Raw genomic sequence first — 57,671 nt, forward strand, 5'->3', positions numbered from 1 at the left:
TACGCCGCGCAAATGTTTGGGGTACAAAACGCCCGCAGAAGTCTTTCGGCAGAAAATCTTCGCAAACAGACATCGTTTTGCGTAAACTCAAACGGCAAAAGTCGCGCTTCAGCCTGACCTCACAGGTGAACGTACCGCGAAATGGTATTTCGGCAGCCGCGTGTATATTCCGGAAGGCGGCCGTCCGAATGATACACATTTTGTGAAGCTACAGCATCCCTATGCGGGATTGACTGGACGCTATCGAAGCTACTCTCCATGGTGCCCTAATTTTCGCATTATAATGCGAGAAAACAGGCTTTGGCTCATATCACCGGGGGAGTTGAAGGACCCGACACCGATATCGAGCTTGTCCCAATCAGCGAACGCATTTTCCGGATCGGTTCTGACTGTCGTCTGCCGGAACGCCTAATCATCGATCAACTTTACGATGGTCGGGCAGTTACATTATATCGCGACAGCTGCCGCTACTCGCGCATGTCGCTTGGTTAGGATAACAGGCCGGACGCGTATTCCGACACGATTAAAAAACGCTGCTTCGCGGCATAACACGGTGTCGTCGAGCAGAGTCAAACTCCGTTCTCTCTTGCCCATAAAGCCTGTCCAGGATGCCTGACGCATCATCCATTACAGCCAGCACGTTGTAAATATATGGCAGACGTAGATGACGTTAACAACAATCATGCAAAAAACGGCGAAAGATCCCAAATCTTTTGCATGGCGTGCAGCGGTCGAATAAGTAGGCGAGACAACGTCAACGATTTCCTCAATAGCTGTATTCAATGCCTCCAGCGCGATTAAAATTAGGAGTAATACAAAAAAAGCAAGATGCTTTTTAATACTCACGCTTGCCAGGAAGAACAATATCGAAACTAAGATGAAGGCCACCAATTCATGCCGCGCTGCCTCTTCTTTGAAGAGACGTCGGGCACCGCCAAGAGAATACGTCGTAGCAGCGATGAGATGAGCAACACCTTTTTTCTTAGAAGGGATATACTGCTTCATTTCGATTATTCACTCCGGCATGATGAGAGGGTATCCAAATCAGGCAGGTAGACGTCGGTTTTGACATGCATCAACCCCAGAACCGAGTGAAACAGGTTGTCGTGACTTTGTGACAATGTCGTTGCCCGTTCAATACACGCATCCTGCTTTCCAGATAGCCTGTTATCCCCCAGCCAAATCAGGTAAGGGACATGTGTTTGTTGCGAGGGAGCCATAAAATATGGTGCTCCGTGAAGATAAATGCCAAACTCGCCAAGCGATTCACCGTGATCCGACATATAAACCAATGACGTCTCAAGTGCATCTTGGTGAGGACGAAGCTTCTGTATCAGAGAGGCGAGAAAATGGTCCGTGTATGCAATTGTGTTATCGTAAGAGTTGACAATTTCTTGTTTTGTACATTTTGAAAAATCTGACGTTCTGCAGTCAGGAGTGAAACGACGAAACTCATCTGGATATCGCAAATAATATGCGGGACCATGGCTACCTAACTGATGTAGAACCAGAACCGTATCCTGTTTAACATTTTCGAGGTACTCATCAATTCTATCTAAGAAGACACCGTCACGGCACTCTCCGTTCTTGCAGTACCCCGGATATTGAGAAGGTGAGAAAGACTGACTTCCGGTTCGGTCGGCAATCCCCTTATGTCCGGTATTATTTTCCCACCAGTCCACCTGAATGCCTGCGTGAACCAGCACATCAAGAAGGTTTTCGGTTTCGAGGCCTTTCTGATGCGAATAATCTGAACGGGTGTATGGAGAGAACATACACGGAAGGGAAACTGCAGTGATCGTCCCACAACTCGAGGTTTTCGAGAAATAGAAAATGTTCTCTCGTTCTAATTCCGGATTGGTGTTTCTGGTGTAGCCGTTTAGCGAAAAAGACTCTGCTCGTGCTGTTTCGCCAGCCACAACGATTAGAATGCGTGGTTTGCGTCGTTTAGTGGTATCTCCGGCGACCTTAGCGTCCATTCCGATCGGTTTGACGACAATATTTTTGTTCTTGCTGGCCCTTAAAGCAAGTTTAACAGCGTTCCCGATCGGCATGACGGGATTAAGCTTGGCGAACCAGTCACGATGCTCACGGCCTAATGATGTGAATGTCCCAGCCTGGCTTAGAAACACCGCAACCGCCATCAACAAGGCTCCGAAAATATAGACAGAGTTTTGCCTAATCTTAGCGCCTATAGGTCGATGCACAATTTTGACCCAGGCAATTAAAAGAGCTGGGATCACGCCAAAAAGTGCAAGATGGACAATAAAACCAAAACTTATCAGATGTCCGGCTTCTGCGGGGGTGGTATCAGCCACACTTTGCAGCATTTCGACGTCGATAATTGTGCCGAAACTGTCGACAAACCAGGACGCTGATGCCGCTGTAATAATCAAGAAAATGAATACTGGCTTAACAACGTACTTAGCTGAGAACGTTGCACATAATGCAAAAATTATACAAAACAAAAATATAAATAGAGATGCTATGTTGAATGCAGAAAGCAGTTCGGAGGAGAGCCTCCAAAAAGCATTATTATTGAAAATAGTAAGATATAAAGCGACGAGAAAACTTAATGTGATACTGTTAAAACTTAACCGCCAGGTTTTTTTTGTTCTTGAGTACATAATGCGCTTTTTCTACGATTAATAAGCTTCGAAATCTCGAAAGACGCTCATGTCGCGGAGATGCTGACGAGCGCTCATCGCCCTTCAACAGGATGTTCATCAAGATGAAGTTGAGAAATCATCCAGAACTTATGGAGCGTCTGTTTATAAACAAATCGATAGGTACGAAGTATGGACCTTGGAAGGCGCTAGAGCGCCTCCAGAAAAGTGCGAAGCGGTTTTCGGAACAAGATGCGAGTAGAAACAGATGGATGGAGCATCTCCAATGACTCAACTAACACAGGAAATGCTTTAGTAAATTCTTTTAAACAATAATACTTTGCACCAGATCCAGATGAAGGAATAATCCTGGAACGTGTCGCGCAGACCGATGTCACCGCCCGGCTTATTGTGAAGAGCGCTAACCGCTTATTGCTGATAACAATAGAGCGGCGGCATTGTGCCGCCGCTCCTGTCGTAAGTCTAAGGACTGGAGGTCAACTTTTCCTTCACGACAATTTCAGATCAGAACGAACGTTGAAAACGCACCATGCCTTGCCAGGCTGACTTTCCCTTGAGGTCGGAAAGCTTGTCATTCCATTTGGTGTAAGACACTTCAGGTGTGACGGTGAATCCAGGCACCATTTCATAAGCAACATTTGCAGTGGCTGCGAATGTCTTCGCATCTTCATAGGCCAGCTGTACGTTAAAGTGAGCCTTGTCAGTAGCCTTGAACTTAGCGCCACCCCAAACTGCCCAGTCTCCGCCCCAGGTGCCGTAGAAGCTGTCTCGCAAGCGAATTCCGCGATAGAACGAACCATCAGAATTCAGCTCTGTCGCAAGATAACGGTCTTTATTTGACTTATAGCCACCCATCACCCACAACGACAACTGATCCGTGACGTTCACGTCGAGACGAACCTTTCCCGCCCATTTCTCATTCTTTGAATCATACGCCGCTACAGTCGACACTGCACCCCAACCTTGTTCATAACGAAGGCCTGCAACAACGTGGGGTGTGTATTTGTCGATCCGTCCAGCAATAGTATGGGTACGGCCGTTTAACGTATATTTGCCTGCATCTATATCACCGTTGCCGCCTTGCTCCAGAGCGACAATAGCCGAGAAGCCATTGCCACCGGTGAAGGTGTAGCTGATCGCGTTTGTGCGATATCCGCCAAACATGATAACATCGTCGTTGATTACACTTCCAGCGTAGCCGGTAAATGTTGTGAACGCTGATTCATCCAGACCAATACGCAGACCGCCGAGCTGAATGTAGCCAAACGCAACGAGCCGGACGAGCTGGAATCTGTGCCATTTTCATACTGAAAGCGAGTTTCAGCATAGGTGCGCAAGGTGCCGAGTTCGGTTTCCGAGACCGTCGAGAAACGCAAGGTGAAGCGGCTCAAAAAATTGTAAGTGTCCCGGCTGTTGTTCGTAAAGCCTGGAACATTGTGGCGCGTCCGTCCATATACATTATCGCCGCCCTTCAGGTCAGCGCGAACATAGCCGTGAATACGCAGGCAAGTTTCTGTGCCAGGGATATAGAAGTAACCAGCACCATATGCATCGCAGACCCGGACATACTGGACCGTTTCTGGCTCTGGTGAAACAATATAATCAGCAGAGTTTGCAGATGTTATGGTTACAAGTGATGCCACCGATGAGAAAAGAATAATTTTAGCGTTCAATTTGATTCTCCTTTGTTTTGAGGCAGAGCCTTGTAGTAAGATTCGCTAAACATTTTCAACCTTCTAATTATCAATAATATTGATACAAAATTGTGTGTTACTATTGCATCACTGATAATTACGCAATACTTCTTATTTACATTCAATAGAATGTACTTATATAATTATGTAATTTATATTTCGAGTTTTTACTAAAAGTATATTACTCTTTTCGAATGCACTTTAAAAATATAATCGTTTCTTCGTCTCTTTCTTTACAAAGCTCAAATGGCAGTATCAGAGCTAACAAGCCTTGATCGAGATTGCGTGGACGAACATTGGAGATTAGTTGGATGCTGGGAATTGTATCTTCCGCAGAATGTGAACGTGCGAGTTCACTCTGTTGGAGGCTCTTCAACTTATTTAGCCGTGTTGGATCGCGTTCGATCAACACCTTAAAGTCTGCCAGTCTGGCGAGAGAGTTCTCAACTCAATGACAGCAAACACGACATTAAATTTGCGCTGGCTTGATTGGGCCGCAAATTAATGTCGTCAGTACCCAATGCAACAGAATACGGATTCTAATTAAGAATTGTGCAGCAATTCTGCATAGGCTCCGTTAAGCGCCAAAAGTTCATCATGGCTGCCCTGTTCCACTATTCGCCCTGCATTCATAACCACAATTATGTCAGCGTGACGTATTGTGGACAATCGATGGGCAATCGTAATGGTTGTTCGTCCCTCCGACATGCGTGCCAAAGCGTCTGACATTGCACGTTCCGTGCGGGTATCAAGTGCACTTGTGGCCTCATCCAACAAAAGCACCGGAGGATTTCGGAGAATAGTTCTGGCTAAAACCAAGCGTTGCTTTTCACCACCCGAAAAGCGATAGCCATCTTCCCCTACGATTGTGTCGTAACCGTCGGGTAAACCGATGATATGGTCATGTATCTGGGCGGTCGTAGCCGCAGCATAAAGTTCCTCATCGGTTGCTTCAGGTTTCGCGAAACGCAGGTTTTCTGCGACTGTAGCGTGCAGAAGATAGGGCTCTTGAGAAACAACCCCCAGCATTTCTGATAGAGACTGGAAGCTGAGGTCACGCAAATCAACGCCGTCAAATCGGATGGCGCCGCTATCGACGTCATAAAGCCGCGCCAAAAGGTAGCCAAGTGTCGTCTTTCCGGAACCGGTTTGTCCCACAATCGCGACATTGCTGCCCGCTTTAATGGTAAGACTGACGTCGTGCAAAGCAGAACGGCCCTCCTCGCCATAATTAAAGCTGACATGGTCCAGTTCCACCTCTCCCTTCATCGCAGACCGAGGAATAGTTTTCGCATTTGCTCGTTCGGTGATTTCCACTGGCTTGTCTAAGTACTCAAATATTCGCGCGAATAATGCCCGTGTCTTGCGCGCATCACGGCCGATTTCGAGTAATTGTTCAAATGGCCAAAGCAATTGCTCTTGAAGAGCGATCATAGCCACAAGTGTCCCTATGGTTGCCGGGTTCTGTGTTTGCATCAACACGCCGCCTGCAAGCAAAGTAAATGCCGGTAAAACAGCAAGAGCGAAGCCGATCAGGGACCACTGCCATTCACCAGCCGTGCGCGATCTCACCTCAAGTTGCGCGAGATCACCTGAGATGCGGTTAAATCGCTGATTTAAGTGCGCGGCACGGCCCATTGTGCGAGCGAGTATGATACCGGAGGCAGAAAGTGTTTCTTGCACGGCAACCGACAAATCGGCAGCGCGGCCCTGTTGCTGAAAGGTGAGAGCCTCGCGTGCCCGGGCAACACGGCCGCTGATAATAAGTGTTCCTGGCACGATAAACAGTACGAGGAGCGCCAATCGCCAGTCGAGAATAATAATGGCGATAGACGTCATAATGACAGAACTGAGCGAGCGCCCGAGCTCATTAGCCGTATCACTGACAAGCGATTGAAGGCCGTCGACGTCATTTGCAATTCTGGACTGCACCTCCCCTACGCGGGTGCCCGTGAAAAACCGAAGTGAAAGATTCTGGAGATGGGCGTATAATCTCACCCTCAAGTCATGAAGTACAGCCTGTCCGATACGTGAACTTAGAACCACCTGCCATGCGCCGATTATGGCTGACACGAGCGCGACAAGGATCATACCTGCCACAAGCAAGCTCAACAGTTTAAGGTCATTTCGGGGCAATGCGTCATCGATAATCGCACGCAAAAGAAAAGGCCCTGCCAATCCGGTTGCCGATGCGATCAACATCAGCACAATAACAGTCGCGATCCTTTTCCGGAAAGGCCTGAAGAGTGCTAACACACGCCGCAATGAGACGTGCTGCGCGGCAAGACTATCATAATCGTCTGGGTTTTGAGGCGTTGGAGACATTGGTTCTCTCAATTCGAAGCCGTGGTTTCTCGGATCGGAATGCGGATTTCGATCCCAAAGCCAGAGTTTTTAAGGGAGAGAATACGGGCGTCCCCTCCATGCGCCTGTGCAATCGCTTTCACAATTGATAGGCCGAGACCGGATCCTCCCCTGCCCCGCCCCCTCGAATCGTCAGCGCGCCAGAAGCGTTCGAAAGCCCGTAATCGGTTTTCCTCGGAGAGGCCTGGCCCCGTGTCGCCACAGCGGAAAAAAACGTGTTCGCCTGCGACGCCGGTCTCGACGGACACGGTGCTTTGCGGTGCGTAACGGCAACAATTCTCAAGCAAGGCTATGAAAGCCTGCCGCACACGCCAACGGTCAGCAACTGTAACTGCATGGCCAAGCGCGGACACCGTTTTGATCCCAGATTTTTCGAACTGATCTTCCAGCGATGCAAGAACGCTCCCAGCCTCTGTCGCTAAGTCAAATTGGGTGCACTGCAGGTCAAGTTTGCCAGCATTGCCGAGTGCAAGTGTGCGCAATTCCTCGACAATTGCCGACAGGTCGTCGACATGCCCGATAAGGCGTGCATAGGATTCACTACTGGGTGAAAAGGCTCCATCCAGCAGACCTTGCAGGCGGCCGCGAAGTATCGTCAGCGGTGTCCGCAACTCATGCGCGATCGCTGAATTGGAATATTGCAACTCAGCCTCAGCACGCTGCAATCGCTCCGCCATTTGGTTGAAGTCATTAACCAAATCCCTTGCCTCGCCGAAGTTTTCGTGTCGTAAACTGGCGCGTGCAGAGAAGTCACCATTTGCAATCTTGCGCGCCGCATTCGCGACCGACTTCAACGGGTCGACAATCCGCTTTGCAAGAACCCACCCAAGCACTGAAGCTGTCGATATACCCACTCCTAAGAGAAGGCCCAGAGTTATGATATCGCCAGTCCGAAGTACGTCATCATTGGTGAAATCGGGGTAAAGCCATTCATAAATGAAAAAAAAGTAAGCCGTCAGCCCGAAGTAAACCACAGCGAAGGCCAACAGCGTAAGCATTATCATCGCACGCACAATCAATGAGTTTAAGTTTTTACCCATTTGTATTGTCCAAGCGGTACCCAACGCCGCGCACTCCAGTAAGCAATCCATCAGCTCCGGCGGCAGCTAACTTGCGGCGTAAATTGCTCACATGGCTATCCACAGTCCGGTCGAGCGCTTCACCTTCGGGCAGACACGCATCAACCAACTCCGAGCGCTCAAAAACCTTCCCCAGACTTGCAGCCATATGGGATAGAATACGGAACTCTGTCTTTGTTAACTCAAGCGTGAGAGGACCTGTGTCCCTTTCAACCGTGACACGATACGCCTGTAAGTCCACGGTTACCGGCCCCACGCGCAACAAACGTTCAGTCGGCGCGCCCATACTTCTCCGCAGGACGGCTTTCACACGCGCTACGACCTCAAGCGGATTAAAAGGCTTAACAACGTAGTCATCTGCTCCGATACGTAAAGCTTGCAGCTTATCCAAGTCTTCGGCCAACGCAGTCACCATAATGACTGGCGTATTGCCGCGCCTGCGGATTGCAGCCAATACCTCATAACCGTCCTTTCCCGGCAACTTAATATCGAGGACCACGAGGTCAGGGCGAAGACGAAGATGATGCCCTAACCCGACAGTTCCGTCACCTGCCGTGACAACGCGAAACCCCTCGCGAGACAGATACGTCTCGATGATTTCAGCAATTTCGGGCTCATCCTCAACAATAAGAATTAAAGCATTGTTCATGGCTATCTACCATCTCTGAAACGTTTTCGACGGGTGTTCATTTAAGGCACCGATTGAGTTCGGCGGACGGGTGTTATTTTCTTACTCTGATTAGTCGGCTGATTGTTACATATAACAAGGGTACAAAGAAAACAGCCAGGACGGTTGCGGATAACATTCCTCCAAAAACCCCTGTTCCTATTGCATTCTGAATTTCAGAACCGGCCCCGCGCGCGATCATGAGTGGCACGACCCCCAAGATAAAGGCCAGTGAAGTCATCAGAATTGGCCGGAATCTCAATCGTGATGCCTTAAGCACTGCTCTGTAGAGGCTTTGCCCCTCGTTGCGCAGATGGCGAGCATATTCAATCAACAAAATGGCGTTCTTTGCAGAAAGTCCGATTATCGTAATGACGCCAACCTTGAAAAACACATCATTTTCCATGCCCCGCGCCAGCACAGCCAGCACAGCCCCGAGCACGCCAAGCGGCACAACCAACATAACGGCCAGCGGGATCGTCCAGCTTTCGTAAAGTGCGGCCAAGACCAGAAATACCACGAGCATCGATGCGGCTAAAAGAATTGGCGTCTGGGTTGCGGATTGTCTTTCCTGTAACGATTGCCCCGTCCACGCAACCGCAAATCCTGACGGTAACTGTTTTGCCAATCGCTCCATCTCGGACATTGCCACTCCACTCGAAACGCCCGGCGCAGCGGAACCTGAAAGACGAGCAGCAGGGTAGCCGTTATAGCGCGCCAATTGAAGCGGCGTCGTTTGCCAGACAGGCTGGACAAACTCCGACAGGGGAACCATTGCGCCATCAATATTGCGCACTTCAAGGCGAAGCACATCATCAATATGCATACGATGCTGTGCATCGGCTTGCACGACTACCTGTTGAAGGCGGCCGTCTTTCGGAAAATCGTTGACATAAGTTGACCCGATTGCTGTCGAAATCATGTCGCTCACGGTTGAAAAAGAAACACCAAGAGCCAGCGCCTTCTGGCGATCAATATTCAACGCAATACTCTGCCCATCTGGAAGCCCATCCGTCATCACGCCCGTGAGCAATTTGCTCTTGGAGGCGAGCCTTATCAACTCGCTCTCGGCCGCTTTCAGTGCTGTTGGCCCGGCATTACCCCGATCCTCCAAGCGAAGGGAGAAACCAGATGTTGTTCCCAGCGATTCAATGGCCGGTGGTTTCATTATCATCGCAGTTCCCTCCGGAATATCCGCCATCGCCGCTTGCGCCGCCGCGATCTCGTCGTTTACCGTTGTCTTACGATCACTCCAATCCTTAAGACTGGTAAACGCCTGAGCAGCATTCGGACCAGAGCCGGAAAATCCGAAACCTTGAATAACGATGCTCTCCGTAATATCAGCACGCGATGCCGTGTGTTTTTCATATTTTGCAATAATCTCCAGCGTACGCTCTGCTGTGGCACCAGCCGGCAGCTCGAACATTGCCATGAAATTTCCCTGATCTTCTTCAGGCACGAACGACGTCGGCAGTTGAGAGTAACCAACGCCCAATACTCCCAAGAGCAAAATGTAAACCAACAATATCCGAACACCACGCCGTAAAATCCAGCCGATAGCGCCGGTATAGCGTTCACTTAAACGGTCAAACTTGGTATTAAACCACGAAAAGAAACGCACTTCTGCGTGGGGGCCGACAGGTTTGAGGATAGTGGCGCACAAAGCAGGCGTAAGGGTAAGTGCGAGGAAGGCTGAAAACAGGATCGACACTGCCATCGACATTGTGAATTGGCGGTAGATTGCTCCCACAGAACCATCGGACAATCCCATAGGGATAAAGACGGCGACCAAAACCAATGTGATCCCGACGATAGCGCCCGAAATTTCGCGCATTGCTTTGCGAGTGGCTTCCTTCGGCGAGAGCCCCTCCCTTGCCATGATCCGTTCTACGTTTTCAACGACGACAATCGCGTCGTCAACAATGATACCGATTGCCAAAACCATGCCAAACATGGTCAAAACATTGATCGTGTCACCGGCAACCAACATCACCGCGAATGTGCCAAGCAGCGCGATCGGCGCGACAATTGTTGGGATCAATGTGTACCGCAACTTCTGCAGAAACAGCAGTATCACGAGGAACACCAGAACCATCGCCTCTACAAGTGTTTGCACCACCTTCAAAATCGACACTTTCACGAAGGGCGCGGTATTGTAGGAAATTGAGACTGAGAGATCACTCGGCATTGTAGCCTGCAGTTCACCTAACCGCTTTTCGATCGCCGCCGCAGTGCTGACGGCATTGGCACCCGGCGACATTTGTATCGCCGCTGCAGCAGCAGGCTTGCTGTTACTGCTGACGCTGAAGGCAAAAGTCTGTGCGCCAAGTTCCACACGTGCAACATCGGACAACAGCAGCCGCGCGCCATCTGTCTGGGTTTTCAAAGGTATTGCTGCAAACGCCTCGGGTGAGTTCAACTGTCCATGCACAATCAGTGGCGTTGAAACTTTGGTCCCCGGAACGGTCGGTTCGTCCCCGACCCTGCCGGGCGAAACTTGAGCGTTTTCGCGGGCAATCGCGTTCGTCACGTCGGACATGCTAAGGTTGTAATCAGCCAGTTTCGTCGGGTTAACCCAAACACGCATTGCACGTTCGGAGCCAAATTGTTGGGTACGTCCAACGCCTGGAACGCGTTTGAGCTCCTCGGCAACGTTACGCGTCAGATAGTCACCAAGGCTCAACTCGTCTGTCTCACCGCTGCGTGACTTGAGCGCAATGACCATAAGGAAGCCCGACTCCGACGCTTCCACATTTATTCCGTTACGGCGAACGACTTCTGGAAGACGAGGCTCGGCATTTTTCAACCTGTTTTGAACGTCCACTTGAGCGAGTTCGGGGTCCGTTCCAGGTTTGAACGTCACCGTGATATTCGCAGCACCTGTCGAGTCGACTGTCGATTCATAGTATAAAACGTTTTTGACGCTTGAGAGTTCCTTTTCGATAGGAGCAACCACACTATCATTGACCGTTTGAACAGAAGCTCCAGTATATGTTGTGAAGATACCGATACTCGGCGGTGCGATAACAGGATAACGTGAAACCGGCAGTTGTGGGATCGCAACAACACCAGCCAATGCAATGAATATGGCAATCACCCAGGCAAACACCGGGCGATTGATGAAGAATTGTGGCATGGTAATCTGGCCTTTAAATCTTGTCTTTCACAGTCGTCGCATTGGCTGAGTGATCGGTGTTTACGAGCATCCCATCCTGCAAACGGTCCTGACCGCGAATTACGATGGTTTCACCCGGTTGAAGCCCTGACTTGACCACCACACGGCGACCGATGGCCTCTCCAAGCGTTATTTTGCGCCTTTTTGCGTGCCCGTCGGGATCAACGACCATGAGACTGGCGTCGTCTCCTCCTGTCCGAACGAGAGCATATTCAGGAACAAGTATTACATCGGAGAGCAATCCGCTTGGCACTTGGGCACGAACAAACATGCCAGGCAAAAGCTGCAATTCAGGATTCTCAACGAGCACTCGGATCGTTGCATTGCCCGTCACGGTGTCAACCGTAACATCTGAAAGCACCAGCTTCGCCGGATAGGAATATGGCTTGCCATCGGCACGTAGTATCTCAATCTGGCCTATTTTCTCTTCTGCCGCAAATTGCACGGCATCGAGTTTTGTCGCAGGCAGGCGTAAATCCACATAAACACGTTCCAGCTGCTGAACGACTGCGAGTTCGGTCTGCCCCGAAATTGATGCGAGAGAGCCTTCGTCCGCTACGGTTCGCCCGACGTAGCCATCAATCGGCGATCTTATGGTGGCGAAGTCAAGATCAAGCTGACGACGGTGAAGAACAGCACGTGCCTCGGCCAGATTTGCCTGCGCCGTCGTCAGATTATTGCGCGCGTCTTCATAATTTTTGAGACTTGCCGCTTTACTCGCGAGCAAAGCTTCAGCGCGCTGAAAGCCCGAGCGAGCATGCTCCAGCGCACTTTCTGCACGCGTCAATGCGGCCCGTGCAGTTTCCAGATCCGCCAAAAATAAAGCAGGTTCAATCTCGAAAAGGATCTGACCAGCGCTGACACGGGAGCCGGCCTCAACAACTTTCTTTTTAATGATCCCACTGACTTGCGGCCTGATTTCAACTTTCTTAAAAGCCGCAACTCGCCCCGGCAGTTCATCCGTAAGAAGAACGCGTTCCCGACCGACTTTAACAGTTTCAGCGTGCAGTGGGACGGCTGATGAGGCAACCTGGGCTTCCGGATCTGAACTGCTCCAATCTTGCAAAGCAAGCATGGCAGCGATGAAACATCCGCCTGCAACGATAGCGAGAATGGAGAAGCGGCGGTTTGACATAGGGTCGTCCAAATTAAATCGAATGCCACCACTTCCCATCCTTCAGTCTACGTAAGATCGAGAAAAGGTGCAGATTGTATGGAGGTTGTGATTTTCAGCCCACTTTTATCAGTGACTCAGCCTATCATTATTTCTTTTTGGATCTATGGGTTCTTAACTAGGGAAAAACCGTCACCGGTTGTGGTTCTTTAAGGGTAGTTATAAAAAGCTGCGTGGTGAAATTCTGGACGAGCTTCCTGGAAATTGTTGATCAAATATGACATTAAACATGCGAAGGCAAACAACATGCAGCACACTATGAAAAAATTGCGTATCAACATTTCTTTCTCCTGATATTCAAATTTTTGCCAACGCGCCAAAATAATTATTTCATAACGAATAATTTATCCAACAGATGATAAATACTTAACATTTCATAAAAATATCCAAATATTTGAACTATTAAGAAAAAATTATGTAATTACTTAAATAGCATTTACTTATCCAGTATTTTTCAAGCAAGAGTGGTGCTTTGAGCGTGTCAACATTCTGGGCCAGCAAGCTTACGTCTCAAAGCAATCAGATACCCCCAGCCATCTTCCAAAGCACTTTGAGCAGCGCGAAATGAAGCAGCAACCTCATTATCGGATATTGGACCCATTAGGGTCCAGAGCCTTCCGTCAATGTCTTCTGCTTTAATGAAAAAATCATCCCCCACTAGATCCAGGTATAGGGGGGAAAAAACAATTAGCGAAGCTTCAACAGTCATTTCGATTTTCCTGAAACGAAAAATTTAGCCGGCTTTGGAATACCATTCTTTACAAAGAGGGGTCGAACGTTAATCTCATCCCTAAGTCGGCTAGTAACGGGTGAGGAGAATGAGTATAATTAGTCTGTGGAGTTATCGTGCAGGTTTTCTGCAAACTTTACGAAGCAGGCAAAAAGGCGGCAGGATAATAGGTTAAACCTTCATGGTTCGGCGGGAGTGTACAAGCGCTAAAGCAGAAAACGGTGCGGTCTCGCATTCACAACCGACTGTAATTTATACCGCATCATTATACCCCTGCGGACTTGGAGGCTATCCCAGCAGATAATTTACACTTAGCGTTTTATGCTGCTTGGTTGCAGAACGTAATCGGCAGGAATTCGCTGGGCAGTAGCTTTGAACGCACGTCGGTTCGAACTAATTATCATCAAGCCCCTTTGAGATGATGCAAGCCATCCTCTCGTGCGAACGACTCGTGTTGAGAGAGCAGAGATTGTACCGTAAAAGAACCTAACAAGTGTCACTGCTAGCGGCTGTATTTAACGAACGGCTGCCGACATCGCTCTCTATTACCCGCGAGCACCCTGCAGAACAGAACGGTCGAAAAACAACGACCAACGAGACGATGGCCTTTAACAGACCTAGATCAGTTGAACTTGCTTCGCGGGTGTGGGCTCCAGACTGCTTTTCTTCCCACTTATAACGAAATAGCATGACATTGCTTTCAAATAGTCTGCCGCTGATAGCAATCTTCAAGACCATACGAATCTAGCGGATAGATAAAAAAATAGAGCCATCGGAAACCGAGGCCCTATAAATTTAGAAGGTCAAACCTTCAGAGGGGAACAACTGGACGCGGAAATGGGAGGAACGCGCGTCACAGCTGATAGACTTATGCCTAAACAATTATCATGTTGCATCTATTTTTTGCGCATCTCAGCTATGAACTACACGCAAGGCTTACTGCAATGCAGTTAAGCGCAAAAGAGGGAAATTACTCTTATTCAGGACGGAAACTTGCGTTGAGGATGACAGAAGCGACGAGGCCAATGACGAGCCCCCAGAATGCTCCGCCGATGCCGAGCAAACTGATATTCGCAGCGGATGCCAGAAAGGTAATAAGCGATGCTTCTCGCGAACGAGCATCTGCCATTGCACCAGCAAGACTTCCCCCAATGGCGCCAAGCAGAGCAAGCCCCGCAAGCACAGTATAAACACTGCTGCGAGTGTTACACCAAAAACCCCAACCAGAATATAAAAACAACCCGCAGCAATACCGGCAATCCAGCGTTTTGACGGATGTTCGTGCGCTTCCCGTCCGGTAGCAATCGCAGCAGTAATAGCTGCAATGTTGAAAGCATGCGAGCCAAAAGGTGCCATTATGAGTGAACCCAGGCCCGTTACGGTTACGATGGGGTTGGCACTTGTCTGAAATCCATCATTTCGTAGCACCAACATGCCGGGCATATATTGACCCGTTAGTGTGATCAGAAACAACGGCAATGCGATACTGAGCGTGGCGTTCAGGCTAAACTCTGGTATGGTAAAAACCGGCGCGGCCAGTTTCAATTCCAGATCAGACAGATCAACACGACCCTGCATCAGCAAAAGAAAAAGCCCAATCATCAAGATGCCAATGACTGCATATCGTGCGGAAACACGCTTTAAAACGACATAGGCAGCGATCAGCGTACCCACCAAAACGGGATCGACGCTCACACTGCTGAAAGCGCCTATTCCGAACTGTAACAATATGCCTGCAAGCAAGCCCGAAGCTATACCCGGAGGTATCAGCCGGATAACTTTTTCAAAGTATCGCGTGAGGCTGAGAACCACGAAGGCAATAGCTGAGATCATGTATGCACCAATCGCTTCCGCATAGGATGTCGTGGCGAGAGCAGTGGCGAGGAACGCTGCGGCTGGCGTGGATTATGCCGTTATGATTGGTTCAGGATAACATCAGCTCAGCAGCAAACCCGAATGCCTGACGGTGATCGAAATCGACCAGACCCAGATGCTGTCAAATCTGGCTTAAGATTGGCTACGCGGCAGCCTGAAAAAGAGAATAAGCGTGCCGCCATAATTGACGATAACTGTGATCAATTACGCAACAACAGGGTGGAATATATCATCTATCCGAGCAGCTGTAGCGGTGCGTGCGGAAGGCTTCTCCGTGAGGTCAATAGAACGGCTTGACTTTTACACGCACAGTTGCCTGATATGCCCCTCGATTACAGCAAGAGATACCGTCCATTTGTTCAAGCACTCGCAACTCGAATCTGTAAAAGCATGGCTCAATCACCCAGCGCATACGGCGATGCCACTCCATGCGCGCATTCAACGTGCGATCCGACAACTCATCGTGGACGGAACACTCAGCCGCGGAAAACCATTGCCGGCGTCGCGCGTGCTCTCGAAGTCACTCGGTGTCTCACGCGATACAGTTGAAGCAGCTTATGCGCAGCTTCATGCAGAAGGCTTCATCGACCGTCGCGTCGGCAGCGGTAGCTTTGTGGCACAGATTCCAGAACTTTCACTTGGTCATCGGCGCGCACGATATAATACAGAGCTGAAAGATCAGTCGCCTGAACTCAGCAAGCGTGGCAATGCGATGATTCACAGCGGTGGCGTGCGCGAGAGCTTGGCCCCGCGTGCTTTTGCTCCTGGCATACCCGAAACACGAAATTTTCCGCTCGCGCTTTGGGAGCGTTTGCAAAGACAAGTTCTCAAAGAGATCGGACAGCAAATGCTTTTGCATGGAGATCCGCAAGGTGTTCAAGCCTTGCGGCAAGCGATAGCTGATTACATCAATCTCGAGCGTGGCGCGCGTGCCACTGCGGATTGCGTGCTAATCCTCACATCCTCGCAACAGGCCCTGACGCTCTGTGCGAATGTTTTGTTTGATCCGGGTGAGCGCATCTATATCGAAGATCCTGCCTATTATGGAGCCCGCAAGGCATTTGATGCTGCTGGGTTGAATTGCGTGCCCGTTGCGGTGGATCAGCAAGGAGTAAACGTCGAGCCAATCCTTAATGACCCCCATCCGGCACGCGCTGTGTTCCTCACGCCCTCACACCAATTCCCGACGGGATCGACCTTGGCCCTGGACCGTCGGCTTACATTGATTGAATGGGCAAAACGTCATCGGGGATGGATAATAGAGGATGATTACGACAGTGAGTTTCATTATGCAGGTCGGCCTACCGCCTGTATGCAAGGCCTCGATCAGCATCAAAGAACCATATATATCGGCACTTTTACAAAGTCGCTCTTTCCGGGGCTACGAATAGGCTATGTAGTTTTGCCGGAACAGCTGGTCAAACCGATGACCACGGCCCGCACGCTTCTCGATGGCCATACCGCGTCCCTTTCACAATATACGCTTGCCCGCTTTATAGAAGGCGGACATTTCGGAGCCTATATTCGCACCATGCGCGGTATCTATGCCCAGCGCCTTGAAATATTGAGCAGTTTGGTTCGCAAACATCTTGCGGGATTTGTCGAGCCGCGCGTTCCGGTGGGGGGCTTGCAAATGCCGTGCCTATTGACATGCGACATCTCCGAGCAAATGGTTTTGGAAGCCGCTCGTCGTTCTAAAATTGAGCTGTTAGGGCTATCAGCACTCCATGCCACAGGTGAAGGCGAAGCTGGGTTTCTGCTCGGTTTCGCAGCTTATACGCCGATCGAACTCGAGATCGCGGTCAGGAAACTTGAAAAGATATTCCACACACTTAAGGTCGTTCCGTCATTAAAATGTAGTTAAACCCAAAAAGTTTTAGCTACGTGTAAAAGCCTGCAGCGTATTAACGCCGCAGGCTGCAAAATCATCAAAATGAACGCTCGTAAGTGACCCAGTTGGCTGCTTTTGCAATGTCGTCATAAAGACGACGCGCAGTTACATTGTCCTGCGCAGTCACCCAACTCAGCATCGTCCAGCCGCGCATGCTTGCAGTATCGCTGAGCGCCCCAATAAGCATACGCCCAACACCGCGACTGCGGTGAGATGGATCGACAAAAAGGTCATCAAGAAACCCAGCATATTGGCCTTGCAAAGGCCTTGGTTGAGGCCAGTAGTGGGCAAAACCGATAATGCTTTCGCCTGCTTGAGCCACCAGCCCTTCCACTGGATGCGATGCGTCTTGCAACCAGGCCCATGTGCGATCAAGTATATCGTCATTCATGGGTACCTTGTAGAAAGCGGCATAGGCTCGATAGAGTTTTTTCCAGTGTGTTTTATCCGCTGGTCCCACAGCACGGACTTTAATTTCCTCCGAAAATCGCACATCACTATCGTTGAATGTTGGTTTGGTCATTGGCAAGTCTCCCTTATTCGCGCAGAAATTTATCCACGGGTTGACGAAGCCTTTAGCCAATATTGGATGGATAGTTTCCCTCCAATAAAGCCGATCATACCAGACCAATTTTACAATTATCGCAATTTTTTATAAGCAACACCTCACGGAATCGCAAAATTCTGACTGCCTTAAACGAGTTTTAGGAGAAGAATTGGTCTGAGCCACTAACTGCAATTGGATGGTTCCAAACAAACCCCAGAATGATAACAACTCGCGCATTATTTGGCCGAAAATATCCAAAACTTACGAATAAACCGCGAAAAGAGTATATCTTGAAGAAACTGTTTTGTGTGGCATTGGTTGGCATTTTCTGTTCGTCTGCACCTGTTGCAGCGCTTGCCCAAAACTTAGGTCTTGCTGAGCGTCGCGCCATTGCGGCCTATTCAACGGATATCTGGCCGAAATACGAGTTAGAAATTCAGGATCTTGCCGGATTTCCGGTTACCATCAATCTCGATAGCAAAAGCTTAGCCTTACCTGGCCTTGCAGATTCATATGCAGACGATGACTATCTGCGTAAGCCAATAATTGACCCGATACTTCAGGCAATTGGAGCAATCACAGCAACTGAAATTGGGAGAGCCGCGCTCAAAGACGGACTTAAAACGATCGTCATCCACTATGATGAAACGAGCGCACCATCGAGCAATTACAAAGATGGTGTAAACATGATTGCTGGTGTTTTGACTATAAATTGGAAGCCTTATACCAATGTCGATGATGTTGAGGCTCGTGACTTGGCACTATTAAGTGTAATTGAGCCGGTAATATAAATATAAATCAATCTTAGGTGATCTGAATTGGCGCGTACTACCCTATCTCGTGCAATTTCTACTTTAACAATTCTATTGTTATCTTCCATATCGGCCTTATCTCAAACCAGCGCCGACGAAGCCTATTTGGAACGCCAAAATGATCAGGGCATTGTCGCATATTGCATCGCACACGGGTTTCTTGAGTCCGATTCCGAAGAGTTTTTCCACGTTGGAACAGTCGCAATTTTTGGCGAAGTTGCCCCTTCGCCTGAAGCCGAGCTTCATGTCCAAAAGGGTCGTGAAGGCATTTCCTATCTTCAGGGTGACGAGCAGTCCCTCGAAGACCTTGCTGCGGCAAACGATGTCGATGTGAAAGCAGTTTGTGAGCAGTACAAATCGCAAGTAACGCTTGGCCGCATGATGGCGAAAAACAAGGCCGGCGAATAATCGCCATAGAATGGAAATACGATGAAAAACTGTCACCTAGCACTTTACTCGGCAGCAACTGTATCGCTCATGATCGTGGCATCGGTTGCTTCTGCGGATGAAACGCAACAACAGCTCGAGAAACCAGCTCGGCCTGATCAAATATTGCGTTGAGCAGGGCCACCTCAACGGCGATACGATCAAAGCTTATCAGAATATGGTAAACATTCTGCCCACACCTGCTAGCACCACGGAAGGTGACGAGTACGAAGCGGAGGGTGCAAAGGGAAATAGCTTCGACGGCAACTCTAGCGTTTCGATGGAAGCCATTGCACAGGGAACTGGAATGACGGTTGCAGACCGTTGCGGTTCTTTTGAAGCACTGACGAAGCAATAATACCGTCTCGGCTGCAACAAATGGTGTCAGAGGTCTCGACTATCGCCCGCCGCGACGTTGCTCTGACGCAGTTTTGGCGGACACGGAGAGCGACTAACATGGTGCACCTATCACCCGTAGATATCATTCTTATCATAATTCCCATTGCCCTCGCCATTCTTGTTACTTGCTTAGTGACTTTTCGGATCCTGCGTAGGGAATACTATTGGGGTGTGATCTTGCTTGCGGCCATTGCCGTAGTCACCTTGTTATTGACTGCTTGATCCCCATCGCCAGATTAACGTTAACCGTCGCCCTTATTGTCGTCGGATTTGTTGGTGCGAATAGCTTTGTGGGCTAAGTGATTTTAATCCCCTGGGTCATGTATCTAGGGTATATCCCTGAGCAGGATCATCGATTCATCAAACGGATACCCAAACACATAATAGGCTTCAAAGCGGTTCAATCAGCGTCAGCTCCAATTGCCAGCATTGAAATGTCCGACGGGATACGCAAAAAGCAATTCGCAACTGAAAATGGTTCGCAGATTGCTCCCGCATCCTTCCCATGTTTTGACGCTTCACATAAGCTTGCGGGATTAATCAAGCTGTATGCCCCCACAGGGCCAATCTCCCGACCTCTATGATGACTGTTGAAACACTCGGGTATCGCCCCCGTGATAATAGGTTGTATGGCGAAGAATGGCCGCAATGGCTATCGTCGTAACTCCTTGCCGGGAAGCTCCTCAGAAACTCCCCCAGGTGCCGATCAACATCTTGAGAAAGCGCTCAGCTGCAGGGGACAATGTTCCACCCCTGCGACGCACAACGCCGATGGTTCTGGAAATCTCTGGGTTGCGAATAGGCCTCGTAATCAGCAGTGGGTGCTCTCCTTGTGGCGTTGCCATTTGTGGTAGTACGGATATACCCAAGCCGGCCTCGACCAAACCAAGAGATGTGGACAAGTGGGTTACTTCATAAAACCAGCGAAGTTTGATATTGGATTTCGCCAAAGCCCCATCGAGCAATGTTCGATTGCCGCTTGAGCGATGGACTGTGATCAAATGATAAGGTGCTAAGTCGTCCCAACCGACTTCGGATTTTTCGACCAGAGGATGGTCTTTGCTGGCAGCAAGAACGAAGGGGTCCTCGACAAGCCGATCAAAGATCAGGTCGGGATCGGCTGTTCCCATTATATTGATGCCAAACTCTACCTCACCGCGAGCAACAGCCTGCAATCCGTCCGTCGCCGGCAGATCCAGAATTCTGAATCGGATGTTCGGATACTCGATATTGAACTGCTTTATAACTTTCGGCAGAAAATAGAATGCTGCTGTTGGTAGACAAGCGATTGTCACAAGGCCCCCGCGCTGAACGGCAGGATCACGAACCGCAAAAAGTGAGCTGTCAAACTCCTCCAGCATGCGCCGCACCAAAGGCAATAGTTCCGTACCAAGCGCTGTAAGTGAAACATGTCGAGTGGTGCGCTCCAGCAATGGCGCACCGATTGCCAATTCCAACTTCTGGATGCGTCTGCTCAGTGCTGGCTGGGACATGTTCAGCGTATCCGCTGCCCTATGGAAACTTTCCAGTTCGACGATGGAAAGAAATGCTCTCAGGTCTAAAATCTCGCAATTAATGCTCATTTTGCATCAATACTCCGAACATTCGCATTTTACATATCAATCAGTTTGCCGGAAAGTGCAACAAACAGACTCATTGATACCCACTACACATGAGTGGAGGCGAAAGCGCAAGCATGAACGATCTGATCTCTATCCCCTGTGTATTGATGCGAGGCGGCACATCGAAAGGACCATTCTTTCTGGCATCCGATCTTCCAACGGATTGCAATGAGCGTGATCATATTCTGCTTTCGATCATGGGGTCGGGCCATCCGCTTCAAATCGACGGTATCGGCGGCGGAAACCCTGTGACCAGTAAAGTTGCAATCATTGGTCCATCCAGCATCCCAGGAGCAGATATTGACTATCTTTTCGCACAGGTTCGTATTGATCAGCAGCTGGTCGATACCGCACCGAATTGCGGTAACATGCTTGCAGCCGTCGGCCCCTTCGCAATTGAAGCGGGATTGATGAAAGCACAGGGTGCAACGACGCTTGTTCGCATTCATAACGTCAATACCGGCAAACTCATAGAAGCCGAAGTGCCTACACCTGATGGAAAAGTCTCATATCTGGGCGATGCCAGCATTGATGGTGTACCCGGAAAAGCAGCTCCGATTGCACTCACTTTCATGGACGCTGCAGGGGCAAGAACCGGCAAATTATTTCCAACCGGTGCACCGCATGAAATAATTGAAGACGTAGCCGTAACGTGCATCGACTGCGCAATGCCTATGGTTCTCATTGAAGCGAAGGATATCGGTGTCAGTGGTTACGAGACCGCCGCCGAGCTCAATGCCAACACGGCGCTCCTTACGAGGCTGGAACGGGTACGGATCGAAGCTGGCAGACGTATGGGCATGGGCGATGTCACCAATCACGTAACACCCAAACCAGTACTGATCAGCACGACCAAAAACGGTGGCGATATCAATGTACGCTATTTCATGCCACATGAATGTCATCCGTCACTTGCCACCACTGGCGCGGTTGGCATTGCAACAGCCTGCATAACCGCCGATACGGTCGCCTCAAAACTAATCGGTCTTCGCACACCACCGCTCGTGCTGTCGATCGAACATCCCAGCGGTCATCTCGACGTCAAACTCCAGGAGCGAGAAGGAAAAGTGATTGCCGGAATCCTGCGCACGGCCCGTCGTCTTTTTGATGGGCATGTGTTTGCTAAGCCTGTCAGAAAAGCCGCCTGAGCGGCATAATTCCAGTGGATGCCGGGAGGGCACCACTTATAATCGGAGGAAAAGTAATGCGTAAATTTATGCTCGCCCTGGCAGCAACGGTAGCTTTTGCTGGAACAGCATTTGCTGAACCGGTCCGCATTAGCGTCGGGTCTTACAATCTCAATAATTTACCATTTCCTGTCGCGCAGGGACTGGGCCTTTATGAGAAAGAAGGATTAGACGTCACGGTCGAAAACTTTGCTTCCGGCGGCTCAAAGACGTTGCAGGCACTCGTTGCCGGATCGACAGATATTGCCGTTGGTTTCTACGACCATACCATTCAGATGCAGTCACAGAACAAGGCAGTGGTCGGCTTCGTTGTACTAGCACGCAACTCCGGGCTTGTTCTTGCTGGTGGGAACAATTCAACATTCGATCCAGCAAAACCGGAAACTATTAAGGGTGCCAAAATCGGCATTACGGCACCTGGTTCTTCATCAGACTTTTTCGTCCGCTACTATCTGCAACGCCACAATCTGTCTGCTGATGATGTTGCCCTGATTGGCGTTGGTTCTGGTTCAGCAGCTGTTGCAGCCCTTGAACAAGGCAAGATCGATCTTCTGGTCAATTACGATCCAGCGGCGACATTTATCGAAGCCAAAGGCGTTGGCAAGATCCTCATTGATGGTCGCAGCGACGATGGTGCCAAGGAAATCTATGGCGGCATCTATCCGACATCGGTCCTTTATGCCACACAAAATTACATCGATAAGAATCCTGAAACCGTTCAAAAAGTCACCAACGCCACGGTCAAAGCACTAGAATGGATGAACACTCATTCGGCAGAACAGATTGTCGAAAAGCTACCGAAAGAGTTCATCTCGGGTGATCGCGAGACGTATATTCAAGCTGTTCAGAATGCCAAAGCGATTTTCTCTGCTGATGGTAAGTTCAATGAAGAGGATATTAAAACCCCACTCGTCGTTCTAAACAGCTTCAACAAGAAAGTTGCGGCAACCGATATCGATCTCTCAAAAACATACACGAACAGCTTCGTAGAAAAAGCTCCGCACGCGACTACGAATTAAAGGAGGAGGTAATGTCATTGGCCGTCGTCAAATCTGCGCCGGAAGTCGCAGCAAGTCCCAGCCCGAAAGCAATGGTTTCAATTGATGCCGTGACCATGTCGTTCGGTAATTTCGTTGCCGTCGAAAATGTCAATCTGACCGTTGCAGATGGCGAGTTTCTCGCCATCGTCGGCCCGACGGGCTGTGGGAAAAGCACTATTCTTAATGCCATAGCAGGATTGTTGAAACCCTCGCATGGCAAAGTTTCGATTGACGGCAAGGCTGTCACTGGTGTTCACAACGACATCGGATATCTGTTTCAGCAGGATGCGCTTTTGCCTTGGAAAACAGCGCTGGAAAACGTCGAGCTTGGTCCGATGTTTAAAGGTGTAAATGCTTCTGAACGACGCAAGAGCGCGCTCAACTGGCTGGCCAAGGTAGGCTTGAAAGGTTTTGAACACCGTTATCCACATCAGCTTTCCGGCGGACAGCGTAAGCGCGTTCAAATGGCACAGGCACTGATCACAGGCCCAAAAGTCATCCTCATGGATGAGCCTTTTTCCGCTCTCGACATCCATACGCGTCACCTCATGCAAAACGAGCTTTTGCGGCTCTGGCAGGAAGAGCGCCGTGCGGTTGTTATGATTACGCATGATCTCGAAGAAGCCATAGCACTCGGCGACCGCGTCGTCGTTTTGGCTGCTGGCCCCCGCAGCCGCGTAATCGACAGCTTTCCAGTCGATCTCGACCGCCCGCGCGATGTCGCGGAAATTAAGCTCGATCCGCGTTTTATGGATCTTTACCGCAATATTTGGGCGTCGCTGCGCGGCGAAGTGGAGAAAAGCTATGAACGCCATGACTGAGCGTCTTATCCAAGTTGGCTTGCTAGTCGCTATTGTCGGTGGCTGGCAGCTTGGTACATCACTGGGTTTTATCGACGTGTTTTTCTTCCCGGCACCTCTTAATATTTTCAATCAGGTAGTCGAGTGGATAACCGACACAAGTTTCTATCGCCATGTATCGATCACTTTGACGGAAACCGTTCTCGGCTACCTGATCGGAACAGCTCTCGGCGTTGCTGCAGGTGTCTGGCTGGGCCTCAGCCGTAGCTCTGCACGTATCCTTGATCCCTTCATCAAGTGCCTGAACGCTATTCCACGCGTCGTTCTTGCGCCAATCTTTGTGCTTTGGTTGGGTCTTGGCCTCTGGTCCAAGGTCGCACTCGCCGTCACACTGGTGTTCTTCGTGACGTTCTTCAACGCAATGCAGGGTGTGCGCGAAGTCAATCCTGTCGTGCTTTCGAATGCGCGTATTCTTGGGGCCAAACGCTCTGATCTCCTGCGTCATGTATATTTTCCGGCAGCGGCGAGTTGGATTTTGTCCTCTTTGCGCACGTCAGTCGGCTTTGCAGTGGTTGGCGCAATTATCGGCGAATATCTTGGCTCTTCAGCAGGGCTTGGCTATCTGATCGCCCAGGCTGAAGGTAACTTTGATGCCGTCGGTGTATTTGCCGGTATCCTGATTTTGGCAGTCTTCGTTTTGATCATCGACAGTATTCTTGATGTCGTTGAAACGCGGCTGATCAAATGGCGTCCGAATGCCAGTGAGCGCTCGGCCTGATCCATCCACTCACAACGCTAGAGAGAAGCCCGATGCCATAATGGCGTCGGACTTCACCGTCTTTGAGGTGCTCACTCATATATCCTTCTATATGGCTACCGGAAAAATAGCGTCCTGGCCACAGTTCCGTCCCTGAATTCATCCTTCATGTCATTTCGGCCATTCGTTGCGTCGTTTGGATCGATTCAGCATTTTATGCTTTCCAGTTATTGCGATACTTGCTTTGGCGATGCCATTTGCCAGAGAAATATGCGCCTGAAGGAGACTGGTTTGAAGACGCTGCTGTTGACAAAGAACGAAGTCAGAAACCTCATTTCTCTGTCGTCGGTCATCGCTGCCGTTGAGGATGCATATCGTGCGTTCAGCAGCGGTCAAGTCGAACAGCCAGACTACATCGGTATTCATCTACCTGCCCCCCGTGGAGAAATTGATTTTAAGCTTGGCTACTTAAAATCATCCGAAATGATATCAATGAAAGCGTCATCGGGTGGTTTCATTGACAATCCTTCTCTACACGGTGTCCCCAACGGTATGGGCACTATTCTTCTATTCGACGCACAGAGTTGCGCATTGGTGTGTGTTATGGATGGCAGTCTGATAACAGGTCTAAGAACCGGAGCGGCCGGTGCGATTTCGGTTAGATTATTGGGGCGGAAAGACGCAAAAAAAGTAACTTCGATTGGGATTGGTAATCAGGCACGCATGCAAATTAGATCAATTCGAGAAGTGATGAGAATTGAGGAGATCCATGCGTGGCATTCTAACCCGGAAACACTATCGAGATACAAGGCTGACATCGAAAGTGAATTTAAGATTCCTGTCGTAATGGCAGCGTCTAAGCGAGATGCTGTAGAACAGGCAGATATTCTGATCACCACTACGCGCGGCAAAGGCTCACTTGTAGAAGCCGAATGGATAAAGCTAGGGACACATATTGTTGCAATTGGAACAGATGCTCCGGGGAAGCAGGAACTAGAGCCTGAGATATTTCGAAATGCTAAAATCGTTACGGATTCGACACGTCAGTGCTCGCAAAAAGGTGAAACTTGGCACGCACTTAAACGGGGTACGATCTCAATAAGTAATATTCACGCTGAAATTGGTGAGATTTTGATCGGAACCAAAGCTGGTCGAGAGAATGCCAAAGAGATAACTCTCTTCGATTCAACTGGGATGGCTGCTCAGGATAACACAACAGCGAATGCGATCTATCAGAGTGCCCTCCGCCAGAATGTAGGCACCACATTTTCCTTCTTTGAAGACTAGCCGTTTCCAGCCTGGGGCGCACAGTTTCGAACATCAAAGCAAAGCGAATGCAAACGGTGGTAAATGCTAAACTATCCTACAATTGAAAACATTCGAGAAGCGCAGAAGCGGATTAAGCCATACGTGTGGCATACACCCCTTTTACGCGCTGGCAAAATTGAAGCCAAAGTCGCTTGTAATCTTTATCTGAAGCCAGAAACCCTGCAAGTGACGGGCGCATTCAAGATACGCGGCGCTCTTAACGCGGTTCTAGCGCTTCCATCCGAGAAAATAGCTAGTGGGATTATTTCTTCGTCTTCTGGAAATCATGCGCAGGGATTATCATACGCGGCACGAATGATGGGTGTCAAAGTTGTACTTGTGCTTCCCGTTACTACTCCAAAAATCAAGATTGAGAACACACGTGCTTTGGGAGCAGAAGTCATTCTGTTTGATGGTGACAACGCCACCAGATGGAAGGAGGTCTATCGGATTGCAGAAACAAATAACTACGCTGTGGTACACGGTTTTGAAGATCCGATGGTTATGGCAGGCCAAGGTACAATTGGATGTGAAATTCTCGATGACCTGAAGGAAGTCAACACCGTGATTGTTCCTCTCGGCGGTGGCGGTCTGATTTCGGGTGTGGCGACGGCAATTAAGGAAATTAACCCCTCCGTTCGTGTTATCGGCGCAGAGCCCGCTCTGACGCCCAAATATTATTGGAGCCGAAAGAACGGTGAACCCACCTCACTTCCTCTCAACGAGACCATCGCCGACGGTCTGAGGATCAGTGTGCCCGGGCGCAATCCTTATCCTATTATAGAGAAATATGTCGATGAAATCGTTCTCGTTGAAGATAAACATATTATCGCAGGAATGCGGGCATTGGCGACTGACGCAAAACTCATTGCCGAACCCGCTGCGTCGATTGGAATTGGCGCTCTCCTTGCTGGATCTATAAAGGTTCAAAAGGACGAGAATGTCTGTGCAATCTTGACAGGCGGCAATTGGGGTCTTGGTGACCTTGCCGAAATCTATCGCGAGTAAGAATGAGCAAAGGTGGTCGTGTCGCAAATTTCTTACATCTGTTGAGTTATCAAATGAAAATATGCAGACCTTGATTGTGGCGTTAGCGCATGGCGGTCGATTTCAAAGTGCACTATTCGATGTCCTATCGTGAACTGCGGAGATACTAGGTCATACACTCATAAATAGGCTAGCTATTTGGATGGATTAGTGATTCAAACGCCTCGTAACACGAGGTATTTGATGTCACGTCGTCGCTATGAACTGACAGAACGGGAATGGTCGATTATTGCGCCACTGTTGCCATGCAAACCGCGCGGCGTGCCCCGCGTTGATGATCGCATGGTGCTCAATGGTATTCTGTGGCGGTTTCGCACCGGGTCATCATGGTCCGAAATCCCTGAGCGCTATGGTGTTGCAACGACCTGCTACAACCGGTTCGTTCGTTGGCGGCGTGCTGGTGTCTGGGATCGATTGCTGGAGGCCGTCTCTCAGGCCTATGACGGTGATATCGTTATGATCGACAGCACCTGTGTTCGTGTTCACCAGCACGGAGCAACAGGAAAAAAGGGGATGCCGACGATGGTTGCATGGGACGTTCCCGGGGCGGCCTCACATGCAAAATCCACGCAATTGTTGATGCAGAAGGCCGTCCGATCAATCTTTGCCTGACGGGTGGTCAGGTTGCTGACTGCTCGCAGGCTCAAGGTCTCATGGCGTGCGTTAAAGAAGGCGGCACGCTGCTTGCGGACAAGGCTTACGATACCGACGCAATCCGCAAGACAGCAGCAGACCTCAAAATCTGGGCCAATATCCCTCCCAAATCCAGCCGTAAAGACGTCTCCGCGTTCTCACCATGGGTCTATCTGTTGATTGCCGCTGAGAAGTGACCCGGTGGGGGTGCGGATAAAAACTTGGACTGGTTTTACGTCACAATGCCAAGACAGTTTCGATATTCGATTGGGCTTCGTGCGCCAAGCGATATCTTGATCCGTTTCTCGTTGTACCACCGAATGTAGCCATCAACTTCATTGATAAAATGCTCGAGTGTGGTGTTCCTCCAATCGCTGGGATAAAAGAACTCCGTTTTTAGCCTGCCAAAGAAACCTTCGCATGCGGCGTTATCTGGGGAGCACGCCTTGCGGGACATTGAGCGCACCAGCTTCGCATCACTAATCCTCGATAGCCAACCCGGCCAGCGATAGTGTGCACCCCGATCAGAATGCACTATTGGCCGCTTATCTGCGCCGGTCACAGTTTCTATGGCGGCATCAAGCATCATATTGACCAATTCCGCATCTGGTCTCGTTCCGATAGACCAGCTGATAACCAAACCATCGAAACAGTCGATGATGGGTGAGAGATACACTTTGCCAGCCGGGATATGGAACTCCGTGATATCGGTCAGCCATTTCTCGTTTGGGGCTGAGGCCTGGAAGTCGCGATTAATAAGGTTCTCGGGTGCCGGACTGATTTCTCCAAGACAAGAGCGGTATCGACGCCGCTTTGGCGTGGCAACGATCAGGTTCTCCTGCTTCATCAAGCGCTGCACAACCTTCTCCGAGATTGTAACGCATTGTTTGGCCAATGACGCCTGTAGCCTGCGGTAGCCATAGCATCGACGGTTGGCTTCGAAGATTTCGGTGATGTTCTGACGTATAGTGAGGTACTTGTCGATCACCCTCATACGGGCTCGATGATAAAAATATGAACTGCGCGCCAGTCGCAACTGAGCAAGCAGATCGGAGAGTTGATAAAGATCTTTTAGGGCGTCAACCAACAGCGTTTTCTCCCGATTACTCAGGAGTTGCAGATCGACGCCCAGATCTTTTTTTAGAATTTCATTCGCTTTCTTCAAAAGGTCGTGCTCAAGCTGCAGTTTCTGAATATCGTGCTGCAGTGTTGCGAGCTGACGTTCTAATTCTTCTCGCTCTGGCACTGGCGGCGAGTTGTTCTTACGTTTCATGATTGCAGGAGCCTCCGGACCAAGTAACTGGTTTTTCCAGTTATACAGTGTCGGTCTGCATACGCCGAGCTTTTCAGCCAGGGACTGCGCACTTTCTTGCCGATTATAAAGTCCGACGACGCCAGTCTTCTTCAACGTCTCTGGATACCGTGGAGGAGCAGCCCTACCAACTGTAGATTTTTGAGCTTCAGGGAACGCCTCACGAACCCATGCTGTCAACGTTGCACGACCGGGATAGCCCAAAGCACGCATCGTTGCAGAAACACAACGACCATGCGTGCGGTAGTGCTCAACAGCCACTTCCTTCTGCGCCTGTGTGAACTTAGGCGCTCGGGGTGCAAATCCTAAACGCAGTTCAAGATGGTGCTCATATTCCCGGCACCAGCCCTTCAAAGCATTCTTGCTTGGATAACCCAATTGGCGAATAGTCGCTTTCGGGCGCTTGCCCAGCTTGATGTAAAGCGCAACTGCTCGCATCCGGTCTTCGTAGGAATACATGAACTACCTCCCTGATAGTCCAAGTTTTTGTCCGCACCCCGACCGGGTCACTTCTCAGCGGCAATCAACAAAGATGGTTACAATGTCCGCTACATCAGGATCAATGATCCTGACAATACTGGTTCGTTCAGCGGCGAGATTAAACGCGCGCATCGTGAGCTTCGTCCGGAATCTCTTTGCGTTACGCAGCCCGGCGAGTGGCGTGTTCTCAGGGAAATTAGAAGTTGGTCTAAAACTCTCAATCTCCAAATAGATTTGCGGCCAGATCACCGCTTTATCTGCTCTCACCGCGAGTTTAGGCATTGGGCAGAGGGACGAAAGTCGTTGACGATGGAGTTTTCTATCGCGAGATGCGCCGAAAAACCGGGTTGTTGATGCAGGGCGATAAGCCAGTTGGTGGCCGATGGAATTTTGATTCCGAGAACCGTAAGCCAGCAGAACCAGATCTCCTCAGACCGAAGCACATTCAGTTGCCGCCGGATGCGATTACGATGGAGATTGTGGACTTAGTTGGAAAGCTCTTTTCCGACAACTTCGGTAAACTGGAAAACTTTGGGTTTGCTGTCACCCGGTCCGACGCCATTAAGGTGCTCGACGGGTTCATGTCTGATTTTCTTCCCAACTTTGGCGAGACGCAGGATGCCATGTTGCAGTACGACCCCTGGCTCAACCATTCGCTGCTGTCGTTTTACATCAACATCGGATTCCTCAATGGAATCGAAGTCTGCCGCACGGCTGAGCGGGCGTATCGAGAGGGGAGCGCACCGCTGAACGCTGTCGAGGGCTTCATTCGCCAAATTATCGGCTGGCGGGAATATATGCGTGGCATCTACTGGCTTGCGGGCCCCGACTATGTCGAAAGCAACTTCATCGGCAACACCCTTGCGCTGCCCGCCTTTTACTGGTCCGGCGAGACTGAAATGAATTGCCTTTCGAAGGTTATCACAGAAACCATCAAACACGCCTACGCCCACCACATTCAGCGTCTGATGATCACGGATAACTTCGCCTTACTGGCAGGCATTGATCCAAAGCAGATTCACCATTGGTATCTTGAGGTCTACGCAGATGCCTACGAATGGGTGGAGCTTCCTAATGTCATTTGAATGAGCCAATTCGCCGATGGAGGGTTTCTCGGTACAAAGCCCTATGCGGCAAGCGGCAAATACATCAATCGGATGTCAGACTATTGCGGCAACAGCAGCTTCAATCCTAAGCAGAGGGTTGGAAACGACGCCTGCCCGTTCAATGCCCTTTACTGGGATTTTCTGGACCGCAACCAGGACAGGCTTAAATCCAATCGCCGTTTGGCGCAGCCTTACGCAACGTGGTCGAGAATGAGCGATGAGATCCGTGACGAGACCAGGCGCCAGGCTGCCAACTTCCTCGCAGACCTCAGATAGCAGCTTAACTAGCCGAAACTCTTAATATGATGCGAGCCGCAACTCGGAGGTGCGCGCGATGATCGTCAACCCGATCCCGATCCGTGACTATTCGTTCTTCGTTATGCGATGAGATAAGAGAGCCTAACTGTGCACTTCCACAGCGGGTTTTCGTGCTTGTACGCGAGCGATCGGCATTGATAGAATTAAGATCTCTAATTCCACTAAAGAGGAGTTATTCTACAACCTCCAGCATCTCGTAGATTGCATTTCAGGCTCAGCGTAATGATGTTGGGACCTGGCGAATGAAAATCTTTAACTCGATGTTAAGTGCCTCTAAGAACAAATCTCAATCGGAGATGCGCGAAAAGTATCGCGCTCAAATCAACGGTTTTCTGATAAGTCTAATAAGACCTCCTACATTAGTAACAACGTGGAACCAATCATTATTATAATCATTTTCGAACGATGAGCGGGACGCTCGTGAAAATTGATTTGAATACCGCTTTGGCAATGGTGAAACGACGAGTTAACTTGTCAGAGTTTTCACTTGCCTGGAGCATTACGAATTGTCGCCAAAAAGCTTTACCAATCGCAGTAATACGAAAAAAATTGCTCCTTTATAGGATATCCCATGGTCGAGAAAACCAGTACTGAGCAAACGGCTGAAACGCTAAAAGAAACTCTTCCATCAAAATCTGCTGCGATACACGAATTAATCCGCAGACATGGTGAAAAAGAACTCGGACGCGAAGTGCTTGCACTCCTCTGGTCCGCGATAGCAGCGGGTATATCGATGAGCTTTTCTATGATGGCGAGAGGTATCCTTGAGGCCAATCTGCCAGCTTCAGAAATCTCATTTCTGATTAGCTCCGCAGGTTATACTGTCGGCTTTATTATCGTAATTATTGCCAATCAACAGCTTTTTACCGAAAACACGATTACTCCCGTTCTACCCTTTATGGATCGGCCTAGTGCCCGAAATTTATGGCGGGTTGGCAGGCTTTGGGGCATTGTTTTGACAGGAAATCTGATTGGAGGGGGAATAGCAGCGTCAGCCTTTGCGATACTCCCTATTTTTTCGGACGACACGCTTCGCGCCTTTGTTGCGATGGGGCATCACCTCATGGAAAACTCAGTAGCCGAAATGTTTGGTAAGGCCATAATATCAGGATGGCTCATCGCTACTCTCGTATGGATGTTGCACAGCACCAAGGTATCCCACATCGCGATAATCTTTCTTATAACATATTTGATCGCAATTGGAGATTTTACTCATATAATTGTAGGTTCGATCGAAGTAATCTTCCTTCTCCTGATGGGCGAGGTCTCTATCCCTGACGCCATTATGCAATTTTGTATCCCTACCCTTTTCGGAAATGTCTTTGGAGGTACTTTTATTTTTGCGCTCATATCACATGCGCAAATCAAAGCCGACGAATAGCGGATTAGAAACCGATCGAGAGATTGAAAAATCTCGTGTGCCAGTCAGGAATGAATTCTTCTGGGCTTGAACGGCAGCAATAGAGCCGAAATCTGCCAGTTCCTTTAACGCCCATCTCAGGCTTTAGTCCAGGATAAGCGCAATTTCCGCTGTAGAACCTGTAGGAATGCTACGCCAATGACTACGCGCGGTGCTGACGCGCAACAGCTTCTCCGCAAGTAGGGTGGTGAGCAATAGGGGGGCTTCTATTACTCATAATATATGATACTGAGAGTGATAGAAATGGATGTTATCGCTCATGCCCTGGAATTGGAAACAGCCTGATTGGCCGCATTTTCGCTATGACGCGTCTGCACTCGCGGCACTGGAACAGAGATTTCTGCTCTCCTCCGGCGAAGTCATCGGCGCTGTGCGTCACATCGGTCCCGACGACCGCGACCGGTTGCGCATCGAACTCTTGAGCGACGAAGCGATCAAGACGAGCGCGATCGAAGGCCACCGCGCGAAGCTATCGAGACCGCTCTGAGGCTTTCAGCAAAGATGCATTCCGATAAGACGCACCCGCCAGGATGCTTGATGATCCTGGGTGCCAGCAACTGTGCGCCCGACAATCGTCACGTAGATGATGTGCTCGCAGCCGACCGGACGAAATCGTGGAGGCATCGAAACCTGCATCAGGCGTGCGGTCGATGCGGGAGAGCTTGTCAGCACCACGAATATTCGGGGGCTAGCGAACCTATTTCATACCTTCCTGATGGGAATTGCATTTGAAGCGCGGGACGGTGCTGATGGCGGCGATATCAACGAAGCTGTGACAGCACTGATGCAGATATGGGATCGGCACATGGCGACGTGAGAGTGGCCTGGTCAAAGGGGCGGTACTGGATGACTGCTTCGGGGCCACTGCAAACCAACTGTGTTTAGCTAAGCTCTTGAAGGGGTTCGAACTGGCCACCCACTGTTCCTCACTTCCTGTGGCTGAGGAGTATTATCCCAGAATTCGCAAAGTCGAAAATCCGAGCGTAATTCCATGGACGTAACAAGGAAAAGAGTTTTTGCAGCACTTCCTGCTCGAAGAGGAACAGTCCCATCCAACTTTAAGCCTTTCTGAGCTTTCCGCCACGTCTGCCAGCAGCAGAGTGGTCGCATACTCCATATTGGAACGTGCCAGAACGATTGACGACATGACGGAACGCGACGCAGCCACCGCGCTAAAGATCTCATCCGCCAAAACGCATCGCTCCGTTCTTGAACGAAAGAAATTCCGGCGATACGGGATCGCCAGAACTCCTATAAACACGAGATTATTATCCATGGGAGGGTAGAAACACACCACGGAACCGCATTTTGCCGGAAGAAAGCCGATCATAAGCCTCCGTTGCCTGGTCCAGCGAGAAGGTTTCGACAATTGGCTTGACCTTCCCCTTCGCGGCAAGGTCAAGAATTTCGGCTAGATAGTGCTGTCCCCCATGCGTGGAACCAATCACCCGTTGACGCATCATGTGGAACGGCTTGCCGTCGGACGGGATAGAGAACGGCTTACTGAAGTCTAGTCCGCAAAGGACGATGCGCCCGTCGGGCCTTACTCCCCCGATCGCCTTTTCGGCGGTGTCGAAGTCATTTGTCGTAACCAGAAGAACGTCCGCACCTCCGGCATCCAGCAGCTCCTTGCCATCGGCGACGACGATGTCAGCGCCGAGATCGGTGGCCAGCTTGTGCTTGTCCGGTGAATGCGTGATCGCGATGGTCTCGAATCCCAATGCTTTGGAGAATTGTAGTGCGACGTGGCCCAACCCGCCGATGCCCAGCACCGCGATCCTGTCACCGGGCTTCGGCTCCGCATCGCGCAGACCGCTCCAGGTGGTATAGCCCGCGCACATCATAGGTGCGGCATCCGTATAGTCGAGCCAATCGGGCAACAACACAGTACCTTCGACCGAGATCGCGATGTACTCTGCGTGCCCGCCTTGCGTCGCGAAACCGGTCGTTCTGGGTGAATCGCAGTTCATGGCCGTCTGGCCGGTCAATGGTCGGTTCTGGCGGCAGTACGAGCATCGGCCGCAAGAGGACTGCACCCAGGTGGTGCCGACCCGGTCTCCCACCTTGCGTGTATGAACGCCCGCACCGACCTCAACAATCTCGCCGACCACCTCGTGACCGGGGGTTTGCGGATAGATGTCACCGCCTGCGCCCTGGGTCGCCCAGACGTCCGTATAGCACATGCCGGATGCGTGAACTTTCACAACGACTAGTCCTGGCTCTGCCTTGGGTACGGGAACCTCTTGAACTTCCCAGGGGCGGTTCGCCCCGGTCATCACAACAGCTTTCATCTTCATTAATTTCTCCTCTCTTCGCGGGCCACTGGTGGGGTTGGCGGCCTGACCCTTGCGAGAAACCATCCGGTAACCCGCCCCGTCCCACTTTATGACGCGTTGACTACCGAAACAATCTGAGCAATTCTTGCCGTGATGATGAAAGCAATTCACCAATCTAAGGGCAACGATCTGGCGGCCTTCGCCGCATTCTTAGCGGTCGCGACCCATCGCAGTTTTCGGAGCGCCGCTCAGGAACTCAACATGACGCCTTCGGCGATCAGCCATTCGATCAAGGTTCTCGAAGAGCGGTTGAACGTCCGCCTGTTCAACCGAACGACTCGCAGCGTCTCGTTGACGGAGGCAGGAGAGCGCTTTGCCGCAAAACTGCGCCCTGCGGTGGCTTCAATTGAGGAAGCCGTTAAGGATCTGGAGGGAAATGATCCGGTCCCGAGTGGAACCGTACGGATCAATGCCAGCGAAGGGGCTATCCGGATGGTATTGCGGCCGGTGCTCGCACGCTTCCTGCGAGAGTATCCTCAGGTCCATCTCGACATAGTCAGCGATGGTAGGCTCAGCGATATCGTCGCTGATGGCTTCGATGCCGGGATCCGATTGGCGGAGGCAGTGCCGAAAGACATGGTGGCCATCCCGATAATGGGAGAGGTGCGCTTTGCGGCTGTTGCATCCCCAGAGTACTTCGAGCGTCGAGGACATCCAGTCTTACCGCGGGATTTATACCGCCACGATTGCATCCGCTTCCGGTTTGAAAGTGGAGCAATTTTCCGATGGGAATTTGAACATTTGGGCGCTGTCGAACGGATCAACGTTTCCGGTCCTCTCACATTGAGTGACCAACCGCTAATGGTTGAAGCCGCAATCGACGGGATCGGCATCGCGTTCGTGCCCGATCACCTTGCGGCAGATGCGCTGGAAGACGGTCGCCTAAAGCGGGTTCTGGAAGACTGGTGCCCCGCATTTCCGGGGCTGTGTCTGTATCACTCGGGGCGTCGCCACGTATCGTCAGGTCTGAGAGCACTGATCAATACACTCACTGAACCACTGGCAAATATCGAAGTATGAACGAGGTCAGGGTCGTCGCCCGCACAGTACTGAGCTAAATCGCTGGCGAACGGCCTCACGACGTCCACGCGTGTTGAATAGCCAGCCGCTTTAAGCATAAGGTGCAGCGGACAATCGAACGATCACGGAGCCTTGAAATGGACGCGTACGGACATCTGCGGATATTGGTGAGCCTCATTCTCGGCCTTTCCATCACTCGCGTCCTTTCCGGCCTTTCCAGAAGACTCCAAGAGCCGGTGAGAACCGATCGCATGCATGCGCAGATTGTCTGGTCGATTGCCTTGCTGCTTGGGGCTATTCATTTCTGGTGGTGGGAGTTTGCACTTCGCGAGATCCAGAACTGGCATTTCTGGATATACATTTTTGTTCTGATCTACACATCATTGTTCTTTTTGATGTCAACGCTGCTTTATCCCGACCACATTCAGGAATTGTCAGAACGGGAAAGTTTCTTTTTGCGCAGGCGACATGCTTTCTTTGCGCTGTTTGCCGCTTCCTTCGTGTTCGATCTGATGGACACCTATATCAAAGGTAGAGAACACTTCGAGCAGCTTGGACCGTGGTATCTGGCACGGATTGCCGCAGGACTACTCATCGCGCTTGTGGCTATGAGAACCGATAACAGCCGTACAATCATGTGGTTGGGTGTGTTATGGCTCTTGCTTGACGCGATCTGGATAACAGCAATCTACAGTGACTTACTGTAGCCAAAACTTTTTAGACGCAAATACGCCAACAAGACTCGGAATCCGCACCTTACAGTCCGCAGACGCGATCGCGACCTATCGGTTACTTAATCGGAAGCGCACAACTCAACGCACCTCAGACCGGACCGGATCAAAGCATCAGTTACTCATCACGACGTGAGAAAAGCAAGACGAGATTTCCTTGTTGGCCCCCAATTTACGCGCCCATTTAATCAAAACAGGCCCATCTCCGTCATCAGGCATACCACCCCAAACGTCCTTGAACACTGGTGCCCCGGAGGAACTGTCGAAGAAAAAATAGCCTGGGTCAGCAATAGGCGTCGATGCGTATATGACGGTCCAGGTTCCAGAACGAAGAGCCGTATCAATTTCAATGCTCGTGGGCTTCACCTTCTTATCCAGGCTCTTGGCGATAAGCGTGGCATATTCGGCCTTTTTCTGTTTCGTGAGGCTTTGAACGACACCGGCGCAAGGATCAGCAGCAGCCGCAAGTTGGCTGAAGCCAGAAACTGCAAAGAGAACCACTCCGATGGCATACATTGGCATTCTAAACATATTCAGTACTCCTCGCTGCTGGATATTCTTACCAAATATACTTAGTTCTGCAACCCTATAGGGATTTCGACTCACTAATGCGCTAAGAAGCAAGCCCTCTATTGACGGGCGTGAAGCTGGAACTCGATGGACCCGTCGCGCAAAGATGTCAAGAAATTGTCGTCCCGGGGTCGAATACAGCGTATTTCAATTCGGTATCGAGCTCAGCGAGACAACTCCGGCCATGGAAATTGGGCACGTTAATTACATCGGCTGCCTGTCAACGCCGGCCGCAACCAACGAGCCAGGCGTGTTCGCGCCGTAAGCTTCTTTTCCTAGTTATTATCCCGTTAGTTGAGAGATTGCCGCCCTGCTCTTTCCGGTTGAAGAGCGCATCTAAATTTGGCATCAGACAGCGCAAGGCAGACAACCCTTGCTAGTACCGTGAAAGGATAAGAACGTTTGAGCCCTGCCAGTGGGCGATGCGCTGATAGCCAGTCAGGAACGATGCGGCAAGAACTGAGCCTTCTATCAGTCCAGCGTTTAACGTTTATACCAATTAGTGGCCGGCTCCTTCGAGGCTCACAGTCTCGCTCAATCAAGTTTAGTTTGTGCATTTAGGATCGCCAACTCGCTTGATGTAAGGATGACGGTATATCGATAATGGGATGAACCACGCTCTCGCCCATGAATGGCGCATGCTACGAAAGTGATCTGCAGCCCTCCATCAGATGTAGCTTCTGTATGAGATTCTTTGAGTGCTTAGTTATAAATCGTAGCCGTATCTGCCCATTCGCGCCTTGCGGCTCCAACGTTTACAATCATTACATTCCCTGTCTTATCGTTTGCCGGAGCAATTGATGGTGAGCCGAAGTGCTCCCGGGCGTTTCTATGAGGCTGTCAGGTTTAATAGAAGAACCATAAACGATGGTGTTCTCATCCTGTTTGAGGATGGCAGATAAAAAGGAGCCGCTTGGTTCGATTGGCAGTCGGCACACGTTTTTTATTCGAATACTGGCCACCAACCAACACTCCGCATTTTTGGGTTGGCAATGTGCTCTGTTCGACGAAACTGGGCTCTGCGCTCTTGGAGTGGAGCCTTTAATTGACTATCCGTTTATGTCGCCGAATAGCCCGGTTCAAGCGTCGTGTGCGGAGCGCGATAAGCAAGTCCAAGATTTAAGCGCGATAATGCTTCCAGCAGTGATTGAAAGGCGATAGTAGTTGCCTTCGAATTTTTCTTAGATTCCAATGAGCCAACGAGGATTATCTTGTTGCCTTGTATTCCTGCATTTTCTCAATTTCACGAATGAATTGCTCTGCATATTGAGCTGTGTCAAAATAGTCCTGCTCATTTACTCCAAGATTATGATGACGGGTAAACACTGCCTTCAATCGATCCAGAAACTTGGGCTCAGTCTCAGCCAGATGGCCGATAAGGACCTGAAGTATCTGTTCGTGAGCCAGAACCTTCCGTTCGAGCGCGGTTGTATCATTTCTCATCGGGTTTACCACCTCTCGGTCCATGACGTCCCGTGCGCGAGCGGGAAAATCCACCGCACGCACGTCGCAAGATGTTTGCAAGCCTGGTCCAATCCCGGGAGGGTTCACTCATCTGCCGATGAGCATTTTTAAGGTCGCCTTTACTGGCAGCCTGATCCTCTTCATGGCGCGGACGTACAGGTTGATTGTGTTCAGACGATGTGGATGAACGCTCCTTTTTTATTTCAGCCTCCTGTTAATGCACGCTTGCATTCGCGCTAAAGCGCTTTAGCAAGCGCATTGCTACATGCTGTGGCGAGCGCAGCATTCGGTTGTTCCGCTCCCAACGGCGTGGCCCAGCCGGATTTTTCGATAAGCGTGCGGCGCGAATAGGCCGGTGCGGCTTTGTATTCGGCCATCACCTTTACGGCCTCGGGATCTTTCTTCGATTTTTCCAGGCAGTATGGTGTAAGCGCGAGTGCCACACCGTCAGACATATTGGACGCGATAAGACGTTCTGACGTCCCTCCCGTGACCCAGCCGCCGAAGGTAAAGCCAACAGCCATTGTTGCAATCGCACCAACTATCGCTCCGCCAAAAGCGGAATTTATCCATTGGGCATTTTTCATGATGAAATCCGATCTTCAACGATCGAACGCGCCTTATTGCGCGTTGAAATGGATTATACCACTCTTATCTGAATAGCTTGCACGAATTCTACCTACCTGGGAACTCTTGCTTCCGCGAGTTCGTTCGGCGGCGCTTCGAAGGGATCGCGGATCAGTTCAGGAGGTGCGATCCCCCCGTTCGACCAATAGGGCATCGCCGTTTTCCGGGTCAGTGGAAACTGTTGGCAAAAATGTGAAGATATCCTTGCTTGGGCCGCCCCCGAATGTCTACTTGCGCTTTAGGTCGAAAAGGCGCACTGTTTTTTATGCACAGCAGTTGAAACGGGCGCTGTCGTTGGGAGAGAATAATCTCCTGCCCCAAAATGAAGGAGGACACGCGATGTCTTCCGCTTCACGTCTATCCTACTTTGGCCCAGAAGATTTCCCTTCGCTTCGTGCTTTCCTGCAACGTTCCGGATATTCGCTGGAGGGTTGCGAAAAACCAGAGACTCGCCTGGAAGCTGCCAAACACCTTTGTGAAATTTTCAGCGACGGAAGCCATGATCCTGTGCAGATGCTGGATATGCTTTTGGCAATCCGCGCCCAACGGCTATCACAATCCAATCAAAGAGAACTGGAAGCCTGGGAGAATGAGGGTGGCTATACGGCCCCGCAAGTCACTGCAAAATCCTTGGTCTTGCGATGGCCTCCTCGAAAGCGGCTCCGATTGAGGTTGGCCCATGGCTGATAATCCGCGTTTCCTGACGTCGAGCTGAACATGGCGACTTCGAGTAAGCATCGAGAGGCCTGTTTCACGAGGAGCTTACCGGGCTGGCATCGTCTCAATGACACGTGATCAATCTGGCGAGGATAAAATGTCAGCCCAAAAATCTTTGGATCGTAAATTGAGTGTGTATCTGATCGCGTTTCTCATCATATGCATCGACATCGGATTGGTCGCGTGGGTGCTCGGTTCCTACGTCTATTAAGTACTGGTATGCAACGTCCTAAAACGTCTGCTTTCCAACTATAATGAAGTCAGCATTTCCATGTGTGCCGACGTTCTTTACGTCCACGTTCAGCAAACCGTTACCTTTTTCCGATGATAATTGAACAAGATCTCCTAGATAAGCCTGCCGGAGTATATCCATGCTTGCCCACAAGACGCCCTTTGTAAACGTCTTCTCGCCTTCCGTGAGTATGGAAATACTGTAGCTAACAGAACCGAGGTTCTTTCCTTCGCAATACAAATTGCCTATTGAACTAAATTTAGATGTTGGCATGATTGCACCCCGATACGGGTTGTGTCTCCTCACCAAGCAAAGTGGGAGACACAGCTATAACTAATGCCGTTTGGTTTTGATCAAGTCATTGGCAGGAGTAGTAAAGCGACCTGCAACAACATCTGTTGACGCAGTTTTCTCCTTGACCTTATCTTTCTTTGGCTTTCTTATTTCTCGGTTACTTCTTTTCTGACCACGGGGCATTTTGAAAACTTCCTGTTTTTGAGGAATTAACTAATTCTTTTACCGGACCAATCCAGTGATGGTTCAAATCACCGCTGGAGATACTTCCACATTCTTACGGGCATGTTGCCGAGAAACCTGCGGCATCCCTCACGATGGTGAGCGTCCAGATTGAAATTCCTGAATGAGTAGCCTTGCTGCGAATATGTGAGCGGCACGGTTTTCTGCGGTATCGTAAAGCCGATAGCCGGCGCGTCGCAGTATTTCACGCATCATTCGAAAGTCGGTAGGTCCAAAGTAGGGCTTGATAATTTTGGAAGACATTTCGTCCTCCTTGTATTGGGGCTGGAGTATGCACTCGCAACCGACAGCGCCCGTTTCAAAAGCTGTCGAGACATGCACCATGCGCTTTAAATTTGAGCAAAGCAACTGAGGCTGAATTGCGACGGCAGACCGGCACAATCATTGCATAAAAAGCTACTTCATGTCCTCCACGGTGATGCGATAGGAAGTTTGCCGAGCCTTGGAATAGACCTCGCGAGCAGCATCGTAGATCAGTTTCCGTGAGGCGTCGAAGGCAGCAAGAAGCGATGATTCCGTCGCTGCAATGGCGCCGTTCTTCTCCAGGGCGGGCTTATCGATTAGAAATGGGACGGAGGTCATTCCATCGTAGCCGACAAATCGCACGCCCACCTCAAGATCATCGAAACTTCTACTGGGGTTTGGAAATGAAAGGGCCATTACTTTTCGCTTTTTACTGCGCCGCCTTCGTCATCTCAACGATCGGCGGCCTCTGCCATTCTTCGATGTTTCTTGATAAACTGTGTCAGGGCGATCTGTAGCCGACCTTCGTCACGTGTTCCCTCCTGAAATCGACGTGTCAGATAACGTGCAGCATCAGTGCGCAAATCTTGTGTGTCGCCGGGTTTGCGAGCCTCCCTTAGAAGTCGCGAAATCATAGTGATGTTTCTGGAATTAAACGCGATGGAAGACATTTCGTCCTCCTTTGTTGCGGGTCAGGCATTTGAAGCCCAAATGACAGCACCCATTTCAATTACTGTCGTTATAATCATCATGCGCTTTATGTAAGGAGAAAGCAAATAAGGCTCCAATTCCATTGCTGTAAACTCAGACTGGCTGCTTCGCTAAAAATGCTTCCTTGGTCATATAATCTGCGGTTCTCAACAGCGGTCCGCGGCTATCCATATCAACAACGCTGCCAATGTATGAATTCTGCTGTACCAACTATCAATTGTGAATTCCCCAGGTCTTGCGCAATACGCCTCCGGACGACTTGGGAGCTAGACAGCCGGACAATTTTACGAACTGGCGACAATGTGTCGAAACAGCTTTGCCTATTGACAGGTCTTTTATATCGATTATTCTAGATATATGGAAAATGAAGAAGCAATAACCGCTTTCGCTGCTCTGGCTCAACCGACACGACTGGATACATTCCGTCTGTTGGTGCAACACGAACCTGCGGGTATTCCTGCTGGTGAATTGGCACGCATGCTGGATGTGCCGCAGAATACGATGTCCGCGCATCTGGCGACATTATCTCGCGCTGGACTTGTGAAAGGCGAACGTCAGAGCCGTTCGATCATCTATCGCGCCGACCTCGACCGTTTTCGCGATCTGACCCTTTTCATGATCAAGGACTGCTGTGGCGGCAGTGCTGAGCTCTGCGCACCTCTTATAAAAAGCCTGACACCCTGTTGCGAACCGAAGACGGTCGCCCAGTAACCCATGGCCGATGAATTCTGCCATCCATAAACGGACTGATAAAATGACGGATCGGATCTACAACGTGCTCTTCTTGTGCACGGGCAATTCCGCACGCTCAATTTTGGGCGAAGCAATTCTGAACAAGGACGGCGAAGGTCGTTTTCACGCCTATTCGGCGGGTAGTCAGCTAAAAGGCAACGTAAATCCTCTCGCAATCACGGAGCTGGACGCCCTGGGCTATTCCACCGAGAATCTGAGCTCAAAAAGCTGGGACGTGTTTTCAGGTTCCGACGCCCCTCAGATGGATTTCATTTTTACGGTCTGTGACAACGCTTCCGGAGAAGCCTGCCCCGTCTGGATTGGCCATCCTATGACAGCACACTGGGGCATTGAGGACCCTGCCGCTGTCGAAGGAAATGAAGCAGAAAGGCAGCGCGCCTTTGCGCAGGCGGCTCGTTTTCTGAAGAACCGGATATCGGCTTTCCTGAGCCTTCCTCACGCCACGGTAGACCGCATGGCATTGCATAATCATCTGAACGCAATCGGCACCATGAAACGTAGCACACAGACAAATGTGGAGAATAACTGATGTCCACATTCGAACGTTATCTGACTGTCTGGGTGGCGCTTTGCATAGTCGCCGGTGTCGCATTGGGGCATATATTCCCAGCATTCTTTCATCTGCTTGGCTCTGCCGAGGTCGCAAACGTCAATATCCCAGTCGCTGTGCTCATCTGGCTTATGATTATTCCGATGCTTCTGAAAATCGATTTCGGGGCGCTTAAGCAAGTCACAGAACATTGGCGCGGTATCGGTGTCACGCTATTTATCAATTGGGCCGTCAAACCATTCTCTATGGCGCTTCTCGGTTGGCTATTTATCGGTTGGCTGTTTCGCCCTTATCTGCCTGCAGACCAGATCGATTCCTACATTGCTGGGCTGATTATTCTGGCAGCGGCCCCTTGTACGGCAATGGTGTTCGTCTGGTCGAATTTGACGAAAGGCGAGCCGCATTTCACGCTCTCTCAGGTGGCACTAAACAATTCGATCATGGTCATCGCATTTGCACCGATTGTTGGACTGCTTCTAGGTTTGTCTGCAATCACCGTGCCGTGGGATACGCTCGTAATTTCTGTCGTTCTTTACATTGTGATCCCCGTTATAATTGCGCAAGTCCTGCGCAGTGGCCTTCTTAAGAGCGGCGGACCGCAGTCCCTGACGCGCCTTCTGAATGCTCTCCAACCTGTTTCTCTCCTAGCCCTTCTCGCTACCCTGATTTTGCTTTTCGGGTTTCAAGGAGAGCAGATCATTGCACAGCCCATGATCATTGCGTTACTCGCGGTTCCTATTCTCATCCAGGTCTATTTCAACTCTGGCCTCGCTTATCTGTTGAATCGAATTTCAGGCGAGCAACATTGCGTCGCCGGTCCCTCGGCTTTGATTGGTGCTTCAAACTTCTTCGAACTGGCAGTAGCAGCCGCTATCAGCCTTTTCGGCTTCTCATCTGGTGCGGCGCTCGCAACAGTGGTGGGTGTCCTCGTTGAAGTGCCCGTCATGCTCTCGGTTGTCTGGATCGTGAACCGCTCCAAGGGCTGGTACGAACGCGGTGCCAATCAAAAGCCAGTCACCGAAACAGGAAAACGCTGATGTCAGTTACGATCTACCACAATCCGAACTGCGGCACGTCTCGCAACACATTGGCCTTGATCCGTGCCAGCGGCGAGGAGCCTGTCGTCATTGAATATGTACAAAATCCGCCTTCGCGAGAACGACTGGTCGAACTGCTCACTGCAATGCAGATGACACCACGTCAGCTCCTTCGTGAGAAAGGCACACCATATGTCGAGTTAGCATTGTCCGATCTGAAGTGGACCGAAGATGAACTGGTCGACTTCATGATGGCGCATCCTATCCTGATCAATCGTCCAATCGTGGAAACGCCGCTTGGCACCAGACTGTGCCGTCCGTCAGAACTGGTTCTCGACATTCTGGAAAACCCGGTATCGTCATTCACCAAGGAGGACGGAGAAGTCATCACCTATGAAAGAAAGTCCCGCTGACATGGACCTGCCGAACCTTGATCAGAATTCGTTCGCATTGCCCGACCTGGATGCACTACGCGCCGACTTTCCAAAGCATAGGCCTCGTATCCTTTTGCTTTATGGCTCACTTCGTGATCGTTCCTATAGTCGGTTTCTGACGCTGGAAGCGCAGCGCCTTCTCGATGCGATGGGGGCTGAAACGCGTGTCTTTCATGCCAATGGTCTTCCCTTGCCAGACGACGGTTCAGTAGACCATCCGAAGGTTCAGGAATTGCGTGAGGCAATGCTTTGGTCAGAAGGGCAAGTCTGGACCAGTCCGGAACGTCATGGAGCCATGAGCGCTGTCATGAAATCGCAGATCGACTGGATTCCATTGCCGGGTGGAGCAATTCGTCCGACGCAGGGCCGAACTCTGGCATTGATGCAGGTATCAGGCGGATCGCAGAGCTTCAATGCTGTCAATCAGATGCGCATTCTTGGGCGCTGGATGCGAATGATCACCATTCCAAACCAGTCATCCGTCGCAAAAGCGTGGCAGGAATTCGACGACGCTGGACGGATGAAATCCTCATCGTTCTATGATCGCGTGGTCGATGTGATGGAAGAACTGATGAAATTTACACTTCTGACGCGTGGCATCTCGGATCATCTCACAGACCGGTATAGCGAGCGCAAGGAAGAGGCAGTCAAACTCGAAAGGCGTGTTTCGTTGAAATCAATATGAGCGCTGAACGGCTTCCCATTGCGGCCATTGCCGGTCTCGGACTGACCCAGAATATCGGTTACGGCACTTTATATTATTCCTTCAGCATTCTCGCGCCGTCCATGGCGCGGGACTTCTATGTTTCCAACGAATGGATTTTCGGAGCGCTGTCAGTTGCCCTGTTAGCAGGGGGCTTTCTGGCTCCCTGGTTAGGCAAATGGATTGATCGTTACGGCGCAGGTCGCATGATGACGGTAGGCTCGATACTGGCCGCCGTCTCTCTCATGCTGTGTTCGCTTTCTCCAAATGCTTTGATGTTTGCAGGTGCGCTGACGATCATCGAAATCGCCGCAAACCTCGTCCAATATGGAGCAGCCTTTGCATTATTGGTGCAATTAGCTCCAAATGTTGCCCAGCGTAGCATCACCTATCTGACATTGATTACAGGCTTTGCCTCGACAATTTTCTGGCCCATTACAACAACCCTTCAACATTGGCTTACCTGGCAACAGACCTATTTGCTGTTCGCTTGCCTCCATTTGTTTCTCTGCGTGCCGGTACACCTTTTGCTCGCGCGGTCTATTGCAAAGAGTGGTCGGAAACGATCAACGAATGAAACAGTCACAACCGCCTTTTCAGGTGATCTGCCTGCCCATCAACGGCGCAAAGGTTTCGTACTTATTCTCGTGGCATTCTCGACGCAGGCTCTCGTTGCAGCGGCCATTCTGGTCCATATGGTGCCGATGTTGAGCGCGCTCGGTCTTGCAGGTTCTGCAGCATTTATTGGCGCGATATTCGGACCTTCTCAGGTAGCCAGCCGCCTGATCAACATGCTCGGTGGCAAAAACCTCGCTCCGATCAGTCTGGCAGTAATCTCTGCCTCCTTGATGGGGCTAGCCCTCATTGTTCTGCTATTCGGAGCCCCATCCATTATTGCGACGATGATGTTTGCCTGTCTTTTTGGCTTCGGAAACGGTCTATTCAGTATTGTCTCCGGAACGTTGCGGCTGTCTCTATTCGGCAGTGACGGCTACGGTGCCATGCAAGGCAAGATCATGTCAGCCAGACTAGTTGTGTCTGCGCTGCACCTTTCGCGATGGCTTTCGGTATAGCGAATTTTGGTGCGAGCTGGAGCCTCACTATTTTGGCTGTTTCTGCCGCGCTAGGCGTCTCGACGCTCACAGGACTGAAGTTTCTTCACTAATGTCAGCTTTCAGCCTTGCGCAATTGGGAGCGAGATGACGGCAATTGAGCGCAAAGCAGTGATGTGCGGATCTGATTGCCAGTCAAGAATGTGGTTTGGGGGTGCGGCTACGGATTGCATTTGCGTAATCTAGTCCGAGCTTATTAGCCCGCGAGTGCAGTGTTCCTCGGGTATTGATGATCCCTCATATGCCAGCCTGTATCTTCCATACAAAAACTCTGCAGAAACCGGAGATGCAGCAACACTGCTTCAGCGATAAGCTCAGTCGAGAAGCGATGGCGGCCATAAAACGAGGGGCGACGACTTTCGTGCTGCCCTCTTCCCGGCTCAGTTCAGAATGGACTGAAGGTCACGCGCGCCGTGCAAGATGCGCAGCACTTCGATGCGTTCTGCATTGTGCGTGAAGAAGACGAGATAGCGGTGATGGCGCGCGACGCGCAGGCCCTCTCCGAGGTCAGGTCGTGCCGGGAAGCTGTCCGGCCGCACCGCAATTGCGCTAAAGATGAGCGCTTTGAATTCCGCGATAAAGGATAGCGCCCGATCCGGGTTGTCGATCGCGATGTAATCGCCGATCTCGATAAGGTCTGCCTGTGCGGCGGGACGAATAAAGGGCGTCATTGTCCGGCCTTGGTGTAGCGGGCGCGCAGGGCTGCAAAGACTTCTTCAGCAGGAATAGCGGGGCCGCTCTCCAGCCCTGCGCGAATAGCTTCCCGCAAGGCTTCAAGATCCCGACGTTCGGTGTCGTGCGCACGCACCCAATCGCGTAATGCCTCACGAATGACTTCGCTTGTAGAGGCGTATTCACCGCCAGCAACAGCATCGCGCACTGTGCTTGCCATTTCTGTGGGCAGGGTAATGGTCAAACGTTCCACTGAAGACATGACTAAGCTCCTTTTTTGCATACTTTATCATACTTAGTAATCAGATCAACAGCAGAAGCCCATCAGAGTAGCAGCCTTGGCCTTGGGCCCGCGCCGTGTAACTCTATATCCGTTTTCAGTACAGGCTAGGCGAAAGCCGTAGAAGTTGGAATGATTACATAAATTCAGTTTCGGATGATTCGAGATCACAGAAGAAGACGGCGATATCATCGCAAATGTTATGAGGCGCGGTTAAAAGGGCGTCTCTGGCGCGAGGGTTGAGTATGTTTTCTCTATCCCGGAGGTAATACGATTTAGACAAACGTCATCGTTGAGTTCTGCACAGCGCCGAGCGCTGCACAACGGAATGGTCATCCACACAAATACGTCACCCGACGCGATCATCATCGGTTTACGGCAGACATTATCTAAGACGTGAATGCTCGGTGGATCCGAGGGCGATCTAATGTCAGGCTTCTGATTTAGAGTTAGTGACAGCTTTTGCTCTTCCCAAGACTTGTGAGAACAGAATAAACCTCATAAAGGGTCGCTAATCCAGTCTTCAAATGCATTCCGTATCCTAATTACAAGTATCGCACCGTTTTGTTCAATTTGATAAATAATCAGATGAGCTTTAAACGGATGAATACGGACAGGCGGAGAGATTTCTTCTCGTTCACGTGCCATTTGTGGATTTTTGGCGATCAGATCCAACGTGTTAAATTGCAAAAAATTTTGCTTCGACATGCCATAATGGAAGGCATGATGCACCTGGGGCAGCTTTTCCATGTTGCTAACACAACCCGACTTGCCATTCCCCTGCGTCCTCGGGAATGGTTGGAAGATCGTCGTACACGAATGGAAAATGGGTTGAAAACACTAGCGCGCGCAGCGCGCAACGGGACAATCTCTGGTGGAACCATCAACACGCTACGAGTGAAGGGTTGGATGTTTACGCTTCTGAGCCTGATCTGCAATCTGCGGCGCGTAAAGAACAATCCAATGATTCAATGTTGCATGGTCAACGTCCACCCCACGCTCGGCCAGATATCCTGAAGATCACGATAAGAAACGGAATAACGAACATAGAAGAACACCGCATAAAGGGTGACACTTTTGGGGAAATTAAAACCTTTGAAATCAATTGCCATAGCCAGTCACCTCACTCAATTATTCCCACCGAAACGACAATAGCGCAGCATAAATGAAAAATTCGCGCCACAACCCGGGGAAGTGCGTCGGCTACAGAGTCCTCCCCGAACTCATTTCCCGATCATTCGCAGAACGAGCCTGATCTCCCCTTGTCGCGTCTGTTATTGATTTTCACGGAGTAACCTCATTCAGATTCGAAATTCATTGAATAGGATTGGTTTTCATGACACAGTGCGAGTGAAAAAGAATTTCAGGGGAAAGTATCAAAAATCATGCCTCTTGGGCAAAAGAAGCCATTTTCAGGCCAGGTGAGCTTTTTTCACGACCGTCGCCTACCGGAACGAGCAATCCCGGTCGGATACGCGTCCCTAATCGACGCTTTCGAGCTCGCTGTTCCCGTGCCGATCAACCTCGCCGCCATCGGTGCGCGCCACAAAGTCTATCAAGCTGACGACTGGAAGCTTTATACGCCACGCCACCAACCAGACGCTAGTCTCACAGGCCATCTGACCTTCGCTTTACGTTACGAAGGTCTGGACCTGGCCGTCCTTAAAGCCCTGTTTCAGGCTACTGGGCCAAGGCCACTTATCGACATTGTGCATGCAGCGCCGACCGGTGCGTATGCGCGGCGTCTCTGGTTTCTTTATGAATGGCTGCTCGACACCAGGCTCGATCTCGATGATGCAACCCGGGGCACATACGCCCTGGTCGTCGATCCCGATCTGCAATGGGCAATCGATGGGACGACATCCTCTCGCCATCGGGTGAAGAATAATCTGCCGGGCACACCCGCCTTCTGCCCGATGATCTTCCGCACACCCAAGCTAGAAGCTTTTATCGCCCGAGATCTCGGCGAGGAGGCTCGGCGCCTGATCGCTGAGGTGCCGGCGGATTTGCTTGCCCGTACTGCGGCCTTCCTGCTCCTTAAGGATTCACGGTCGAGTTTCCAGATTGAAGGCGAAGACCCTCCCCGGGACCGCATTCAACGCTGGGGACAGGTTATCGCGGAGGCCGGTCGCCATCCAATCGACCGTGCCGAACTGGAACGATTGCAGCGCCTCGTCATTGGCGATGCGCGTTTCGTACACCTTGGCCTGCGCGCTGATAGCGGCTTTGTCGGAGAGCATGATCGCCTGAGCGGCGCGCCCATTCCGGATCATGTCAGCGCCCGGCATGACGATCTGCCGACTCTGATCGAAGGATTGACCGCATTCGACCGCGGTGCAGCACGGCAACTGGACCCGGTATTAGCCGGGGCCACCCTTGCTTTCGGCTTCGTCTATATCCATCCGTTTGAGGACGGAAATGGACGCCTGCATCGTTACGTCATCCATCATGTTTTGGCGGAACGCGGTTTCAATCCGCCTGGGTTGGTGTTTCCTGTCTCGGCAGTCATTCTCGACCGCATTGATGAGTACCGTCACGTGTTGGAGACCTATTCCCGTCGCCTGTTGCCTTTTGTCCGCTGGCGACCGACCGAGCGAGGCAATGTAGAGGTGCTGAACGAGACGGTCGATTTTTATCGATATTTCGACGCAACGCCCCATGCGGAATTCCTGTTCGAATGCGTGGCGCGTACCGTTGATGTTGACCTGCCAGCAGAGACCGCCTTCCTGAAAACCTATGATAGTTTCAAGAATGAGGTCTCGCGCATGATTGACATGCCGGACAGACTGCTCGATCTCCTGTTCCGCTTTCTAAGCCAGAATGGCGGTAAGCTGTCGAAGCGTGCTCGCGAAAGGGAGTTTGCCGGCCTGACTGAAGAGGAGGCTGCGCGTATCGAGCTCATGTACACTGAATTGCTGCAGTCCTGATTGGGCTTTACCAACGATACGGCTGGGTTCGCCCCATTAAACGGTGCGAATTGGTTGGCCTGTTTCTGATTTTGAGTATGAGTATGAGTATGAGTATGAGTATGAGTATGAGTATGAGTATGAGTCAAATATCGCCCGCGACAGGATATGCACCTAGAATTAGTTTGGACTATCAGAAAGGGCTGCGGTCGTTATTGTGGATGTCATGATCAACCTCGGTTTTCCGTAACATACGGATTTTCCGCAAGTCTTAGAACAGATGGCGTCATTCTATGAACAAACCAACCCAGTGCCTTCAAATATTGTAAGCCGAGCAGAACAACTCGATACGATTGATTCTGTGTTGCCGTTGAACCGCCGCGACATGCTGGCCGCAAATGCCCGTGTCAGCGAGCGGATTGGATTGAGTTCCCACTTTCAGCATCCGCAAAGTAGATTCCGGTCACACGGAAGCGTCCGTTAATCCTTTTGCATTGAACAATCACGTCGATCGAGATCTTGAGCAGATTGCGGATGTCGTCCCGGTCGAGGTCCCTTCCGCCTTCGGATTCCTTAACGAGAAGCGTGAGCTGCTCGAATGCGAGATTCGGGGAGTCCGCATGCACCGTGGTGATCGAGCCGGGGTGACCCGAGTTGATGTTGCGGATATAATAGAAGGCGGTTCCGTCGCGCAGTTCCTGCAGCAGCACTCGATCGGGACGCATGCGCAGGCAGGATTCCAGGAGCTCCTTCGCGCCCAGCCTGGCCACGCCCTGGCCGCCCTTCGAATAGAATAGCCGGACATGGTTCGGCTGAGAGATAGCCAACTCAGGCGTATCCTCGATGCTGATGAGCCTTTCATCCTTTGGAATGTGCTGGACCAGAGCCTTCGACAGTGTAGTCTTGCCTGAGCCTGTGGCGCCCGAAATGATGATATTCTTTCGCGCAAGCACCGCCCCTTCCAGAAACACCCGGTATTTTCCCTGGCGATAGGTCTGGAGCAGCGGGTCTTCCGCCTCCTTCTGTTCCGTGCTGGCGACGACGGCATCGAACAGGCCGCCATTCTCCATATCCTGCATCGACAAGGACACCGATGACGGTTTGCGGATGGTGATGGAGACGGTGTTTCTCGTTGTTGCCGGCGGGATCACGATCTGGATGCGTTCGTCGTCCGGAAGGGTCGCGGAAAGGAGGGGGCGGGTCTCGTCAATACCCTGATTGGAAAAGCTGGCAACGGCCCGCGCCAGACGCATGAGCTTGTCGAATGAAAGGTCCGGCAGCTCGTGGCGCTGCCAGCCTTGCGACCCCTCCGTCAGCACTTCGCCGGGCCGATTGATGACGACCTCATAGAGGCTCTTGTCCCTGAGGAAGGGAGCGAGCGGGAGGAGGAGTTGGCGAACGACGCCGGCATCGGAATTTTCCGCCATCCCCTGCCCTACTTCGTCACGAGATCGGATTTCGGGTGAAAATCACCCATCACGGCCCGGTCGTAGATCGTGTTGCGCGGCTCGGTGACGCGCAGGCCGTAAATACTGGAGAAATCCAGGTCGCGTGCAACGAAGATCGATACGAGCGAACCCTGGTGCTTGGTCAGTGTCGGCGGAATGTTGATAGACTGCTCGACGGCGATCGCGGCCGCCTCCTTGCCGGCGCTTGTCGTGCCCTGTGCCTGAACATCGCTGCGCTGCAATTCCTGACCTGCGTAGGTGGCGACGTCACCGACAACGGACAGAAGCAAAGCGCTGCCGAACCGCTCCCACCAATGGGTGTCGACAAAGCCGTCGAATCCGGCGCGTCCAATGGCGTCTGTCGCCGGAGAGGCCAGCGTGATGATGACGCCGGTCGGTGTCTTGGCACGGTTCCAAAGCACGAAGAGGCGGCTCTGCCCGCGGCGAAGCCCGCCGCGATATTCGCCGACGACCTGGGTACCCTTTTCCATCAGAACCACGCGGCCATTGTCGGACAGCACGTCGCGCGTGATCACGCAACTGGCAAAGCCCGGTTGGTCCGACGACAACGCCGTCTCGAGCGCGCAGGGAATCGAGGTGCCCATCGCGACAATGAAGTTGCGATTGCCGAGATGCCCGGCTTTCGAGCCCTCCAGCACCGTGGGCTTCAGCATCCGGTTGAAGCGCTGATCCTCGTTTTCGCCCTGTCCCCGTCCACCGAACGCGCCATCGACCGGAATGAAATTGGGATCGTTGGTTGGTGCCGCGCCTGTCGGTTGGCGGTTGCTGTTGCCGGTCTGGCCGCCGCCGAAGGCCATGACCGGCGCCCGCCGGGCGGCTTCGAGCAGTTCATCGACGGCAGGGGCTTCTTCTGCTGCGACCGCCGGCGTCGGGAGCTTGATCTCGGGCACGGGCAGCACGACCGGTTCAGGTTCAGCCTTGGCCGGCTCGAATTCGGTGGTCTGCCGGATAACGTTCGAGCCAGGTTGCTCGGCCTCTTCCTTTGGCGCCTGCCGCATCGACCACATGGCAAAGCCCATAAAGGCGACGATCGCGAACACGACAGAGCCGCGCTTCACGAGCGGGTTGGTTTCCTTCTTGTGCGTCGCCGAGGTTTCTCCGCGTTCGCCCGGGATCGTTGCATTTTCAGTGTCTGACATAATGCCCTCCCCTACTGGCCGGCGGTCGGAGCCTTGACCACGCGCTCGACCGAGGGCGAAGTGGTGTTCGTGCCCGGATCCACGCCGACGGGTGAATAGGCTTCGTTGAAGATGCAGAGCGTGTCCGACCCACGGCGCAGGATGAACTTGCGGCTAATCGCATGAACCAGAACGAGATCGCCCTGCACGGTCTTCGGCACCAGGCTCTCCGTCCCGTCAGAGTTCTCGATGTAGATCGCCGGCATTTCCTGATTGTCGCTGAAGGCGAACGTCGTCACCTTGCCGTTGTCGTAGACGGACTGCGGCTCGATCGCCGCGGACCCTTGAGCCGAATAGCGCCAGTTGCGCGGACCATACTGCTCGTGAATGCCGAGGACCTGGTCGGCATAACCGGCCTCGGCGGCGCGCTTGCGCGCCTCTTCCTCAAGGCGGCGGCGCGCGGCTTCGTCGGCCGGGTATCGATACTTCACATAGAAGTAGGTGTTCTGTCCGGCGTCCACGGAGCCGTCCCGCACGACCAGCTCCATCTGGTAGCTGCGCTTGGATCCGTCCCGCCGCGTTGTGACCACGGAAATGTTCGTCGCCGGCTGGTTCTCGCGCGGCTTAAGGAACAGGATATGCCCGGCTGGCGCGACCTCCCAGGCAACCGTGTTGCCCAGCGCGACATGCGCGATTTCTTCATCCGGGGCGAATTCCACCTGCACCGACGATCGGATCGTCCCGACGACGCGCGTAATATTGTAAGGCTGGTAGTTGACGAAGCGGACGCGATTGTCCTGCTGCGCACTGGTCGGAATCTCGAGTGCATGGGCCGGCGGCATCACCAGCAATTCGATGGCGGTAGCAACGAAAAGTCTTGCTTTCTTCAATTGAAGGCCTCCGGATCGGCCCGGTACTCGCTCACCACGAACCCAAGTGGGTTCACCAGCCGGTCGCTGGAGGATGTCGGGGCATTGGCATAGGAATAGGTGATCGTCGCGACCCAATGGGACGTGCGGATATCGTCACCCCGTGTGACGGTTCTCGTGTATCGGACCGAAACCACATTGTTATTGATCAGCGAGATCGACTTGATCGCGATGCGTGACGTTGACGAGCGCCCGTAGACGTTCTGAGGCGATTCCGGATTGCTGCCACGATACCAGGATGAGAAGCGCTGCTGCTCGGCGGAGTTTGACATCAGCGAGGCAATGCGAAAATTCTCCTCGGCATCCGACCAGACATAGCCCTCGCGCGCCCGGACATAGCGGGCAGCGAAGTATTTGGTCACTTCCTCATCATAGGTGCCGGCCGCCGAGGACAAAGCCGATACGACCTCAACGATGCCGGTCGAGTTGTCGACGCGGATCACGAATGGCTCGACGGTCTTCAGCGGCGTCAACGCCACGACCGCTGCGACCGACACGCAGGCGAGAAGACTGGCGACCGTCGCCACGAACCAGGCAAGCCGCCTCGACCGTTCGGCCGATATCATCCGATCCTGATCGAAGCGTCGAGATTTATCGAAATATTCCTTGAGGCTGTCCGTCGTGACCATAGCCTTACTCCGCTTGGCAGGCGCGGAGAGATCCGGCCTCATCAAAACCCGCGAATGCCGGGTGAACGCCCCCGCTGTTCTGCTTCAGTGTGAAAGCTAGGGCGGACGATGTGCCTGCGGCAAGCGAAGAATGCTGCTGGCCGGGCACCTGCTTACCACTCTCCCATTCCCACATCGATCTATTGAGCGGCCGCTTGGCGTAACCGTCACATTTGGGCAGCGGATAGCTCAGCGTCGCGCAGCCGCTCAACGCAAAGAGTGAAAGACATAACAATAGCGTTCGCCCCATCGATGTGGACCTTTCAAAAGTGCAGGATCGTCGGTCAGGAAGAGCCTGAAGGCCGGAATTTTTGGTAAATTGTCCTGATGCCCCCACGGGCATTCTTCATGCCCCGGGCGAGAATGCCTTCATGTGCATCACGCGCCGCGCCGTAGCCATAGGTGAGCGACGCGCCGCCCGCAGCAAGCGCTGAGGCGATTGCCGGGAGCTGATAGAAAACGTAGAGCGCCGCAAGGCAGATGGCACAGAGCGCGATCGGCCGCATCAGCACATCGGAATAGGCCTCAATGGCAAGGAAAATGGAATCGATCGTGTCGATCAACAACGAGCCGATGGCGACCACCAGAACCTGCAGGATAACGAAATTAACGAGCTGGCCGAGCCACGCCTCGGTGAAACGCCGCGTGGCCTGGAACATGGCAAGTGCAATAAAAATGGGCCCAATGGCCAGAACGATCGCCAGTGCGAGCCTGGCATAGAGGGAAACGATGTAGCCAATTGCCGCGACGGCAAAACTCGCCCCTATCACCAGCATGCCGCCGAGGCCGGTCACGATGTCCACTGGCCAGTAGGCGCGCGCCCAAACCTCGCGCGCCGATTTCTGGCCCTTGTCTAGTAAAGCATCAAAGGTGCTTGCGGTCGGTGTGGCACCAACATTGAGAGCTTGGGATATCTCGCGTGGAAGTGACTCGAAAAACAGGTCGGCAACATAGATTTGATACTCGGCGGCATTCCTGACCAGCATCAGGATAACGGCGAGTTTCATTGCACGAAATGCGAAATCCGTGATTGGCTCCTGGACAGAGCCTCGCAGGATAAGGAAGCCGTAAAGCACAACGTAGAGGGTCAATGCCACTGTGATAGGACCAACCACCCAATTGGCGATGTTCGATGTACCGATTGAAATAAAGTTCTGCAACGGGTTCTGGAACTGCCCATCGACAAAGGCGAAGATATTATACATTTCCCCCGTTAGCCCCCCAAAGCCTTTTTCATGCGTTGAAGGCGCGCCTTGCCATCGGCAGCAGCTGCATTGACACAGTTGGGCGTCTGACCAAGTTCACCTGGATTGTTGCGGCACTTCTCGACATGCTCAGCCAACAGCGCATCGTTTGCCAGAAAGTCGTCGACCGAATAGGTCTTTTCCGCCTGGGAGCATCCTGTAAGCATTCCGATGATCAGAAAGTTGACAAAAGGTCTCATTGAAGCGCCGCCCCCATTTCATCCATACGCTTCTTCCAGTCCTCCGCACGCCGTTGCTGCTCGACCTGGACATGGACCTGCTGGACCATTTGCAAGCCTTGCATCCGTAGAAGATCGGTCTGCAGAAAGGCGCTTTCGGCCTGAATTCGTGTCTGCAGGTCAGCAATCTCCTTGGCGTCGCTCGCCGAGGAGATCTTCTGGCGAAGCTGGTCGATCCCTTCGATACGTTTGGTCGCCGTGTCGTAGATCTTCTGGCCTAGGGACATCTGGCCAGCATTGCGTTTCTGGATTCTCTCGAGTTCATGTGCGTAGAAATCATTCGCCGACGACTGATAGGTCGAATTGCTCTCGGTAAACTTCGACGCGGCATCGCCGAATTGGCCGGAATCATTGCCACTAAGAAGGCTTTCGATGGCGACAAAATCCTGCGGCAGCGCCTTGCGGATTTCGGGCTGGTTCAGAAGCGAAGCCACATCCGCCATGTCGGTCAGCTTGTTCAGGGAGCCGAACAATTTCTCGGCCTGATTAATCTGTTGATTGAGCGCTTCATACTGCTGCTTCATTGCATCGAGCTGGCTGGCCCATCGCAGGATCGCCGTCTTGTCGACGACAGGAATCCCCTGTGCTCCAGCGCCAGCCGACAGGGCGAGAATGGCCACCACCGCCATCGTAGATTTGCGAATTCGCATCAGACTGCACTCCTTCGTTGATGAAATAGAGGAATCCAAACTGCCGGATCGTCCCCCGATCGGGCCCTTATCGTGTCGGCGAGTTCGACATTCGCCGTTCGGCCAGAGAGAATGGCTAATTCGTCGTCGAAGCCGCTCAGATTGAGTTCGGCGACGATACTGTTATGGCCCTGCTTGACGATGAAGCGTCGGCTCTCATTGGAAAGCTCACGCGCGATCAGCTCGTATTCCCGTTCGGTTAGCTTGAATCCGCCGACATAATCCACATGACTGCCGCGTGAGTTCGGCATGAAAACCTGCGTTGGGCACTGCTCTATAATCGTATGGGCGATCGGGGAATTGATAGCGTCACGAGGGCTCTGCGTGGCGAACAACATCAGGCCATTCTGCTTTCGGATGGTCTTGAGCTTGTTCTGGGCCAGGTCCCTGAAGCCCTCGTCGGCAAGGGCCTTCCAGAATTCGTCGATGACGATGATGATGCGACGGCCGTCAATAAGCTGCTCGACCCGATGGAAGAGATAAGCCATCAGCGGCGTACGGATTTCCTCGTTATCGAGGAAGTCCGTCATGTCGTAGCCGAGGAACTTCGCCCCAATACCGATCTCGTCGGCGTCATTATCGAAAACCCAGCCGAGCGGACCTCCCTTTTCCCACCGGCGCAACCGCGCGGCGACACCTTCCGGATCGGTGTTGTTGAGGAAGGTGCGCAATGCGCCAATCGACCGGCGCTCGACAGGAAGATCGGAAAGGCCGTCAATAGCACCGGCGATATCTCGCACGTCGGAAACCGAGAGTTCGCGTGTCTTAGAGCCGACAAGCTTGTTCACCCACTGCGCCAGGAACGCCCTGTTCTCCGGTGTCAGTTCCATGCCCTTAAGGGGTGCGCATCCCGTCGGGCGGCCATTCTTCAACGGCAGATAGGTTCCGCCCGCCGCGCGTACGAAGAGATCGGCGCCGCGGTCCTTATCGAAAAAGACGATATGCGAGTCGAACTTCTCGCCTTGGGACAGTATGAAGTTGAGCAGAACGGTCTTGCCCGACCCGGAAGGGCCACCAATGAAGGTATTGCCGAGGTCACCATAATGAAGATTGAAATAAAGCGGCGAGCCGGACGCAGTTTTCAGCATCGCCACGGCCGGCCCCCATTCGTTACCGTCGCGCTTGCCTGCCGGATAGGAGTGGAATGGCGAAAGGGCTGCAAAATTCTTCGACGTTATGGCGCCTGAGCG

General features: G+C 51.6%; 52 protein-coding genes and 7 pseudogenes (1 of these 59 running past the window's edge). 27 read left to right on the top strand and 32 right to left on the bottom strand.

The window, feature by feature from the left end; genetic code table 11:
* The first annotated feature begins 300 nt into the window (after positions 1-300).
* Positions 301-492 (top strand): hypothetical protein, encoded by a 192-nt coding sequence (locus CEV34_RS14725; protein WP_094543848.1) that lies wholly within the window; start codon positions 301-303, stop codon positions 490-492.
* 135 nt (positions 493-627) lie between these two features.
* Here the strand turns inward: CEV34_RS14725 and CEV34_RS14730 are convergent, their stop codons facing one another.
* The 10 genes and pseudogenes from CEV34_RS14730 to CEV34_RS14775 form a co-directional block, all read right to left on the bottom strand.
* On the bottom strand, positions 628-1,005 hold the full coding sequence (locus CEV34_RS14730; protein ID WP_094543849.1) for a diacylglycerol kinase: 378 nt from the start codon (positions 1,003-1,005) through the stop codon (positions 628-630).
* 5 nt (positions 1,006-1,010) lie between these two features.
* On the bottom strand, positions 1,011-2,627 hold the full coding sequence (locus CEV34_RS14735; protein WP_094543850.1) for a phosphoethanolamine transferase: 1,617 nt from the start codon (positions 2,625-2,627) through the stop codon (positions 1,011-1,013).
* Positions 2,628-3,131: 504 nt separating this feature from the next.
* Positions 3,132-4,300 (bottom strand): annotated as a pseudogene (locus tag CEV34_RS14740) (porin).
* 564 nt (positions 4,301-4,864) lie between these two features.
* Complete coding sequence (locus CEV34_RS14745; protein WP_094543851.1) at positions 4,865-6,646, bottom strand: ABC transporter ATP-binding protein; 1,782 nt, start codon at positions 6,644-6,646, stop codon at positions 4,865-4,867.
* A gap of 8 nt (positions 6,647-6,654) precedes the next feature.
* Positions 6,655-7,683 (bottom strand): sensor histidine kinase, encoded by a 1,029-nt coding sequence (locus CEV34_RS14750; protein ID WP_235819068.1) that lies wholly within the window; start codon positions 7,681-7,683, stop codon positions 6,655-6,657.
* 34 nt (positions 7,684-7,717) lie between these two features.
* The gene (locus CEV34_RS14755; protein ID WP_007881852.1) at positions 7,718-8,413 is read right to left on the bottom strand and encodes a response regulator; all 696 of its coding nucleotides are present in this window, start codon (positions 8,411-8,413) and stop codon (positions 7,718-7,720) included.
* A 73-nt stretch (positions 8,414-8,486) separates the two neighbouring features.
* Positions 8,487-11,567 carry a multidrug efflux RND transporter permease subunit gene (locus tag CEV34_RS14760; RefSeq protein WP_094543853.1) on the bottom strand — a complete coding sequence of 1,027 codons (3,081 nt, stop codon included), beginning with the start codon at positions 11,565-11,567 and terminating at the stop codon, positions 8,487-8,489.
* A gap of 13 nt (positions 11,568-11,580) precedes the next feature.
* Positions 11,581-12,741, bottom strand: coding sequence for an efflux RND transporter periplasmic adaptor subunit (locus tag CEV34_RS14765; protein WP_007881847.1), 1,161 nt, complete (start codon positions 12,739-12,741; stop codon positions 11,581-11,583).
* A gap of 520 nt (positions 12,742-13,261) precedes the next feature.
* Positions 13,262-13,489, bottom strand: coding sequence for a hypothetical protein (locus tag CEV34_RS14770; RefSeq protein ID WP_007881845.1), 228 nt, complete (start codon positions 13,487-13,489; stop codon positions 13,262-13,264).
* Positions 13,490-14,486: 997 nt separating this feature from the next.
* Positions 14,487-15,589 (bottom strand): annotated as a pseudogene (locus CEV34_RS14775) (benzoate/H(+) symporter BenE family transporter).
* Positions 15,590-15,740: 151 nt separating this feature from the next.
* On the opposite strand from CEV34_RS14775, the gene pdxR reads away from it, so the two are divergent.
* The gene (pdxR, locus tag CEV34_RS14780) at positions 15,741-17,249 is read left to right on the top strand and encodes a MocR-like pyridoxine biosynthesis transcription factor PdxR (RefSeq protein ID WP_094543854.1); all 1,509 of its coding nucleotides are present in this window, start codon (positions 15,741-15,743) and stop codon (positions 17,247-17,249) included.
* 64 nt (positions 17,250-17,313) lie between these two features.
* On the opposite strand, the gene CEV34_RS14785 is transcribed toward pdxR, so the two are convergent.
* Positions 17,314-17,799, bottom strand: coding sequence for a GNAT family N-acetyltransferase (locus CEV34_RS14785; RefSeq protein ID WP_094543855.1), 486 nt, complete (start codon positions 17,797-17,799; stop codon positions 17,314-17,316).
* A gap of 314 nt (positions 17,800-18,113) precedes the next feature.
* Between CEV34_RS14785 and CEV34_RS14790 the strand changes: the two genes are divergently transcribed.
* The 4 genes and pseudogenes from CEV34_RS14790 to CEV34_RS27335 all read left to right on the top strand — a co-directional run.
* A complete protein-coding gene (locus CEV34_RS14790) occupies positions 18,114-18,614 on the top strand; it encodes a hypothetical protein (protein ID WP_235819069.1) in 501 nt (166 codons plus the stop codon).
* A gap of 27 nt (positions 18,615-18,641) precedes the next feature.
* On the top strand, positions 18,642-19,043 hold the full coding sequence (locus CEV34_RS14795) for a hypothetical protein (protein WP_235819070.1): 402 nt from the start codon (positions 18,642-18,644) through the stop codon (positions 19,041-19,043).
* Positions 19,044-19,140: 97 nt separating this feature from the next.
* Entirely contained in the window at positions 19,141-19,419 is a 279-nt protein-coding gene (locus CEV34_RS14800; protein WP_143853393.1) for a hypothetical protein, read from the top strand.
* A 340-nt stretch (positions 19,420-19,759) separates the two neighbouring features.
* Positions 19,760-19,942 (top strand): annotated as a pseudogene (locus tag CEV34_RS27335) (IS6 family transposase); the annotation flags it as partial.
* Positions 19,943-20,143: 201 nt separating this feature from the next.
* On the opposite strand, the gene CEV34_RS14805 reads toward CEV34_RS27335, so the two are convergent.
* Positions 20,144-21,043: a LysR family transcriptional regulator gene (locus tag CEV34_RS14805; RefSeq protein ID WP_007881835.1), complete on the bottom strand. Its 900-nt coding sequence runs from the start codon at positions 21,041-21,043 to the stop codon at positions 20,144-20,146.
* 113 nt (positions 21,044-21,156) lie between these two features.
* Between CEV34_RS14805 and CEV34_RS14810 the strand changes: the two genes are divergently transcribed.
* The 7 genes and pseudogenes from CEV34_RS14810 to CEV34_RS14840 all read left to right on the top strand — a co-directional run.
* Positions 21,157-22,230 carry a 4-oxalomesaconate tautomerase gene (locus CEV34_RS14810; RefSeq protein WP_007881832.1) on the top strand — a complete coding sequence of 358 codons (1,074 nt, stop codon included), beginning with the start codon at positions 21,157-21,159 and terminating at the stop codon, positions 22,228-22,230.
* A 56-nt stretch (positions 22,231-22,286) separates the two neighbouring features.
* Positions 22,287-23,288 carry an ABC transporter substrate-binding protein gene (locus tag CEV34_RS14815; protein ID WP_007881830.1) on the top strand — a complete coding sequence of 334 codons (1,002 nt, stop codon included), beginning with the start codon at positions 22,287-22,289 and terminating at the stop codon, positions 23,286-23,288.
* A gap of 11 nt (positions 23,289-23,299) precedes the next feature.
* Positions 23,300-24,130 (top strand): ABC transporter ATP-binding protein, encoded by an 831-nt coding sequence (locus tag CEV34_RS14820; RefSeq protein ID WP_007881829.1) that lies wholly within the window; start codon positions 23,300-23,302, stop codon positions 24,128-24,130.
* Complete coding sequence (locus tag CEV34_RS14825; protein WP_007881828.1) at positions 24,114-24,887, top strand: ABC transporter permease; 774 nt, start codon at positions 24,114-24,116, stop codon at positions 24,885-24,887. The genes CEV34_RS14820 and CEV34_RS14825 overlap by 17 nt, the downstream gene beginning before the upstream one ends.
* 270 nt (positions 24,888-25,157) lie before the next feature.
* Entirely contained in the window at positions 25,158-26,153 is a 996-nt protein-coding gene (locus CEV34_RS14830) for an ornithine cyclodeaminase family protein (RefSeq protein WP_094543895.1), read from the top strand.
* Between the two features lie 63 nt (positions 26,154-26,216).
* Complete coding sequence (locus CEV34_RS14835) at positions 26,217-27,182, top strand: threonine/serine dehydratase (RefSeq protein WP_007881826.1); 966 nt, start codon at positions 26,217-26,219, stop codon at positions 27,180-27,182.
* Positions 27,183-27,404: 222 nt separating this feature from the next.
* A pseudogene (locus tag CEV34_RS14840) lies at positions 27,405-28,027 on the top strand (IS5 family transposase); the annotation flags it as partial.
* Positions 28,028-28,086: 59 nt separating this feature from the next.
* Here the strand turns inward: CEV34_RS14840 and CEV34_RS14845 are convergent.
* Entirely contained in the window at positions 28,087-29,625 is a 1,539-nt protein-coding gene (locus tag CEV34_RS14845; RefSeq protein ID WP_094543859.1) for an IS3 family transposase, read from the bottom strand.
* 27 nt (positions 29,626-29,652) lie between these two features.
* Here CEV34_RS14845 and CEV34_RS14850 point away from each other — a divergent pair.
* The 5 genes and pseudogenes from CEV34_RS14850 to CEV34_RS14865 all read left to right on the top strand — a co-directional run bounded on the left by CEV34_RS14850 (position 29,653) and on the right by CEV34_RS14865 (position 33,307).
* Positions 29,653-30,731, top strand: a pseudogene (locus CEV34_RS14850) (cryptochrome/photolyase family protein).
* Complete coding sequence (locus CEV34_RS27340; RefSeq protein ID WP_235819071.1) at positions 30,732-31,028, top strand: hypothetical protein; 297 nt, start codon at positions 30,732-30,734, stop codon at positions 31,026-31,028. It begins immediately after the preceding pseudogene.
* Positions 31,029-31,641: 613 nt separating this feature from the next.
* Positions 31,642-32,451: a formate/nitrite transporter family protein gene (locus tag CEV34_RS14855; RefSeq protein WP_094543860.1), complete on the top strand. Its 810-nt coding sequence runs from the start codon at positions 31,642-31,644 to the stop codon at positions 32,449-32,451.
* Positions 32,452-32,749: 298 nt separating this feature from the next.
* A pseudogene (locus tag CEV34_RS14860) lies at positions 32,750-32,947 on the top strand (DUF4172 domain-containing protein); the annotation flags it as partial.
* A gap of 126 nt (positions 32,948-33,073) precedes the next feature.
* Positions 33,074-33,307 (top strand): hypothetical protein, encoded by a 234-nt coding sequence (locus tag CEV34_RS14865; protein WP_143853395.1) that lies wholly within the window; start codon positions 33,074-33,076, stop codon positions 33,305-33,307.
* A gap of 451 nt (positions 33,308-33,758) precedes the next feature.
* Here the strand turns inward: CEV34_RS14865 and CEV34_RS14870 are convergent, their stop codons facing one another.
* Complete coding sequence (locus CEV34_RS14870; protein WP_235819073.1) at positions 33,759-34,787, bottom strand: alcohol dehydrogenase catalytic domain-containing protein; 1,029 nt, start codon at positions 34,785-34,787, stop codon at positions 33,759-33,761.
* A 132-nt stretch (positions 34,788-34,919) separates the two neighbouring features.
* Between CEV34_RS14870 and CEV34_RS14875 the strand changes: the two genes are divergently transcribed.
* Positions 34,920-35,846, top strand: a complete 927-nt coding sequence (locus tag CEV34_RS14875; RefSeq protein ID WP_007881816.1) for a LysR family transcriptional regulator — start codon at positions 34,920-34,922, stop codon at positions 35,844-35,846.
* A gap of 167 nt (positions 35,847-36,013) precedes the next feature.
* Positions 36,014-36,553 carry a hypothetical protein gene (locus CEV34_RS14880; protein WP_235819074.1) on the top strand — a complete coding sequence of 180 codons (540 nt, stop codon included), beginning with the start codon at positions 36,014-36,016 and terminating at the stop codon, positions 36,551-36,553.
* A 138-nt stretch (positions 36,554-36,691) separates the two neighbouring features.
* Here CEV34_RS14880 and CEV34_RS14885 read toward each other — a convergent pair whose 3' ends face one another.
* The 6 genes from CEV34_RS14885 to CEV34_RS14920 all read right to left on the bottom strand — a co-directional run bounded on the left by CEV34_RS14885 (position 36,692) and on the right by CEV34_RS14920 (position 41,638).
* A complete protein-coding gene (locus CEV34_RS14885) occupies positions 36,692-37,108 on the bottom strand; it encodes a hypothetical protein (protein ID WP_039861311.1) in 417 nt (138 codons plus the stop codon).
* Between the two features lie 1,245 nt (positions 37,109-38,353).
* Positions 38,354-38,590 (bottom strand): hypothetical protein, encoded by a 237-nt coding sequence (locus CEV34_RS14890; protein WP_094543862.1) that lies wholly within the window; start codon positions 38,588-38,590, stop codon positions 38,354-38,356.
* A 257-nt stretch (positions 38,591-38,847) separates the two neighbouring features.
* Positions 38,848-39,198, bottom strand: coding sequence for a hypothetical protein (locus CEV34_RS14900; protein WP_007881804.1), 351 nt, complete (start codon positions 39,196-39,198; stop codon positions 38,848-38,850).
* Positions 39,199-40,793: 1,595 nt separating this feature from the next.
* Positions 40,794-40,967: a hypothetical protein gene (locus CEV34_RS27070; protein WP_161624171.1), complete on the bottom strand. Its 174-nt coding sequence runs from the start codon at positions 40,965-40,967 to the stop codon at positions 40,794-40,796.
* 153 nt (positions 40,968-41,120) lie between these two features.
* Complete coding sequence (locus CEV34_RS14915) at positions 41,121-41,384, bottom strand: DUF1488 family protein (RefSeq protein WP_007881802.1); 264 nt, start codon at positions 41,382-41,384, stop codon at positions 41,121-41,123.
* 35 nt (positions 41,385-41,419) lie between these two features.
* Positions 41,420-41,638 carry a hypothetical protein gene (locus tag CEV34_RS14920; RefSeq protein ID WP_094543866.1) on the bottom strand — a complete coding sequence of 73 codons (219 nt, stop codon included), beginning with the start codon at positions 41,636-41,638 and terminating at the stop codon, positions 41,420-41,422.
* A gap of 397 nt (positions 41,639-42,035) precedes the next feature.
* Here CEV34_RS14920 and CEV34_RS14925 point away from each other — a divergent pair, with 397 nt between their 5' ends.
* Genes CEV34_RS14925 through arsK form a run of 6 tightly spaced genes read left to right on the top strand, consistent with a single transcriptional unit; the run spans position 42,036 to position 46,228 of the window.
* Positions 42,036-42,389, top strand: a complete 354-nt coding sequence (locus CEV34_RS14925; protein WP_094543867.1) for an ArsR/SmtB family transcription factor — start codon at positions 42,036-42,038, stop codon at positions 42,387-42,389.
* A 43-nt stretch (positions 42,390-42,432) separates the two neighbouring features.
* Positions 42,433-42,960, top strand: a complete 528-nt coding sequence (locus CEV34_RS14930; protein WP_094543897.1) for an arsenate reductase ArsC — start codon at positions 42,433-42,435, stop codon at positions 42,958-42,960.
* Positions 42,960-44,018 carry an ACR3 family arsenite efflux transporter gene (arsB, locus tag CEV34_RS14935; RefSeq protein ID WP_094543868.1) on the top strand — a complete coding sequence of 353 codons (1,059 nt, stop codon included), beginning with the start codon at positions 42,960-42,962 and terminating at the stop codon, positions 44,016-44,018. Before CEV34_RS14930 ends, arsB begins: the two co-directional genes overlap by 1 nt.
* On the top strand, positions 44,018-44,431 hold the full coding sequence (gene arsC / locus CEV34_RS14940) for an arsenate reductase (glutaredoxin) (RefSeq protein WP_094543869.1): 414 nt from the start codon (positions 44,018-44,020) through the stop codon (positions 44,429-44,431). Before arsB ends, arsC begins: the two co-directional genes overlap by 1 nt.
* A complete protein-coding gene (gene arsH, locus CEV34_RS14945; RefSeq protein WP_094543870.1) occupies positions 44,412-45,137 on the top strand; it encodes an arsenical resistance protein ArsH in 726 nt (241 codons plus the stop codon). The genes arsC and arsH overlap by 20 nt, the downstream gene beginning before the upstream one ends.
* Positions 45,134-46,228, top strand: coding sequence for an arsenite efflux MFS transporter ArsK (arsK, locus tag CEV34_RS14950; protein WP_235819075.1), 1,095 nt, complete (start codon positions 45,134-45,136; stop codon positions 46,226-46,228). Before arsH ends, arsK begins: the two co-directional genes overlap by 4 nt.
* Before the next feature lie 419 nt (positions 46,229-46,647).
* Here arsK and CEV34_RS14955 read toward each other — a convergent pair whose 3' ends face one another.
* The 4 genes and pseudogenes from CEV34_RS14955 to CEV34_RS14970 all read right to left on the bottom strand — a co-directional run.
* Positions 46,648-46,938 (bottom strand): type II toxin-antitoxin system RelE/ParE family toxin, encoded by a 291-nt coding sequence (locus tag CEV34_RS14955; RefSeq protein ID WP_094543871.1) that lies wholly within the window; start codon positions 46,936-46,938, stop codon positions 46,648-46,650.
* Entirely contained in the window at positions 46,935-47,201 is a 267-nt protein-coding gene (locus CEV34_RS14960; RefSeq protein ID WP_094543872.1) for a type II toxin-antitoxin system ParD family antitoxin, read from the bottom strand. The genes CEV34_RS14955 and CEV34_RS14960 overlap by 4 nt, the downstream gene beginning before the upstream one ends.
* Before the next feature lie 516 nt (positions 47,202-47,717).
* Entirely contained in the window at positions 47,718-47,927 is a 210-nt protein-coding gene (locus CEV34_RS14965) for a type II toxin-antitoxin system RelE/ParE family toxin (RefSeq protein WP_235819077.1), read from the bottom strand.
* Positions 47,928-48,113: 186 nt separating this feature from the next.
* A pseudogene (locus tag CEV34_RS14970) lies at positions 48,114-48,331 on the bottom strand (IS6 family transposase); the annotation flags it as partial.
* A 273-nt stretch (positions 48,332-48,604) separates the two neighbouring features.
* Between CEV34_RS14970 and CEV34_RS14975 the strand changes: the two are divergent.
* Positions 48,605-50,146: a Fic family protein gene (locus CEV34_RS14975; protein ID WP_094543874.1), complete on the top strand. Its 1,542-nt coding sequence runs from the start codon at positions 48,605-48,607 to the stop codon at positions 50,144-50,146.
* Between the two features lie 386 nt (positions 50,147-50,532).
* On the opposite strand, the gene virB11 is transcribed toward CEV34_RS14975, so the two are convergent.
* The 8 genes from virB11 to CEV34_RS15020 all read right to left on the bottom strand — a co-directional run.
* Positions 50,533-51,552, bottom strand: coding sequence for a P-type DNA transfer ATPase VirB11 (virB11, locus tag CEV34_RS14980; RefSeq protein ID WP_094543875.1), 1,020 nt, complete (start codon positions 51,550-51,552; stop codon positions 50,533-50,535).
* A gap of 8 nt (positions 51,553-51,560) precedes the next feature.
* Positions 51,561-52,733 (bottom strand): type IV secretion system protein VirB10, encoded by a 1,173-nt coding sequence (virB10, locus tag CEV34_RS14985; RefSeq protein ID WP_094543876.1) that lies wholly within the window; start codon positions 52,731-52,733, stop codon positions 51,561-51,563.
* 11 nt (positions 52,734-52,744) lie between these two features.
* A complete protein-coding gene (gene virB9, locus CEV34_RS14990; protein ID WP_094543877.1) occupies positions 52,745-53,602 on the bottom strand; it encodes a P-type conjugative transfer protein VirB9 in 858 nt (285 codons plus the stop codon).
* Positions 53,599-54,270 (bottom strand): VirB8 family type IV secretion system protein, encoded by a 672-nt coding sequence (locus tag CEV34_RS14995; protein ID WP_094543878.1) that lies wholly within the window; start codon positions 54,268-54,270, stop codon positions 53,599-53,601. Before CEV34_RS14995 ends, virB9 begins: the two co-directional genes overlap by 4 nt.
* 323 nt (positions 54,271-54,593) lie before the next feature.
* On the bottom strand, positions 54,594-55,514 hold the full coding sequence (locus tag CEV34_RS15005; protein ID WP_094543880.1) for a TrbL/VirB6 family protein: 921 nt from the start codon (positions 55,512-55,514) through the stop codon (positions 54,594-54,596).
* A gap of 8 nt (positions 55,515-55,522) precedes the next feature.
* On the bottom strand, positions 55,523-55,753 hold the full coding sequence (locus CEV34_RS15010) for an EexN family lipoprotein (protein ID WP_064322886.1): 231 nt from the start codon (positions 55,751-55,753) through the stop codon (positions 55,523-55,525).
* Entirely contained in the window at positions 55,750-56,442 is a 693-nt protein-coding gene (gene virB5 / locus CEV34_RS15015; protein WP_094543881.1) for a P-type DNA transfer protein VirB5, read from the bottom strand. Before virB5 ends, CEV34_RS15010 begins: the two co-directional genes overlap by 4 nt.
* Positions 56,442-57,671 carry the 3' portion of a VirB4 family type IV secretion system protein gene (locus tag CEV34_RS15020; protein ID WP_094543898.1) on the bottom strand. Its footprint extends 1,137 nt past the window's final position, so 1,230 of the gene's 2,367 nt are visible here — the last part of the coding sequence; its start codon lies off the right edge, out of view — the gene reads right to left on this strand; it ends in the stop codon at positions 56,442-56,444. Before CEV34_RS15020 ends, virB5 begins: the two co-directional genes overlap by 1 nt.

Source organism: Brucella pseudogrignonensis (genome assembly GCF_002252525.1).
GTDB lineage: Bacteria > Pseudomonadota > Alphaproteobacteria > Rhizobiales > Rhizobiaceae > Brucella > Brucella pseudogrignonensis.

Excerpts from the sequence above, each read along its gene's own strand:
- virB10 (WP_094543876.1), bottom strand. The coding sequence starts at position 52,733 with ATGTCAGACACTGAAAATGCAACGATCCCGGGCGAACGCGGAGAAACC.
- CEV34_RS14815 (WP_007881830.1), top strand. The coding sequence starts at position 22,287 with ATGCGTAAATTTATGCTCGCCCTGGCAGCAACGGTAGCTTTTGCTGGA.
- CEV34_RS14965 (WP_235819077.1), bottom strand. The coding sequence starts at position 47,927 with ATGTCGAAGCAAAATTTTTTGCAATTTAACACGTTGGATCTGATCGCC.
- arsK (WP_235819075.1), top strand. The coding sequence starts at position 45,134 with ATGAGCGCTGAACGGCTTCCCATTGCGGCCATTGCCGGTCTCGGACTG.
- CEV34_RS14800 (WP_143853393.1), top strand. The coding sequence starts at position 19,141 with ATGAAACGCAACAACAGCTCGAGAAACCAGCTCGGCCTGATCAAATAT.
- CEV34_RS14765 (WP_007881847.1), bottom strand. The coding sequence starts at position 12,741 with ATGTCAAACCGCCGCTTCTCCATTCTCGCTATCGTTGCAGGCGGATGT.
- CEV34_RS14865 (WP_143853395.1), top strand. The coding sequence starts at position 33,074 with ATGATGTGCTCGCAGCCGACCGGACGAAATCGTGGAGGCATCGAAACC.
- CEV34_RS14995 (WP_094543878.1), bottom strand. The coding sequence starts at position 54,270 with ATGGTCACGACGGACAGCCTCAAGGAATATTTCGATAAATCTCGACGC.
- CEV34_RS14770 (WP_007881845.1), bottom strand. The coding sequence starts at position 13,489 with ATGACTGTTGAAGCTTCGCTAATTGTTTTTTCCCCCCTATACCTGGAT.
- virB5 (WP_094543881.1), bottom strand. The coding sequence starts at position 56,442 with ATGCGAATTCGCAAATCTACGATGGCGGTGGTGGCCATTCTCGCCCTG.
- arsC (WP_094543869.1), top strand. The coding sequence starts at position 44,018 with ATGTCAGTTACGATCTACCACAATCCGAACTGCGGCACGTCTCGCAAC.
- CEV34_RS14875 (WP_007881816.1), top strand. The coding sequence starts at position 34,920 with ATGATGAAAGCAATTCACCAATCTAAGGGCAACGATCTGGCGGCCTTC.
- arsB (WP_094543868.1), top strand. The coding sequence starts at position 42,960 with ATGTCCACATTCGAACGTTATCTGACTGTCTGGGTGGCGCTTTGCATA.
- CEV34_RS14915 (WP_007881802.1), bottom strand. The coding sequence starts at position 41,384 with ATGGCCCTTTCATTTCCAAACCCCAGTAGAAGTTTCGATGATCTTGAG.
- CEV34_RS14745 (WP_094543851.1), bottom strand. The coding sequence starts at position 6,646 with ATGTCTCCAACGCCTCAAAACCCAGACGATTATGATAGTCTTGCCGCG.
- CEV34_RS27340 (WP_235819071.1), top strand. The coding sequence starts at position 30,732 with ATGAGCCAATTCGCCGATGGAGGGTTTCTCGGTACAAAGCCCTATGCG.
- virB11 (WP_094543875.1), bottom strand. The coding sequence starts at position 51,552 with ATGGCGGAAAATTCCGATGCCGGCGTCGTTCGCCAACTCCTCCTCCCG.
- CEV34_RS14810 (WP_007881832.1), top strand. The coding sequence starts at position 21,157 with ATGAACGATCTGATCTCTATCCCCTGTGTATTGATGCGAGGCGGCACA.
- CEV34_RS27070 (WP_161624171.1), bottom strand. The coding sequence starts at position 40,967 with ATGTCTTCCAAAATTATCAAGCCCTACTTTGGACCTACCGACTTTCGA.
- CEV34_RS14755 (WP_007881852.1), bottom strand. The coding sequence starts at position 8,413 with ATGAACAATGCTTTAATTCTTATTGTTGAGGATGAGCCCGAAATTGCT.
- CEV34_RS14845 (WP_094543859.1), bottom strand. The coding sequence starts at position 29,625 with ATGTATTCCTACGAAGACCGGATGCGAGCAGTTGCGCTTTACATCAAG.
- CEV34_RS14750 (WP_235819068.1), bottom strand. The coding sequence starts at position 7,683 with ATGCTTACGCTGTTGGCCTTCGCTGTGGTTTACTTCGGGCTGACGGCT.
- CEV34_RS14975 (WP_094543874.1), top strand. The coding sequence starts at position 48,605 with ATGCCTCTTGGGCAAAAGAAGCCATTTTCAGGCCAGGTGAGCTTTTTT.
- CEV34_RS14735 (WP_094543850.1), bottom strand. The coding sequence starts at position 2,627 with ATGTACTCAAGAACAAAAAAAACCTGGCGGTTAAGTTTTAACAGTATC.
- CEV34_RS14760 (WP_094543853.1), bottom strand. The coding sequence starts at position 11,567 with ATGCCACAATTCTTCATCAATCGCCCGGTGTTTGCCTGGGTGATTGCC.
- CEV34_RS14825 (WP_007881828.1), top strand. The coding sequence starts at position 24,114 with ATGAACGCCATGACTGAGCGTCTTATCCAAGTTGGCTTGCTAGTCGCT.
- CEV34_RS14785 (WP_094543855.1), bottom strand. The coding sequence starts at position 17,799 with ATGACCAAACCAACATTCAACGATAGTGATGTGCGATTTTCGGAGGAA.
- CEV34_RS14930 (WP_094543897.1), top strand. The coding sequence starts at position 42,433 with ATGACGGATCGGATCTACAACGTGCTCTTCTTGTGCACGGGCAATTCC.
- CEV34_RS14870 (WP_235819073.1), bottom strand. The coding sequence starts at position 34,787 with ATGAAGATGAAAGCTGTTGTGATGACCGGGGCGAACCGCCCCTGGGAA.
- CEV34_RS14920 (WP_094543866.1), bottom strand. The coding sequence starts at position 41,638 with ATGTCTTCCATCGCGTTTAATTCCAGAAACATCACTATGATTTCGCGA.
- CEV34_RS14835 (WP_007881826.1), top strand. The coding sequence starts at position 26,217 with ATGCTAAACTATCCTACAATTGAAAACATTCGAGAAGCGCAGAAGCGG.
- CEV34_RS14855 (WP_094543860.1), top strand. The coding sequence starts at position 31,642 with ATGGTCGAGAAAACCAGTACTGAGCAAACGGCTGAAACGCTAAAAGAA.
- CEV34_RS15005 (WP_094543880.1), bottom strand. The coding sequence starts at position 55,514 with ATGTATAATATCTTCGCCTTTGTCGATGGGCAGTTCCAGAACCCGTTG.
- CEV34_RS14885 (WP_039861311.1), bottom strand. The coding sequence starts at position 37,108 with ATGTTTAGAATGCCAATGTATGCCATCGGAGTGGTTCTCTTTGCAGTT.
- CEV34_RS14960 (WP_094543872.1), bottom strand. The coding sequence starts at position 47,201 with ATGTCTTCAGTGGAACGTTTGACCATTACCCTGCCCACAGAAATGGCA.
- arsH (WP_094543870.1), top strand. The coding sequence starts at position 44,412 with ATGAAAGAAAGTCCCGCTGACATGGACCTGCCGAACCTTGATCAGAAT.
- CEV34_RS14805 (WP_007881835.1), bottom strand. The coding sequence starts at position 21,043 with ATGAGCATTAATTGCGAGATTTTAGACCTGAGAGCATTTCTTTCCATC.
- CEV34_RS14820 (WP_007881829.1), top strand. The coding sequence starts at position 23,300 with ATGTCATTGGCCGTCGTCAAATCTGCGCCGGAAGTCGCAGCAAGTCCC.
- CEV34_RS14890 (WP_094543862.1), bottom strand. The coding sequence starts at position 38,590 with ATGAGAAATGATACAACCGCGCTCGAACGGAAGGTTCTGGCTCACGAA.
- CEV34_RS15010 (WP_064322886.1), bottom strand. The coding sequence starts at position 55,753 with ATGAGACCTTTTGTCAACTTTCTGATCATCGGAATGCTTACAGGATGC.
- CEV34_RS14925 (WP_094543867.1), top strand. The coding sequence starts at position 42,036 with ATGGAAAATGAAGAAGCAATAACCGCTTTCGCTGCTCTGGCTCAACCG.
- CEV34_RS14730 (WP_094543849.1), bottom strand. The coding sequence starts at position 1,005 with ATGAAGCAGTATATCCCTTCTAAGAAAAAAGGTGTTGCTCATCTCATC.
- CEV34_RS14900 (WP_007881804.1), bottom strand. The coding sequence starts at position 39,198 with ATGAAAAATGCCCAATGGATAAATTCCGCTTTTGGCGGAGCGATAGTT.
- CEV34_RS14955 (WP_094543871.1), bottom strand. The coding sequence starts at position 46,938 with ATGACGCCCTTTATTCGTCCCGCCGCACAGGCAGACCTTATCGAGATC.